This window comes from Burkholderia sp. S171 (genome assembly GCF_009766085.1).
Classification (GTDB): Bacteria; Pseudomonadota; Gammaproteobacteria; order Burkholderiales; family Burkholderiaceae; genus Caballeronia.
The window spans coordinates 199,607-254,576 of sequence record NZ_LMUF01000047.1 but is presented as its reverse complement, the minus strand read 5'-3'; the positions used below and the strand labels follow the sequence as shown (position 1 = coordinate 254,576).

Here is a 54,970-nt window from a genome sequence, read left to right as displayed (position 1 = left end):
AGCCGCTCAAGCCAACCGCTGCCGGCAAGGAGGTGTACGCGCTGGCGCGCACCGTGTTGCGCGCGGTGGACGATCTATTGGTGGTGGCCTCTCCCGAAAGCGAGCCGTCCGGCGAGTTGAGAATTGGCATGCCACCGTTTCTCGCCGAAGTCGCACTCGAAAAGCCGGTCGACCTCCTGCGCAGTGCCTTTCCGCGACTGACGCTGCGCGTAACCGCAGGTTGGTCGCCGGCTCTGTTGCAGAGTGTCGAACGAGGGTGGATCGATGCATCGATCGTGATGATGCCGGCGGGCTTTACGCCACCCGAGACGTTGCAGGCTACGCGCCTTGCGTTCTTGCCGATTGTGATCGTCGCGGCGCGCGCCCTCGGTCTGCCCGACACGCCGGTGACATTGGCCGATCTGGCGCGCTACGAGTGGGTACTCAATCAGGACGGCTGCGGCATGCGCTCGGTGTTAAGACGCGCGATCGAGGCGGCGGGGGTGCCATTCAATGTCGCCGTTGAAGCGTTTGGCTCGGAGTTGCAACTGTCTCTGGTAGCGCGTGGACTGGGTATCGGCCTCGTCACGCCGGACATTCTGGAACGCACGGTGCATCGTCCAGCGCTGCAGGTGATAGAGGCCACTGACTTTCGGACGGGAGTGGATGTGTGGTTCATTCACGGCTCTGTGCCCGGTCGGCTCATGCGGGCTATCGATATGTTGCGCGGTTCGCTCACCGAGGTGCTCGCCAAAGGCAAGATGGCGATGCAAAGGGAAGACACCGATTTATCAATTAATTTGACATCCTGAGTGAAATTTTATTCCAAACTCGCGGACAATCTCTCTCGCCCCTGGGACAGCGGACGTTCGACACTCTAGGTCGCGACTTTCATGACCGTTCGCTTGCGCCAAAGAATTCAGATGGGCGCGGCGTCGCCGAAAGACACCGGAAACGCCGCGCCTTCAATCATGCGGCCTTGATAAGTCCAAGTTGTTGCAGAGCGGTCACGCCGTCATCCAGCCCAATTTCCTCGACGATCTTGCCATCTTTAAGGCGAAGCACGGTCGTGCCGGTGAAGCGCATTTTTCGGCCGGTCGCAGCCGGCAGCGATCCAACCAGGAAATCGCTGAATGCCGGACCGGTGTGCGTGCCGCCACCCTCCCAACGGCCGACTACATACTCCCCCTCGGCAATAAGATCAGCAGCGCCCCAGAAGTTGAGGTCCGGGAACGCTTCGCGGAAATCGGTCATGAACGCCTTGATGTCCTCTCGGCCACGACGCGGCTCGTGCAGCGAGTAGCGCAGAAGCATGTCGGGGGCAGCAAGTTCGTCGACAATGTCGAGGTTGCAAGTCTTGCCCCAGAAATCGGTGAACCAGCGGCCTACGATGGCCTTGTTGTCGTCTTCTCTGGACATGATGAATTCCTCACTGACTGTGGTTGAAGAAGAGCGGCACGATCGCCTCTCTCTGCCCCAACAATATCGATGCACGCAGTCAGATACCCCCCGTTTCTTGCGGCAATATTCGAAGAACTCTCGCGCGTGTTGTGGTTCAGGCCGTTAACCGATCAACAGGGCAAGCGGCTTCAACGGTGAAAGAGCGATGAGTTCAAATTCCATCATGCCCGCCACGCCCAAGGGTAGCTTTTCCAGAATCTCGCGAGCTTCAGCTGTACTCGATGCGTTCATGATAAAGACAACCCCATACCCTTCAGCCTGGAAATACCAGTGCTCGATCTTGCCAGCGAGGTAGTTGCGGACAGTGGCGCGCACTTCAAAAGGCAGGACGGGGGCAATGGCGTCAGGCGTTCCCTTCGCCGTCACCGAACCGATCGCGAGAATTTTGTTCGTGGGAGCGGTGACAGCGGCGAGCGCCGGCAGGATGTCTGCATGGACGCGCGGATTTTTAGCTTGGGACATGTTGAAACTCCAGTTATTGAAAATGTGAGGAATACGGGGATAGAATCAATTCGACTACTGTTGTTTCGGCTGAAAGAGCGTGCTGTTAGCTTTGACGTATTCGCCTACCGTCATGGGTTTTCTACCCGTCAAAGCCTCCACTGAATTGTTGATCCCGGCGAAATCGCCGTTCTGGTAGTCGCGATAAACCGCGACGATATGCTGGATGAAATGCTTCGGCATTCCGATCGCATTCAGCCGTGCGCCGAATTCATCGAAGCTTTCGGGCTCGTAGCGAATCGTTCGGCCCAATGCTTCGCCAACGGCGCTCGCGAGCTCTTTGTGGTTCATCTCCACCGCGCCATAGAGCGGGTAGATCTTGCCGGCATGCGGCACCGGATCAAGCATGATATTGGCGATGGCACGCCCCTGGTCTTCCGCTGAAATGGGCGCGTGACGCCCGTTTCCCGCCGGAACCTTGATGAGATCGTGGTTAGCGATAAGCGGCAGTTGAAACCCGTACGTCAACCATTCCATGAAAAAGGTGGGCCGCAGATGCGTCACGGGAACGCCGGCCCAGTCGAATACGCGTTCTCCATACCAATGCGAACGCGCCGCGTGGCTCACAGCGTCAACCCGTGCAGATATCTGCGACATATTGACGATGGAACGCACCCCCGCGGCTATCGATGCGTGCGCAAAATAGGCGCTCGCGTCAACGAGCTGCGGTTGCATGACGGGATACACGAAGTAGGCGCTCGTCACTCCCTGCACTGCTTTTTGAACAGCTTCGTTGTCGAGGAGATCGCCCAGGACAACCTCGACTCCGCTGGCGCGCAATGCCGCGGCACGGTCGTCGTCGTTATGCACGAAGGCCCGAACCTTCGATCCCTTTGACAGCAAGTGGTCGATAGCACTCCGACCGGTGGCGCCTGTTGCGCCTGTTACCAGATACAGTTCATCACTCATCTCTTTCTCCAGATACAGTTAGTTAACGTTCGTAATCCTACGTATTTAAAATTTAATGCCCTTCGTTCATACCGCCTGATGGCTTAGGATTCCACTCTATTTCTTACCGGTTTGGTGACCCGCCCAAAGCTGCCAGCGGAGACAACGGGCCCAGTGGAATGAGGTCGAATTCCATTAGATCCGCGCGGCCCAGCGGTAACTGTTCCAGTGTTCTGCGGGCCTCATTCACATCGGTGATATTGAGGATAAAAACCACGCTGGCCTGGTCCTTCCGGACGTACCACTGGTCAATCTTTCCCTCGAGGTAAAGTTTGACCGTCTCGCGAACTTCCTGAGGAAGGACCGCGCCGATAGCACCCGGCGTCGACTTCGACGTCAACCGGCCGATCGCAAGTATTCGGGTGGTGGGAACGTCGGGTAATCCGAGTGAGGCGGATGCTTGTGCGGGCTCCGTCGCCGTCTGAGCAAAGCTGAAGGCGGGTGCAGCAAACATCAGCGCGACCCCCAGTGCGACCGTCACCAACCGTTTCGATAGTCCCGACGCGGGACCAATGGCTACACCGCTGATGATCTTCTCGATAGTCACGACATCTCCTTAGGTAGGCAAAACATTTGGTGTATATACAACATAGATCGTAAAAAAAATGCCATCGAAACGACGGCGTCCATCACGGCAGATGACACTTCAGATCGGTGAACTCCAGATGGACGCCGCTGCTTTGTGGACTGCCCCAACTCCATCTAACCCCAGCAACTTGCCGGCCTGTTTCTGTGCGGCCCGCCAGTCCGGGAGCACGGCTTCAATCTTCCCGTTCCCTGCTGCTGTCAGAGCGACTTCTCGAATCCCCTTTGCGTCCGAGGACACCGCCTCAACCAATCCCTTCTGTATCAGCAGATCCAGATTGCGCGAAACGGTAGACCGTTCAAGTTGAAGAACCTCGCCGATCTTACCCGGCGCGCATGAACCAAGTTCACCCAACGCGGTCAGCATATTCACTTGGGCAATGGTCACATCATGGCTTGCCATAGCCTGTTCGTAGATGGCCGAAACCGAACGCGCAACAATGCGAACGCGCATGGCCAGGCAGTTGTTGATGATTTCGCGAACGGCGTTACGTGTTGTCATGAATCGAACCCAGTCTGTTGATGAATTCATTGTTGTAGATACAACGTGCGTTGTCAAGTTTATTTTTTACTGGCTATAGCGAGGGCTGCAGTGCTCGCAAGTTGGCGGAACACCCGATGCCTGACTTCTGTTCCGTGGCGCCCCGCTTGCATTCCTGATTCGATACCGCGCAGAGGGTCGTGCCAGCGGCAGGGATGTGAAACGGGGAGGGAGCAAACGCTGGCGAAAACACGCACGTTTGTCAACTTCGTTGTCGCGGCTTTCGAGCGGCAGCAGTTGAGCGAAAAGTTGGCGAGAAGCGCTGGATTAAATCAAGGTTAGCTAACTAATGCCTTTCTTACAACGTATAGCGAATGAAGACTCAAACTTCAAATTCGCAGGGAGTTCGTCGGGGATAGTCCGTCACGACACACCCGAATCTGTCGGTGCTTCCCATCGTAAGTCGGTCATATTAACTCGCGCCTGCTAGCCACGAAAATGGGGCGCCAGTCGGAATTACCCTGGGGCCCCATGCGTCTCGAGCGCTTATTCGCCGCTCGTTGTCATCTTTACGTGGTTATTGGCCTGCGGCCGGTGACTTCACGCCTGGTGTGGCTAGCGTATTGTTGCTCGTGGGAGCACTCGTGCCAGATGTCGTGCTGTTCGTGCTACTCGGCAGACCTGAATTCGGGGCCTTGCCGGCCATGCCGCTATCGGAGTTATTGACGCCTGGGGTGCCGTAGCCTCCCGTTGCACCGTTCGCCCCATTAGCACCGTTCACCAGGTTCGCCGGGCTAGCGGTGCTGCCTGACGAACTCCCCCCGCTTGTGCCTCCTCCCGCCTGTGCATAGGCGCCGCCCGACAACGTGAGTGCGGCGACGGCCGCGATTAATGCGCTGGTTGCCTTGATCATGATCCGTCCCTCCTTGATTGGACTAAGAAAAATAGACGCAGACGGACGCCGCCTGCTCGACTACATTCGAAGCAGTTCCCGTGCCGCGTGCTTTTATCCACACCGAAATGGTGTGCAGTGCAGCGAGTCCATCAGCAATCTTCTCCATTCATGGACCTGTTTGCGAGAGTTTTTCTGATTCGATCCGGCAATTTTTCTGGTTTGTTGAACCGGTTCAAGATAGATATCCTTCTGACCCATGCTCAAACATATCGCAACCGAATTGCTCGACATCGCCTATGTCGAACAGGGCGATCCCAACGGATGGCCGGTAGTCCTGCTTCACGGTTTCCCTTACGACATCCACGCATACGAGGAAGTGGCGCCACGCCTGACGTCCGAGGGCGCCCGGGTCATTACGCCCTACCTCCGCGGATACGGGCCGACGCGCTTCCTTTCGCCCACCACGCTTCGCTCGGGCCAGCAGGCGGCGCTTGGGGCTGACCTGCTGGCTCTGCTCGATGCGCTTCAGATCGGCCAGGCCATACTCGGCGGATACGACTGGGGCGGCCGGGCGGCATGCATTGTTGCAGCGCTCTATCCATCGAGAGCACGGGGGCTGGTTTCGGTCAACGGGTACAACATCCAGAACATAGCCAACGCCCTACAGCCATCCGATCCCGAAAAGGAATACCGGATGTGGTACCAGTACTACCTTCATGGCGAGCGCGGCCGGGCCGGGCTGATCGAGAACCGGCGCGCGTTCTGTCGTCTTTTGTGGTCTCTATGGTCGCCGACGTGGCGCGTCGACGACGACGTCTACGCGCGCTCGGCGGCGGCGTTCGACAATCCCGATTTCGTCGACGTGGTAGTCCATTCTTATCGGCACCGTTTCGGGCTGGTCGACGGTGATCCCCGGCTTGAGGATATCGAACTAAAACTCTCTGCGATGCCGTCAATCACCGTGCCCACGATCACGCTGGAGGGGGACGCCGATGGTGTCTCGCCACCCGGAGGCAGACAGACAAATTCGAAGCGTTTCACGGGACGTCATGAGAACCGCGTCGTGGCTAACGCAGGTCACAATCTTCCACAGGAGGCGCCGGAAGCGTTTGCCGAGGCAGTTCTCGATATCAACGCATGGACCGTTTGAGGTTATAGGCATGCCACCGGCGAGCCCGTGAACAGCAGGGTTCGTGCGAAGTATTTTAGTGGCGCAAGTTCGCCGAAGCGGCAACGCGCCAAGCCACCCAATAGAAAATCAGGACAATATGATCATGACGATGTCTGAAAATCCAACCGTCGCCGTCGTTGGTCCGGGGGCAATTGGCACGACCTTGGCGGCAGCGCTCCATGAGGCGGGCCGCACACCGACGGTTTGCGGCCGCACGGCGCACGAGCGTCTTGAACTGCGCTTCGACGGCGGTCGTATCGTTGTACCGGGGCCCGTGCAGACTGATCCGGCCGAAATCAAGAACACCGTCGACCTGGTTCTCGTTGCAGTTAAGTCGACACAGGTGGAAGCGGCGGCTCCGTGGTTTTCTGCATTGTGCAGCGACAGGACGGTCGTTTGCATCCTGCAAAACGGGGTCGAGCAGAAAGCGCTCGTCGCACCGTATTTGTTCGGCAATCCGGTGCTGCCCTCGGTGGTATGGTTTCCCGCTCAACGCGAACCGGACGCCTCGGTGTGGCTACGCGCCAAACCGCGCCTCACGTTGCCAGACACGCCGCACACCAGCGTAGTGCTGGCGGCGCTGCGCGGCACACGATGTTCCGTCGATATAGCGGCGGATTTCACGTCCGTGGCATGGCGGAAGCTTCTACAGAACGCTGTCGCGGGTTTAATGGTTCTGACAGGTCGCCGTGCTGGCATGTTCTCCCGAGCCGACGTCACCACGCTGTCTCTGGCCTATCTGCGGGAATGCCTTGAGGTTGCCCGCGCCGAGGGCGCGACATTGGGCGACGAGGTCCCTCAAGAGACCATCGATGGATTTCATGGCGCCCCGCCCGACCTGGGTACGTCCATCCTCGCCGACCGGCTAGGGGGACGTCCTCTCGAATGGGACAGCCGTAATGGGGTCGTGCAACGACGCGGCCGATTCCACGGCATCCCCACGCCGATCAGCGATCTGGTCGTGCCGCTTCTGGCGGCCGCGAGCGACGGACCCGGCTAAAAACTACCGCCGATGATTGCGATCGTTCTATCGTTGCTCGTCCTTGCTCAACGATAGAACGATCACATCGGCCCTAAACAAGCATGCGAATTTTCACGCGGCAGACATTCCGCATCTGGCGTCATTGACCGGAATGAAACGCGCGCGCGTTCAGTTGCCAGTGGCAGCAACCATGGGTGCGCTCGTCATGACCTTGTCTGACTGGCTCGGACGCAATTTGAGGGCCGCCAATACTGCATGATCTTCATGCTGTCGTGGATCTTCGACTTCCCCGGAAACGCACGTTCGCTGCGGATGCCTTTAACGGGTGTAGTCGAAGAGACTACGGACTCAAGCGATCAGGCCAGAAGCTTGGCCATGAATACCCGCTTCAAGCCCACTTCCTCGGCACGATGCGTCTCGGTATAGCCGATGCGGCCGTAAAGGGCGAGGTTTTCCGTCATGGTCTCATGGGTGTAGAGCCTGATGACACGGTAGCCAGCTGCTCTGGCTGACTGCTTAGCGTATTCAAGCAGGCGCCGCCCAACTCCTGTTCCCTTGGAGGAAGACGCTACCGCAACGTTGTCCAGTAACATCGCATTCGGCTCAAGGATGAGAACCAGAAGACCCAATATAGCGTCCTCCTCCTCGACAACGTAGACCCAGCCTTTGCCAATCAGCGTTTCATAGTCATCGGACATAGGTCCCGGTGGTCGTCCGATGCGACTGATGTAAGGCGAGTAAGCCTGTCGAACAATCACTTCGATTGCTGGACGGTCGGCAAGAGTGGCGAGGCGGGGAGCGGAATGCATCGTGATGTGCCGGAAGGTTCGATTGGCGGGCGGCCGCGAATCTAATAGCCGGTTGCCCTAAAGGATTGCTTGTTGACGATCGAATCAGCGGCCGCGTGCCGCCGGTTCAGGCGCAACAACGGTCATTTGCACAGGTGACCTGATCTTTGCGATGTAACGCGTCTGGTCCCAGAAATTAGCACGTCAGTTAGCTCGACACGGCCAGAAAAGTGTCGTTCCATGACAAATCTACGATTCTTTTTCTAAAGTGATCACAGCTCGCGCGCATACGCTCTTGGAGATGGGTGACGCTGTTGTTTCGGTTACAGCACGACAGAGGGGAATTGATGGGTCGGCAAACGCTAGCCGGCATCGCCGCGGCAATATTCGCTGCCTTCGGCTGGTCGTTAAACATCCTCGGTCCGTACGTCATTGGGCCGTATTCGATTTACGATCTGGCCGTATGCCGATTCCTGCTATCTGGAATCGTCGGTGCAAGCATTCTTGGAATGTTGCACCGTAGCGGATACCGCCGGCGTTCGTCGCATTGGTGCCGATGGTTTTGGCGGTCGCCGGTAATCTGGGGCAACTGCTCGTGACCGAGACACTTTTTGCAACTACATTTGGCCTGATTGCAAGTTATCGCTGGCCCACGTCGGCCGGGAAGGTATCCGATGCAAACGTCAAGCGCGCCTAGGAGATGAACAATTGGTCGAAGACGAAAAACTGGCCCGCGCCGTCTCGTGGATCCAGGAAGCTGACGGTTTGCTCGTTGCCGCAGGGGCTGGAATGGGAGTCGACTCCGGGCTACCCGACTTTCGCGGCGCCGCTGGATTCTGGGAGACGTATCCAGCGCTGCGCACGCATCAATTAACGTTTCAGGATATGGCCAATCCACGCATTCTGGCTAAACATCCAACGCTCGGTTGGGGCTTTTACGGGAACCGGCTTAACCTGTATCGGCAGGCCTCGCCTCATACAGGTTTCCACATTCTCCGTCGATGGGCAAGGTTCATGCCTCGGGGTGCTGCCGTATTCACCAGCAATGTCGATGGCCAATTTCAGAAAGCCGGATTTCCTGAAGACCTGGTTGCGGAATGTCATGGCTCAATTCATTTCTTGCAATGCTCCATCCCTTGTTCCCTTGCCATTTGGCCGGCGCAAATGTTTCATCCGATCGTCGACGAAGCCCAGTGCCAACTCTTAAGTGAGCTGCCGTCTTGCCCGCATTGCGGTGCTATGGCTCGCCCCAACATCCTTATGTTCGGTGACGTCGACTGGGTCGCGCAACGAACCGAACGGCAGGAAGCGCGATTACATGCTTGGCTTGCAGGAACGGAGCGACCGGTCGTCATTGAAATTGGCGCAGGCAAAACCATTCCAACAGTTCGTCGATTTAGCGAACGCGTTGGACCGCGCGTGATACGTATAAACCCACGGGATTTTGCGATTGCAGCAGCCCGGGGTGTTGGTTTTGCTGCCGGCGCTCGCGATACGCTTGAACTTATCGACGCTGGTGTTAACGCCGGGTGATTTCCGGACGCCGGACGCTGACGTAGCCAGTCGCGATAGATCGGACCGCCTGGAATGACGAGTTCACGAACGCCGAAGTCATTCGGTGCGACCGGTTCGTCAATCTCTGCGCAGATGTCGAAGCGCAATCCATGCAGAAGGCAATGTAAGCGAGTACGGTGGCGAAGCGCTTCGAGTAAATGCGTGTGGCGTCGGCGTGAGCTTGCATGGTCTGGATGTCTGGATCGTGCGATTGCGATAGGGTCGCTCACGATTGGCACGTTGCGCATAGCCGCTCTTGCTGGATCTCCAGACGGCGTTGCTGAGCACAGCGAAGGTGCCAGACGACGATTACGGCGTTCCGTTCTTGCAGTACGCTGCAAAGCCGATTCGATCAGCAAGGCGATCGAAATAGTCGGAAACGGCGGCAAAGCGGGGATGCTCAAACGGAGTGCTGAACCAGCGATTCACGGATAACCCGATAGGAATGTCGGCGAGGCTGAAATGCGCCCCGGCGACAAACGCGCCCGTCGCGTTAAGTTGACTTTCCAGGATGCTCATGTGCCGAGCCCAGCCCGCGAGCGACTTGGAAACCTCGTCCGGTGCCTGATGCACGGGCGATTTCCTGACGAGGCCGAGAAATGCATAGCTCCAGGACCGATTCAAATCCGTCGCCTGCCAGTCCATCCACTGATCGATCCTTGCCCGCTTTACAGGGTCGGTGGGATAAAGCACTTCGCCCGCATAGCGCGAAGCCAGATAGCGGAGGATCGAGTTCGACTCCCAAAGCACAAAATCACCGTCCTTGATGACGGGTACAAGACCATTGGGATTTAACGATAGAAATTCGGGGGTATCAGTTTGTCTGAATCCCGTACCCCAGTCCTCCCGCTCGAAGGGAATGTGCAGCTCGGCACATGCCCAGAGCACTTTGCGGACGTTGATAGACGATGCTTTTCCGAGAATGTTCAGCATGCGGGGCTCTTATAGTGGCGATGCACCCAGTGTGGAGAAACGATTTCTTGACACAATATTCCACGGGCGGAACGCGTCTCTCGCTCTCTCAGGCATCAGGATTGTCGCCAATTCATAGCCTGCTGTCCAACGTCTCAAACCGGCCGCCCCCGTCCGATGGCGCACGGTGGGAGTCGAGCCTCAAACGAGCCCCAACGACCCTCATCCTCTCCATCCGCCGTTCGTCACGAGACGTGGAACACATACCGCATAGGGGTCATTCTTCAACGAACTCACCGCCGGAAGCGTCTGAAAAAACTACGGATGTCGGCTGCGAGGAGTTCAGGTTCTTCCATTGCCGCGAAATGGCCACCACTCGGCATGTCGGTCCACTGCGCGACATTGAAGGTTCGTTCCAGCCAAGTGCGCGGCGGGTGATTAATCTCTTTCGGAAAGTGTGCAAAGCCCACCGGCGGTATTACCCGTTGTCCGGCCGCAAAACGCATGGGCTGCAAGCGGTTTTCCCAATACATTTGAATTGCTGTACCAATGCTCTGGGTGTACCAGTAGAGCGATAAGTTGGTCAGCAACTCATCCTTCGAAAATCGACGCTCGATATCCCCGTCGCAATCACTCCATGCACGAAACTTCTCCCCAATCCACGCAGCCAGTCCGGCCGGCGAGTCGTTGAGCGACGCGGCCAGGGTCTGCGGCCTCGTGCCGTGCATATGCGCATAGCCGCCCTCAAGCGCGGCCCACTCAGCCTTCTCTCGAAGGAAGTTTTGCTCTGCGATAGTCAGCGGTGAATTCGCGGCATCGATTACGGGTTCGTACGACCCCGGGAGAAAGTTGAGATGAATGCCATCGACTACCTGGGAGTGCCGCAAGGCAAGCGCAACCGATACCCCCGCGCCTAAGTCGCCACCCTGAGCGCCAAATCGCTCATACCCAAGGCCCTGCATCAGCGATGCCCATAGATCGGCCACTTGAAACGCGGACGTGCCGGGGGTAGCAGGCGCCGGTGAAAACGCAAAGCCCGGCAGCGAAGGAATAATGACGTCGAAGGCATCGTTCGGATCCGCGCCGAATGCAGCCGGGTCGCACAACAGGTCGGCCAACGCGTGAAATTCGAAGAACGACCCAGGCCAGCCGTGCGTGATAACCACCGGATAAGGCTTGGGTCCAACGCCACGCCGATGAACGAAGTGCACGCGCTGACCGTTCACGTCGGCCATGAATTGAGGTTGCTGGTTCAGGCCACGTTCCGCAGCCCGCCAATCAAAACTGTCGGCCCAGTACGTCACCCATTCGCGCAGCCATGTGGTGTCTGTGCCTTGTTGCCAGGACCCGGGCGGCGTCATGGGCGCCCACCGGCTGTCGCGCAAACGCCGACGCAGGTTGTCGATCTCAACATCGGACACGGAAATCTGAAATGGCTCGATATGCATGGCACCTCCTGTGCAAGAGTGCAGTTAATTCTCCACGATCTGACGGCGGTATCGAACACCCGTAATCCGCCGCATTCGGTCACGCAGCAAGCTGCAGATCTCCGACGCTTCGCGAGCAGTCGCACCTTACGCGTTTCGTTGTATCGCCACACATTTGATTCCGACCAGCAAGCACTCGGTTGGACGTGATACGTCCTCGAAAGTACAGCCGGCCGCATCTAGCAATAATCGCAGGTTTTTCCAATACGCGAGGAACTGTGCCTCGAGATCGCTGATCACTTCCAATTCGGGCGTGCGGCCGACTTGCCACCGCGCCCAATAGGGTGGGCCTACCTTCACAGCCGGCGCACGAAGGACGACACGCCCTAGAGCCGCCCGCATTCGCATAGCTTGACACATATATACTCCACGGCGTATATATAAGGGATGGAATCAACATTCGCAATCATCGCCGAGCCGAGCCGCCGCGCCATCCTGAGTCTGCTAGCAACTTCCGAGCGGTCCGTGGGGGATATCGAGGAGAATTTAAACCTCTCGCAGCCCTCGGTTTCAAAGCATCTGCGGGTGCTTCGAGAAGCCGGATTCGTGGAATCACGCGTTGACGCGCAGCGGCGTCTATACCGGATCAAACCGGAACCGTTGATGGAGATAGACGCCTGGCTCGCGCCGTTCCGGCAATTTTGGTCGGTCCACGTCGACGCGCTCGAACGCCACCTTGATCGGATGGATCCTGTACCTCGCAAAAAGGGAAAGAAACGATGAGCAACCGCGACGATTACCTGCCGGGCCCGGCCGCCGGCGCCGAAGTCCGCAAGGATGGAGACAAGTGGACGCTGATTCTCGTGCGCGAGTTGCGCCATCCGCCGGAGAAAGTGTGGAAAGCATTGACCGACCCGGCCAGTCTGCGTGAATGGGCACCGTTCGACGCCGACCGGAGCCTCGCGTCTGTCGGCCCCGTCAAACTTTCGACAGTCGGAACGCCAACGCCGAACATTTCGGATTCCAAAGTGACGCGTGCCGAGGCGCCAAACCTCCTTGAGTATCGCTGGGGTGAAAATGATATGCGATGGCAACTCGAGCCACTCGGCAACGGCACGCGTCTCACGCTTTGGCACAACATCGATCGCGGCTTTATATCGATGGGCGCAGCCGGCTGGCATATCTGCCTCGATGTCCTGGACCGGCTCGTTGGCGGCGATCCTATCGGGCGTATCGTTGGTGGCGAAGCAATGAAGTTCGGTTGGCCGCGTTTGAACACCGAGTATGCGAAGCAATTTGGTATTTGAATCGCAGAGCGTAGGGAAAGGCGTGACCCGAAATCTAAAAAGAGTCTGAAAGTTTTAGGAGGAGAAAATGAAAAAAGCGGATTTGCCCGAAGGCCAGCCAGCATCTGAATTGATTGACAGAAAGATCACCGAGCTTGGCGACTGGCGCGGAGAGACTTTGAGCAGGATGCGCGAGCTCATCAAGGACGCAGACCCTGACGTCGTGGAGGAGTGGAAGTGGATGGGCACGCCCGTGTGGTCGCACGACGGGATCGTCTGCACCGGCGAGTCTTACAAGGGGAAAGTGAAATTAACCTTCGCCAAGGGGGCTTCGTTGAAGGACCCGGCCAAGCTTTTCAATTCGAGCCTCGACGGGAACATGAGGCGCGCGATTGACATCCTTGAGGGCGAGGAGGTCGAGTCAGTTGCGTTCAAGGCATTGATCAGTGCTGCTATCGACCTTAATACATCCGTTGCAAAGGCAAAGGCCAAGGCGAAACCAAAGCGCGATAAGTAGGTTACGGCATTCGCTCCCTCTGTGCACCGGGCAGACTATCCGCGTGCCTCTCCCCCTCCGAATCAACCCGTTCCCTTTTCCTTTGCAGCGAGGGAGAGCGTTCAGTGAGCCGGGCGACATCGTCGTCACTGGGAACGCCTGCCTCGGCAAACGCCCGTCGATACGCTGCGGGCGTCGTTTCCTTCACCGTCTTGAACTGCCGGTTGAAGTTGGACACATTCGCAAATCCAGACCGCGCCGCAATGACGGAAACCGGCAACGACGTATCACTCAGCATCCGACAAGCATGGCCGATCCTCACGCGCGTCATATACTGGCCCACACTTTCGCCCATGTGTTGAGCGAAGTACCGCGCAAGCGAACGCTCCGAAAGGCTCGCGGCCGCACAAAGTTCCGATAATCGCAAAGGTTCGGCGAACCGTGCTTCGATCATCGAAAGCACCCGGTTGATCCGTTCAGGCTCATGGCCCGAGGGTCCGCCGTCACGGTTGTTGAAAGCGCTGGGTGACGCAAGCGGTTCGCCCGGTGAGTCAGCAAGCATGCACAGGATGTCCAGCGTGGCGGCAAGGCGTTCACGCGCCGCGCTCGACAGCAGTTCGCCGATACGCTCGCGCATCCTTCCTCCCGCCTCGGGTTCGAACGCCAGTCCACAAGCCGCCCTGCGCAGCAGCTTGCGCAGCGGTTCATATTCCGGACAACAATCGGCCAGCCGCCGCGCCCACTCACCGTCGAACCAGATCACGATGGCCACCTGTGGCGAGGACGGCTCGATAGAACGATTCGATGCCCAAGTATGCGGAAGGTCCGGCGGGACCAGCACGAGGTCATCAGCGCCGTAGGCGGCCACTGAATCGCCTATATAGCGCTTCCCGTGACTGTTCATTGTCAGTGTCAGTTCGTATTCCGGGTGGCGATGCCACTCGAACGGAATGCGAGGAAGCCGCCGGTGGTAGACCCGGACGGAACAGCTACCGCCGAACTCGACATGTTCGTATGCAGGCTTCATGGCTAAAAATTCATGACTTAAAAAGCAAAACAATTGTCTGAATAGTATCACCATGAAGACCGTGCGCAGCATATGCTCCGGTCATATCAACAGACATACGGAGACAGCCGTGACCGCACTGAAAATCGACGATCTACCCGCAGCGATTCGCCAGGCCAAACGAGAGTTGCGCGAGCAGCTGCCGAATTATCGTCAGGTATTTGCCGATGTCGAACAAGCGATCATCGCTGAGGCAAAGCTCATTACCGAGCAACGCAATCGCGGCGAGTCCGTCATCCCCGAGATTCAGTTTTCCGATATTGCCGAACAGCGCGTGAGCGCTGCGCAAGTCGACTTCATCAAGGCGCGAGGCGCATGCGTGATTCGCAATGTGTTCGACCCTGCGCTAGTGGAAAGCTGGGATCGTGACATTGCGAACTATGTCGAGCGCAATGATCTGGACACGCGCCTGCAAAATCGCGCGGAGGATAAATACTTCGGTCAACTAGCGTCCAGCAAGCCGCAGATCTACGGTATCTATTGGTCAAGACCGCAGGTGTTTGCGCGCCAGTCGCCTGCTTTGACAACCGCACGAATCTTCCTGAACCGGCTATGGCGCAGTGAGAGCGAAGGGCGCGTGCACTTCGACCCTGAACGCGTTCCTGCTTATGCCGACCGTCTGCGACGCAGGCCACCGGGATCCGCATCGCTCGGCCTCTCCGCTCATTGCGATGGGGGCTCGGTCGAACGCTGGATTGAAGGTAACTTCCGCAAAGTGTACCGGCATGTTTTCAATGGAAACTGGCGTCAATATGATCCGTTCGACGCTGCGTTCAGACCAGATGTTCAGGAGATTGCATCGCCTGCCGTGTGCTCGATGTTCCGCACGTTCCAGGGCTGGACGGCGCTCACGCCGCAGGGCCCCGGCGACGGCACGCTGCAACTCGTGCCCATCGCAAACTCAATGGCGTATATCCTGTTGCGCGCGCTTCAGGACGATGTCGCCGACGACGACCTCTGCGGCGCCATGCCCGGGCGAGCGTTATCGATCAAGCCGGAATATCACGCGCCCTTATTCGACGCGCTTTCGTCAATCCCGCAAATGCAAGCCGGCGACACCGTTTTCTGGCACAGCGATGTGATTCACGCAGTCGAGGACGCGCATCGGGGCAACGGCTATAGCAATGTGATGTACATCTCGTCGGCGCCGGCATGTGCCAAGAACGACGATTACCTGAAACGCCAGTTGCCAAGTTTTCTGGAGGGCAGAAGCCCGCCCGACTTCCCGGCTGATCATTTCGAAGTCGACTTCGCCGGACGAGCCACTGCCGACGACCTCACCGCGCTAGGCAAGTCCCAACTTGGCTTTGGTTTGTAGACGCCTTTATAACGTTAAACCATTAGCGAAATGATTCCTCCAATGGTGAGTCCCGCGGCGATCCATCTCCCAGCCGTGTAGAACTCGTTGCGATTCTCCTGCGGCTGGTCGGGACGTTCGAGGCCTAGCGTCCCGTAAGCAAGCAACTTGACCGCCGATACGTTCGACGCTGAACCCGCGTCACTGCTTGCATCCTGACTGGCCATCGCAGCGCCTTCGGGCGAAATCGTGACGGCCGAATCCTGTGTCGCGGCATCTGCCGGTTGGGCCGTTTGCGTTGTCGTTGTTTGTGTTGTTTGTGCCGATTGCGTTGTTTGCGTCGGGTCGACGGTGTCGTCCGATACAGACCGTGGGTCAGTCGCGGCACTCGAAGTCGATATGGTGCGCTCCGAGGTTGGCGACGACGCGGCGTTGCCTATCTGCATAGCAATCTCCCTCATCCTCTTAGTCGGCCTCTCCGGCTTATCGACTTGAGCGAGCAGATCTTTAGTGTTGGTAAGAATAGGTAAGATCGGAGCGATGCATAGTAGAAAACGAGAGCGGCTTAAGCCAATGCCTGCAGCAGTTTCTGCCGCACGACTGCCGTAATCTCGAGCTGGCGGTCATTTTCAAGCATGCCAATTACCCGCTTGAGCGGACCGTAGGGAAGTTGCAATGCAATCAGCGAACGGTCGCGTGTCCATGCAACATGCTTGAGCAAAGGCAAGATGGAAATCCCCACGTTTTGCCGAACCAGGTCAATGATGGCGGCCACTGAATTGACCTCGAGAATCTCCCTGGGTTTTATGCGCATGCGCCGCAAGGTCTGCTCGACTTTGGTTCCCGTTAGCGACGTCCGGTCGAAGCGAATGAACGGTTGGCTCTTGAGCAATGAAGCAACGTCTGCCTGTGCCGTCGCAACCCGCGTGCTTGCAATCAGCATAAGCGGCTCTTCATAAAGCGGCGTCCATTGCAGATTGACAGGCATCTCGTAAGGTATTTGCACGGTCAGCGCGGCGTCTATCTCGGACGCCGTGACCTGCTCCGCGAGCTCTCCGGAATGACCGAGAACGAGCCGGACATCGAGCGCCGGATACTGCGCCTTCAGACTGACCAGGTTCTCCGACAAAAAACCCATTGCCGAGACAATTGCGCCCACGGTAATGCTGCCGGCAATCTCGTGCCCCGTGTCCGCGTCAGCCAGCATTGCCTCATACGCAGCGACCAGCTTGCGCGCCTGGGGAATCAGCGCCCGGGCAGCAGGGGTCAGCGTAATGACCCGCCCTGACCGCGAGAATAGCGGCCTTCGGAACTCTTCCTCCAGCGCACGCATCTGCTGCCCGACTGCAGCCTGGGTCAATGAAACGCGACCGGCGGCGGCAGCGAAAGAACCGTATTTTTCGACGGCCAGGAAGGTGCGCAAAAACCGGATAGTGCTCATGGAAATGACATTCCAACGTTTCGAGACTAAAGGTTTAGTTTAGTTTGGGTAAATATAAATCCGTTAGTTTTTTTAAATGACCGACTGCACAATTGTACGGTGAACCATTCCATTACAAGGCTGCAGACATGTCTCAGGCAACCCCCTCCCCTTCCACGGACAAACCCGCCGATATCGGACAAGCGTATTACGAACTGGGTTCGACAACTGTGTTTGCGTCGCGCAGTGATCCGCGTTTCGCTTATACGTTGTACGTGCCTGAAACGATCCGCGAGTCGGGCAATAACGTCGAACTCGTCGTGGTCATGCACGGGACGGGTCGTCAATTCGCTCACTATCGCGATGCGTTCGCGGAGTTCGGCCGCTGGAACAACTGCATCGTTTTGTGCCCGCTATTTCCGGTCGGCGTGCGCGGTGACGGCAACCGGGACGGCTTCAAACATCTGATTGAAGGCGACATTCGCTATGACCGCGTGCTGCTCGACATGGTCGATGAAATCGGCGAGCGTTATAGCAAGTCTTTCGACCAGTTCGCTTTGTTCGGCTTCTCAGGCGGTGGGCAATTTGCGAACCGTTTTGCCTATCTGCATCCGGAAAAATTATGGGCGGTGTCGATCGGTGCGCCGGGCTCGGTGACCCTGCTCGATGTCGACCGCGACTGGTGGGTCGGCTTGCGGGGTTTCGAGCAGCAGTTCGGCAAGGCTTTCGACCTCGACGCGTTGCGCCGCGTGCCCGTGCATATGGTGGTCGGCAAGGCGGATCTGGAAACGTGGGAGATCACGCATCGCGAAGGTAGCCGTCATAACATGCCGGGAGCAAACGACGCCGGCACGACCCGCCCGGAGCGCCTCAAGACGCTGAAGGCGACGTTCGACGCAGCGGGGGTGAAAACCAAATTGGATGAACTGGATAACGTTCCACACAACGGCATGATGGCCGTAAGTGCGGTTCAGGACTTCCTTGCAGGCGTCCTGCGCGAGCGCCGGTCCCGCTAGTTCGACGGCATTAAACAAACATCAAAAAATCAAGCTCGCGAATCTGCGAGGCTCTCTCGCCCGGGCGCTTTCGCGTCCCGGGCCGGCGGTGCATATCGCGCGTTATTTGGCTGCTCTTTGACGGCGACGCGCAGGAGGAGATGACGTATGAATCCAGCAGACCACGAAGGCGCATTAACGCCCGCCGCACCTGATCCACGACAAGTCCGCCGCGCACTGCTCGCGTCGGTGATTGGCAGTGGCTTCGAGTGGTTCGACTTCACCGCGTACGTCTACTTCTCGAAGGTCATCGCAGAGGTGTTCTTCGCGGTGGGAAGCCCCATTGTGTCGATGTCGCTCGCGCTGGCGACATTCGCCCTTGGATTCCTTGTCCGGCCGTTTGGCGGGGTCCTCCTGGGCATCTATGCGGATCGCGTTGGGCGTACTCGTGCGCTTTCGCTGGTCATGCTGATGATGTGCGCCGGTACGCTGATACTGGGGCTGGCTCCGGGTTATGCGACCCTCGGCATCGCGGCGCCGCTTCTCGTCTTGTTGGCGCGGCTGATCCAGGGACTGGCAATCGGCGGCCAATTCAGCCTTTCATCCGTGGTCGTGGTGGAGAGCGCGCCGCCCGGCAAGAAAATGTTCTACGGCAGTTTCAATATGTCGTCGCAGGCGCTGGCAATACTGCTGGCTTCCGGATGCAGCTATCTGCTCATCAATAATCTCTCGGCGAATTCGCTCGTGAGTTGGGGCTGGCGCGTGCCGTTCCTGATCGGGTCGCTCATCGGGCCGCTAGGTTTTTACATCCGCCACAGCATTGCCGAGTCGCCCGAGTTCGAAGCGCTGCGCAAGCAGGTCCGCGCAGGTGCCAAGCGCGCTTTCCGGCTGGGCGACTTTGTGCGCGAACAAGGCGACGCGGCCTTATGTGCGATGGGCGTGATGATCATTGGCACAGCGTCCAATTATTTGTGGAATGCGTATCTGCCCTTGTATGTTGAACACCAGTTGCATCTCCCGCTTAAGTCGGCTTTGCTCGGAACGTTCATTGGCGGCGTCATCAACTTCCTGCTGTTTCCGGTTTCGGGCAAACTCGCCGATAAATTCGGCGCCTACCGGCTTTTCTACCCACTGGTGATCAGTTGGTTGCTGTGCACGTTCCCGTTGTTCTGGTTCATTGTGTCCGCGCCGTCGCTGACGCGTCTGCTCATCGCGCAAATTATTGCGTCCCTCTTCCAGGCTGCCATTGCGGGTCCGCACCCTGGCATGCTGGCGACAATCTTCCCGGCGAAGGCCCGTTCGACTGGCGTGGCGCTGTCGTATAACCTCGCGGTGACTTTGTTCGGCGGCCTGGCTCCGCTGACGGTCTCGACGCTGACTCAAGTCACCGGCAGCCACTATGTTCCCGCCTTTTATGTCGTCTTTGCTGCGCTGGTTTCGCTCGCGCTCGTGGCGTTCACGCGTACCGGGCAGTCAGCTTTGGCTAACGATCGGGCTAACAGGAAGCCATTTTCTGCGCCGCAGCACGAGACCACAGCAAACCTTCAGTCCACCGATAGCTGATCCTCAAGCCCTCCCCCAGGCACGCGCCCTGCGTCAATTCGCTACATTTGAGCGCATCGAGTGCACTGGGAGGGATCTCATTCATGGCAACCCGGAAGACGGCGGCTAAGACGGCGGCTAAGGCAGGCAAAGCTGGGCAGATCAGGATCGGTATCGGCGGCTGGACCTTCGAGCCATGGCGCGGCACGTTCTATCCGGAAGGACTCGTACAAAAGCGCGAGCTCGAATACGCGAGCCGCAAGCTGACCACGATCGAGATCAATGGTACGTTCTACGGCTCGCAGAAGCCCTCCACATTCGCAAAATGGCACGACGAAACCCCGGATGACTTCGTCTTCTCGCTAAAGGCACCGCGGTTCTCCACGAATAGGCGAGTGCTTGCGGAGGCCGGCGAATCCGTCGAGCGTTTCCTCGCGAGCGGCGTGCTCGAATTGAAGAACAAGCTCGGTCCGATCAATTGGCAATTCGCCCCGACCAAACAATTCGATGCGGACGACTTCGAGGCTTTCCTGAACCTGCTGCCCCATAAAGTCGATGGCCGTGACATCCGGCATGCGCTCGAAGTGCGGCACGAGAGTTTCCGCGACGCGGCATTCGTTGCCCTCGCGCGGAAACACGGTGTTGCCATCGTCATGGCGGGGGATTCGAAATATCCGCAGATTGCCGACGTAACAGCGAATTTCGTCTATGCACGCATCATGGGTACAACTGAGCAGTTTGCTCACGGCTATGACGACGACACGCTGGATCTATGGACCAAGCGGGCGCGTGACTGGGCATCCGGCGGCACGCCAAAAGGACTTGAAACGTCCGGCGAATCAGCCGCGGCGAGCACGCCGCGAGACGTCTATTTATATGTGATCAGCGGCTTCAAGACGCACAACCCGGCCGCAGGGATTGCCATGCTCGAAAGACTAAGCGGCACCAGCACTTAGTGGATGTTAAGAATTAGAGCTACTTCAATTCGGCCTTTGTGCCGAGCGTGGTCAACGCATCCAGCAACCAGTTCCCCGCGAGTCCCAGCGAAGCGCCCTTTAAACACAGGGCGTCGACCGCGACCAACCGGGGCCACCCGCGCGCCGATAACTCCTTCAACGTTTTTGCGCCAAAACGATCCGCAACCCACCGAGGCAATTCGGTCCAGCCGAAGCCCAACTCCGCCATTTCCAGCAAGAGCAAATAACTGTCGGCAGACCAGACTCGCACGCTTCTTTGATGCTCGCCCGGTTTTACGCCCGTGGTAATGCGCAATTCACGATGTTTGGCAAGCTTCTCCATGGTCAGATCGGGAACGCCGCTTAGAGGATGTCCGGTTGCGACGAACAGCGCCAGCTCCGACGATTCCGCCAGCCTGATGGCGCGGATATCGGGAGAGTAACTGCCCTGCGCCGCCACTACGCCAAGCGCTGCACGGCGTTCCTGCACCAGTGAAACCACGTCTTCGTCCTCCTTGACCAGGCACTCGAGTTCGACCGTGGGAAACCGCTTTTCGAATGCCACGAGCAACTTCTCATAATGCGGCGGCTGGTACGTGTTCGATATAGCCAGACTCAAGCTTGGCTCTAACCCCGCACTTAGCCGCGCGGCCGCTTGTATCAAGCGATCGTGCGCCTCAAGCGTCTCGCGAGCGTTGGCAAGCAGCGCCTCGCCATGCGCGGTAAGGCGCGGCTTTCGGGTCGTTCGATCAAAGAGCGCGACGGCCAAGTCAATCTCCATGTCCGCGATGATCGTGCTGACCGTCGATTGACTGCGGCCCAGCTTTCTCGCGGCAGCCGAGAAAGAGCCCGCGGCGGCAGCCTCCGAAAAGACAATCAATGCGTCGATAGAAGCGGCCATGATGTATCTGAATTTCCGATAGTAAGCAATTTGGAATAGTAAGGGCGGCCCCTCAAAATGGCAACCGTCCATTCAAACCAATGAGGTCGACATGACCACACAACGCAACCTGTACGAACGCATCTTCCAGGTGCTTCTCTTCGAAGCACTTGCCATTAGTATTTTTTCTCCCGTCCTGTCATGGATCGTCGATAAACCTCTGGGCGACGCCACGGCTTTGACCGTTGCAATTTCGGTCATCGCCATGCTATGGGGTTTCGCGTTCAACTCTTTCTTCGGTATCCTTATTTCATATACGTCGAGCAAGGTTCAGAAGTGGAAACGCGTGATTCATGCCCTCGGTTTTGAAACGGGTCTGGTCCTGATAGCGGTCCCCTTGTCCGCATGGTGGCTGCAAATGACGTTTATTCAGGCGCTGCTAATGGATCTCGGGCTATTGCTTGTGTTCCTTCCGTACACGTTCTGTTTTTATTGGGCGTACGACATGCTAAGACAACGTCTTGTGAAAGCGCCTCTTAGGCCAAGCCCTTTAGGCCCACATAAGCCTTTTGGTCGTTGAGCGCCAGTCGCAATACGCTCCGGCAAGACCGGCGAAAACAATCGGGCAATGACAGTGAGGTCTCTCAGTTAGTCGTTTTTATTTTCGTTGCAACCGCGGTCCAACTTGCTACAGTCGCGGAGTTCAATTGTCACGAACCTGAGCGGAAATTGCCTTGATCGCGCAGCCGCGCTTTATCGATAATGAACTACCGATGACTCACAACAAAAAAATGCACGGCTGCTTCCTCCCTCGGAAATGAACTGAACATGCTTATCAAACACGCTCTTGTTATCGCAGTGCTGGTCTTTCTGGGTGTCACGCAAGCGCAAGCGGACGCCGGGTTTTACGTCGATCCCGACTCCAGTCCCGCACTTTGGGTGCAAGCCCACCGAGCTGACCCTCGTGCGCCGCGCATCGCAGAGTCGATCGCCGACGTACCCATGGCGCGGTGGTTCGGCAACTGGAGCGGCGACGTGCACAAGGCGGTCAAGCGCTTCGTCGACAAGGCGAATGCCACTCGCCGCGAACCCATCCTCGTCGCCTACAACATCCCTCATCGGGACTGCGGAGGGGCATCGGCGGGCGGCGTGGGCGACGCCTCGGCCTACGAGGTCTGGATAGACGCGTTCTCACGCGGCGTGGGCAATCGCCGTGCGGTTGTCATTGTCGAGCCGGATTCGACCGCGCAACTGGACTGCTTCAAGACCGATGCCGAGCGCGACGAGCGGCTCGGACTGCTGCGGTATGCGGTCTCGCGTTTTCACCTCAACGCGCCCGCCGCCGACGTCTATCTCGACGGTGGAAACGCACATTGGGTACCCGCTGCCGCGATGGCGGCCCGGCTCAACGCCGCCGGTTTGAGCGAAGCGAAAGGCTTTGCATTGAACGTATCGAATTTCTACACGACCGAGGAATCGGCGGCTTATGCCTACTCGGTGAACGCCGCCTTGGCGGCGCAATTCGGCTACAGCAAACCCTTTGTTGTCGATACAAGTCGTAACGGCAGGGGTTCGGATGGCCAGTGGTGCAATCCGCCCGGCAGGATGATCGGGGCGCGTTCCAGTGGCGCCTCGGGCGCCATGCTGCCGGTATGGATCAAAGTCCCTGGAAATTCCGACGGGCCATGCGGGGCAGCTCCCACGTCGCCAGCCGGCGCGTTCAGCCCGGACCTGGCAGTGCGTCTCATCGACGGTGACTGAGAACAAGGGCTTGCCGCTCGCTTATTCGCAAGAAAGCGCTGAAAGAATCACTAAGACGTCGTAACACGGCGCTGACGGGCATCGTTTATAGTCGCTTCGATTGCAGCTTACAAAGCTCGTCCAGGGCTCATCCAGGCTCAAGCCATGTCCAACAGCGAAACCCGAATCCTTCTAGTCGACGACGACGCCGCACTACGCGACTTGCTGAAGGCCTTTTTCGATGAACGCGGCCTCTCGGTCACGTTCCGCGAAGACGCGCGCGATTTGAATCAGGTGGTGATGCGCGAACGCCCGTCGATTATCGTGCTCGACCTGATGATGCCCGGCATCGACGGATTGACGGCGCTCACCCGGCTGCGCGGGGATAATGACGATACCCCGGTCATTATGCTGACGGCGCGTGCGGACGACATCGACCGCGTTGTTGGCCTGGAAATGGGTGCCGACGACTACCTCGGCAAGCCCTTCATGCCGCGCGAACTGCTTGCGCGCATCAACGCGGTGCTGCGTCGCCAAGGCGTAAGCCGGTCTCCGAGCCCGACAAGTCAACGCTCGGAACCGGTGAGTTTCGGGCGCTTCGAACTCGACTTCGACCGCCGCACGCTCACGCGCGACGGCGAGCCGCAGCGCCTTACCAACAGCGAGCTGCGCCTGCTCAACGTGCTCGCGCGCCACCCGATGGAAACGCTTTCGCGCTCGCGTCTGCTCACGCTCTGGTACGGCACGCATGCGGACGTGACGGAGCGCGGTATCGATGTGCCGATCTGGCGCCTGCGCCAACTGATTGAAGAGGATCCGTCGCAGCCGCGCATCATCCAGACCATGCGCGGTATCGGCTATATGTTCGTGCCGCCGCGGGCCCCCGGCGATGCGTCTGAATCCGAAGTCGATGCATAAGCTGCTGCGTCCCCTCAACACGATCTTCGGCCGGCTTGCACTGCTGTCCGTGGGTCTGCTCGTGATGATGCAACTGACGTGGCTCGTGATCGTCGATCGCGAGCGCGCGGTTATCGAGGCGGATCATGTCAGCCGGCTGGTGCGACTGGTACTGGATCCGGCGGCGAGTGCTGCCGACGGCTCTAGCGAGCGTCTCGCCGCCGCGCTCGGCCTGCGTCTTGTCGATGCGGGAGCGCGGTCAGCGCCCCTCGGTTGTCCACCGCCCTGCGCCGATACACACGGCCCGTTCGAGACTGCCCTGCGTGCTGATCTGCCGCCGCAGAGCCGCGCAGTGTTCGACCATTCCGCGCTCATGTGGGTGCGTTATGGTCCATCCTCGCGATGGCTTGTGATACCGGCCGTCGTGCCTCCTGTGAGCCGCTTTGTGAGCGCCAGCGCGCTCATGTTGTTCCTTGCCATAGCAATCGCACTGCTCGGCGCATGGCAGATACAGAAGCCTGTATTGAGGCTGGCACGGGCAGCACGTGAGTTCAGGTTGGGCCATCGTCCGCCGATGGTCCTGGCGAACGGCCCATCGGAAGTGAAAGGCCTGATTGGCGACTTCAACGAAATGGCGCGCGAACTGAGCGACGCAGAACAGGAACGGGCGGTCATGCTGGCTGGCGTCGCGCATGACTTGCGCGCACCGATCACGCGCATCCAGATCCGGGCGAACCTTGTGCCGGACATCACTGCGCGCAACGGCTTTTTCCACGACACTGAATCGCTTGCGCAGATCGTCACGCAATTTCTCGACTTCGCCCGCGATACCGAAACCGATACGCACGCCCCGTGGATTTCAGTCAATGCATTCTGCCGGTCCCACTATGCAGAAGCTGAAGCGAATGGCGATATCGACGGCCACGACGTACTCGCACGCGACCCGCTCTTCATACTCGACTTGAAAGCGGGCGACGACTTCCGCCTGCCTGCAGTGGAGCTGGACCGGATACTCTCAAACCTCGTGGAAAACGCCTTCACCTACGGCGCGCCACCGCTTCGCATTGCCACGTCGCGCAATAACGGCCATGACCGCCTGAGCGTGCGCGATCATGGTAAAGGCATGCCCGAAGCCCATTTCGCGCGTGCGCTCAGGCCCTTCGTGCGAATCGATCCCGCTCGTGGCGGCGATGCGCATTGCGGCCTGGGACTCACAATTGTGCGACGTCTCACGCGCCGATACGGCGGCGACCTGTCCATGCACAATGCCGACGGCGGTGGCCTCGCCGTCGTGCTCGACTTCCCCTTGCGCGTACACGCGTAATAGTTACGACTGCCCGCCCGTTTTATCGAGGGTGATCCCCAGTTCGGCCGCCATATGTTCGACCATCGTCCGCAGGCTGACCAACTCCTCGCCGAGCCGCTTGTGGTCGGCCTTAAGAATCTCGAATTCGGTGTACGAAACGGAGTCGTCGACAACACCGCTAGCCGACGCTTCGCTCACACTCACGCTTACTTCGCCGCATAACAAATGCGCCCAGCGGCTTTCGCGCTCGCCCGGCGTGCGCGGCAACTTCACGACGCGCGGCGGCTCGTTGGTGGCGAGTTCATCGAGGAATGCCTCGACCGACGATATGTCAGCGAAACCATGCAGGCGCGCAGCATTCAGGCGTAGTTCCGCCGCGGTCTGAGGCCCGCGCAACATGAGCGTGGTGAGCAATGCGGCGGCCTGGCTCGGGATGCCCAGCACGCGGTTCATGTTGTGCTCGAAGCGCGGTACGCGGCTGCTGCTGCCTTCAAAAACCAGGCTCAGCCGCTTCAGGTCGTCGACGGTCGTGAGGACATCGGCGTCGGTGACGTTCATCACCGGAGCGCGCGCGGTCTTCTGGTTGCAACCAGAGGTCAGTGCATTGACCGACAACGGATAAGCATCAGGAACCGTGTGCTGTTTTTCGACGAGAACGGCCAACACGCGCGCCTCAAGCGGCGTCAGCGTGCGCATGGGCGGTCGTGAGGGAGCATCGGGAGTGGAATTCATGCTTGACGTCGCTGGGTGCTGATACGGGTATTCGGACCGGGCGCTAAGCCGGGCGGAGGATGTCTGCAGGCGCTTAACCAGCCCTTTGAAGAGCACTATGATATCCGCCCTGCCCTGTCCCGAGAATACGCCAGTGCTGGATATACACGACGGCAAGCCCGATGCTCGCGGAATTAAAAACGCCAGGAGGCTCAATGCGACGCGGCGTTGACCTGCGCGATGCCATCGACAAATTCGCGAATAATCCCCGCCACTTCCACCGGCGATTCCAGCGGAGACAAGTGACCGGTAGCGGGCAGCACGCGCATGACCGCATGAGGAATGCGCGTGAGCAATTCCGCTTCGAGAATCGCGGTACCGTCGATACGGTCCAACTCGCCGGCAATCACCATGGTCGGCACATCGATCGCGGCGACATCGAGCGTAATGTCTTCCAGGCTGGTGGATTGCGGCCATGCCAGCTTCGCCTGAGGCGCGCCACGCAGGCTGTCTTCAATCACCTGTTCGCGGTGCGTCGGACTCAACGGCTTGGAGGTCAACATCTGGTCTATCGCCATGCCGACCGACTCCCGCGTGCGGTAGGCGCCTTCCATTGCCGCGCGCGCTTCGGCGGGCATCGCCAGCGGCACAGGCGGAGAGGGCGCAACCAGCACGAGCCCCGCAAGTCCTCGTGGACGACGCGACGCGAGCAACTGCGCAATCTTGCCGCCCATCGAATGACCGACCAGGACGAACCGGTCCAAATTCAATGCGTCAATCAATTGCTGCGCGTCATCGGCGAAGTCAGCGAGCGCGTAGCCAGCGGCTGGCGCATCAGAGTTGCCCCAGCCTCGAAGATCGGGCGCGATGGTCCTGTATTCCGCCGGCAGCGCAGCAATCACGTCATCCCACGTGCGCGACGAGCCTCCCCAATAATGTAGAAAAATAACCGGCAGCGTGCCGTTGCCCTGATCCTTGACGTGAATCTGTATACCGTTCGACGTAACTTTCATCGCACTTCTCCTTGATATCGGCGGCTTGTCCGTCGTTCGGCCAAGCTCACAAGGCGATGTTAGATTAGCGACTAAAGGGCGATAATCCCTCTTTTTGTATCATCACCCGATCATCCGGCTATCGAATAATATGGATCGATTCGCAAGCATTGCCGTGTTTGTTGCCGCCATTGACGAGGGCAGTCTCGTGGCCGCGGGCAAACGCTTCGGCTTGTCCGCTTCCATGGCGGGCAAATACGTGAGCGCGCTGGAAGCCGAGTTGAACGTGCGGCTGCTTCATCGCAGCACCCGCAGCTTGAGCCTGACGGACGCGGGGCGCGCCTACTACGTCCGGTGCCAGCGCATTCTTGAAGAGTTCGACGATGCCAACCGCGAAGCCAGCGACGCACACAGCACGGTGCGCGGCACCTTGCGGGTCGCCGCGCCGGTCACCTTCGGGACCCTGCATATGGGCGAGGTCGTCGCGCGTTATCTTGACGATCATCCGCATGTCAGCATTGAGGTCTTGCTCGATGATCGTTATGTCGACCTGCAAAGCGCGGGTATCGACGTCGCTATCCGCATTGGCAAGCTGCCCGACTCCGATCTCGTCGCCCGGCGTCTCGCACCCTGCCGCATGGCAATCTGCGCGTCACCGGCGTATCTCAGCCGCGAAGGCACGCCGAAAGATCCAGAGGACCTTCGACGTGCACCTCGTCTGGCGTTCAATGAAGCGGTATCGGTTCCCGAGTGGACGCTGACAGATCAACAGAATCGCGAGCATGCGATTGACGGGCCGCTTCGGATGCAGGCCAACAACATGCAGATGCTGCTCTCAGCGGTGCTCGCGGGTGTCGGTATTGCGTATGGCCCGACCTTCGTTTTTGGGCAGGATATCAAGGCAGGAAACCTGGTCAAGTTGCTGCCCGACTATAGAACCGCCGAGCTGACCATCAACGCGGTTTATCCGACTGCGCGCTATGTGCCGTCGAAGGTTCGTCAGTTCATCGATTACCTCGCCGATGCTTATCGCGACGAACCGCCGTGGGACCGTTGATATCGGCTCACGCTCCTATGTTTGCCCTGCACAATCACGCCAGCGCAGTCACCGTAATCTCGACCAGCAAATCCGGCGCGGCCAGCTTCGACTCCACCGTCGCACGTGTCGGCGCGTTACCCGGTGCTACCCATGCGTCCCACACTTCGTTCATGCCCGCGAAGTCGCGGCCAATATCCGCCAGCCAGACTTGCGCCGACACCAGCCGCGTTTTATCGATACCCGCCTGCGCGAGGTAACCGTCGATCTTCGCAAGCACCTGCTGCGTCTGACCTTTCACGTCGAGCGTGCGGTCATTCGACGTTTGTCCGCCGACGAACACCAGTCCTGCAGCCTTCACAACACGGCTCATCCGTTGATTGGTTTCGATCCTGACGATATCGTTCATAAGTATTCCTTTTTTGTTTAAAGTAACCATCAATGAGCATGGCACACACATGTGTCATCTCTATGCTGCCGCAACACCCTTGAACCGGTCGATGGCGAACGCATCCAGCGGCAACGACGCCACACCGTCCAGCACCAGCTCGGAGACCAGCTTGCCGCATGCCGGTCCAAGCTGAAACCCGCTGCCGCAATACCCGAACGAATAGGTCAGGTTGGACGCACGCCGGCTAGGCGAGATCACGGGCAGCGAGTCGTCGGTGAAGGCTTCCACGCCGGCCCATGCGCGATTGATGCCAAGATTGCGCAAGTGCGGAAACAGATCGACAACAGTGTTCGCGCTTTTCACCAGCCGCGCGAAATCGACTTCGCCATGACGACCGGGCAAGTCCGCAATTCCGATCAGTTTGCCGCCGATCACCACCGTGCCGTTATCGAATTGCTTGAACGACAAAGGCCGTCCCGTTGCACCCAGCGTCGCGCGGCAAAACGGTGCGGCCCGATGCGTGACCATCAGCATCAGCCCTTCGGGATGAACCGGCACCGGCTCGCCCACCTGCTGCGAGAGCTCGCCCGCCCACGCCCCGGCCGTCACCACCAGCTTCGCGGCAGAAAACACACTCGATGGCGTATGCGCGAACCAGCGCTCGCCCTTCTGCTCAATGCGCGTCACCGGCGTGCCTTCATGGAACACAGCCCCATGACGCTCCGCTGCCAGCCGAAACGCAGTGGTCGTCCTGAACGGCAACGCATAACCATCGCGTTCGACCCAGATGCCGCCGGTCACATGCGGCGTGATCGCCGGCTCCAACTCAAGCAAGGTCTCACGGTCGATGATTTTCTCATGCGTGAAACCATGCGCCTCGAGCAGCGCCACGCGTTCGCGGCATTCATCGAGTTCAGCTTCGGTCTCCGCGATCTTCAACTGGCCCGACGGCACGAAACCACAGTCGTCACCAATTGTATCGACGATGTTGTGCCAGATCTCCCGCGACATCAGCGCCAGCGGAATCTCGGGCACTGGCCGGCCAAGCGTGCGGACGCCGCCTGCATTGACGCCCGATGCATGGCGACCGACATAGTCGGCTTCCAGCACGGTCACGCTCACCCCGCGACGGGCGATATGGAATGCGCTGCTCGAACCATGCAGCCCACCGCCGATGATCAGCACGTCCGACTCATTGGCTACGGGCTTATTCACCGGCCAGTTCTCCGAGCGTGAGCGGTTTGATCGGCGGACGGATGCGATAGTAGCCCACGGTTTCAGGAGGCACGCTACGTGCATCGGCGATCACTTCAGTCACGGTCAATCCGCACAAGCGTCCTTGACAGGGACCCATACCGCATCGGCCGAAGGACTTTGCCTGGTTCGGGCCGAGACAACCGAGCTTCACGAAACTCCGGAGTTCACCGGCCGTCACCTCCTCGCATCGGCACACGATCACCTCGTCCTTCGGCACACGATTTTCATCGCGTGGTCGATACAGACTGTCGAGGAAAGGGCGAATGCGCATGACATCGGCCAGGCGGCGGAGCAACGGCGCGGCGCTGCGATTGCGCGCGGCGGTATCAATTACGCCAAGCTGTGCGGCAATCGCCAGCGCCGTCACTTCGCCTTGCGTCTCTGCCGCCTGCGCGCCACCAATGCCGCCGCCATCGCCTGCCACGAAGATGCCGGGGACATCGAGCTCGCCCCATTGATCGGTGACCGGCGCGAAGCACAATTGCGCGTCGTCCCACTTATGCGCTGCCCTGAGCGAAAGCGTGAACTGCGTATTCGGCACCACGCCCTGATGCAGCAGAATCACATTCGCCTCGATCCGATGCGACACGCCACGCACCGAAAAATTCAGCGCACGCGCCCGTTCGGAACCGTCTTCATCGATACCGCTTTCCACCCGAAGGTCATCGGCGGCTTCATGCATTGGCACGCCTGCTTCGCGCAACGTGCGCATCAACTGCAGGCCCTTGCTCAGATACGGCCATGCCCGCAAGGCGGACACCATGTGCCGCTTGGCGCGCCAGCGGTCCTCGTGACGCGTGGTATCCACGAGCGCGCGAATGGGTACACCCGCGCGGACGTACTGCCATCCGAGCAGGTAAAGCAGCGGCCCACAACCGACGAGTATCGGCGGTTCGGCCGGCACTTCACCCGCGCTCTTCAGGAGGATCTGCGCGGCACCTGCGGTCATCACGCCGGGCAAGGTCCAGCCGGGAATCGGGAACGGACGTTCAAGCGCACCGGTCGCGAGCACCACACGCCGGGCCTCGAAGCTGCTTACCTTGCCGTCCTTGAGGTAATGCACCGTACGCTCGCGCGTGACTTGCCAGACCGACGCGTTAGGCACATACCGCGCACCTGAACGCGCAAACTCGCTCGCCAGCGCCGCGCCGGCGACATAGTCCGCGCCGAGGATGGTACGGCGTTGCGCATCGCTGCGTTCGATCGCTCGATAGATCTGTCCGCCTACCGCTTCCTGCTCATCGAGCAGGACCACAGACAGCCCAGCTCTCGCAGCCTGAGTCGCGGCGGCGAGCCCGGCAGGTCCGGCGCCAATCACGGCGACATCGACAGTGTTAGCGGCCATGAGCGTTCTCCACCGGATTCACATCCGACATTGGCGGCAGATCGCGCGCGCCCTCTTGCGAATGAATCCGCATGCCGTCCTGCACCGTGACGAGACAACTCTGCCGGCTCGGCATGCCGTCGATCTCGACCAGGCATTCGAAACACGCGCCCATCATGCAATACGGCGCACGAGGGGCACCGGACACCGGCGTCGCACGGAACCGCTGGACGCCGGCGGCAAGCAACGCGGCGGCAACCGAGCGTCCGCCCGGCACGCTGAGAGGCTCGTCGTTGAACCAGATCTGGATAGTGGTTGGCTCGGCCTGGGCATCGGTGCCGGCGGCCGGTGAAAGCACTCTGAATAGCGGTTTTGAAGTCATAGTCGGACAGGTCGAAGCAAAGCGGAATGTCGGCGTTCAAGGCGCATCACGGGAAACAGGCAACGGCTCTGGCAACGGCCAGCCGCTGTTGCCGAAACCGATGCAAGCGAGACATTGAAGCGGCTAATGAGCATGGCTGGTCGTGTGATCCGCGGCGAGAAAACGGCCGCCCCGAAATGCGGCAAGTTCATCGGGGATCGGTCCGCCTGTGATCCATGGGGCAATGCGCATCGCGTGCGCTGCCGCCAGCGTCACGCCGCTGTGACACGTCACGACGAACGCGCCCGGGTACTGCAGCGACTGCTCGTAGATCGGGAAGCCGTCGGGGCTATAGACACGCAGCGCCGCCCACGTGCGTACCAGCCGCACGTTCTTCAACAGGGGGAACGCACGCACCCCGCGCCGCGCGATAGTCGAGAGCACATCGGCAGTGGTGAAGTCGTTGTAGCCGACCTCTTCCATTGAATCGCCGAACTGCACCGAGCCTTCGTCGGTCTGGCGCACGTTGATGGTCGGGTAATGCAGGAATGGCGCGACCCGTTCACTGACCAGCACCTGCCCGCGATTCGGCGCAACCGGCGCATGCAGACCCACCTGGGCGCTGAGCGCGCGGTTGCCCAAACCTGCTGACAGCACGACCTTCGGCGCACGCCACACAGCGTTCTTGCCGTGCACGGCGAAGCCGTTCGTCTCGGGAACAATGCGGCCGATGTCTTCGTCGTTGACAAACTTCACGCCGCGCCGCTGCATGGCGTCGTGCAGTGCGCGCAGCAGTTTCAGCGGATTCACGTGGCCGTCCATGGGCGTATAACTTGCGCCGATCACTTCGGGTCCGACGGCGGGAAGACGCTCGCGCAACTCCTGCGCGTTGAGCAATTGATAGGGGTACTCGCCGTCAAGTTCTGACTGCAACGTGGACAGCCGTTTCTCGCGCTCGGCCATTTCTTCGTCGGAGAAACACAGGTGGAAACCACCCGGCTGTTTCAACGAGACATCAATACCCGTTTCTTCCAGCAACGCCGCCGCGAGTCCCGGCCACAGCTTCGACGAACTGCGCGACCAGCGTGCGTAGGGTGTCAAACCGTAGCCCTTGCCCTGCACCCACACCAGCCCGAAATTGCCTCGCGACGCGCGAAAACCGCCGTCACCCTGATCCAGCACCGTGACCTTTGCGCCCTCTCGCGCCAGCCCATAAGCCACCGCGGTTCCTACCAGCCCACCCCCAACCACCAGCACGTCGGGACTGTCGACTGAATGACCTCTCATCGTGTTTCTCCAATCAGGACGCGGTCCAGACCCACCATCCGGTCGAGCACCAGCATCAGAATAATCGTGCCGACGATCAACACGGTCGACACGGAGGCCACCAGTGGATCGATCGTCTGCGCGATCTGGTTGTACATCGCGACGGGCAGTGTGGTCGTGCCCGGCGTCGCGACAAAAATGGTCATGGTGAGCTCGTCGAAACTCTGGATGAACGCCAGCACCCAGCCGCCGGCCACGCCGGTACGGATCATCGGCAGCACGACGCGGCGAAAGGCCGTAAAGCGACTCGCGCCACATGACAGTGCTGCGCGTTCGGCATCGCGATCAAGTCCAATAGCCGATGACAACGCCAGCCGCAACGCGTACGGCAACACGATGATCACGTGCGTCGCGCAGAGCGCCCAGAACGAACCGCCGAGCCCGAGCAAACTCAGGAATCGCAGAAACGCGATGCCCAGCACGACGGCGGGAATCATCATGGGTGACAGGAAAAAGCCGGTCAACGCAGCACGGCCAGGGAAGCGATATCGGGCGATGGCCAGCGCTGCCGGCAACGCGAGCGCTACCCCAACCGTGGCCGCCACCAGCGCGAGGCGCACCGAGAGCCAGAAGGCGTCCACCATCTGGTCGTTGGCCAGGATCGCCCTGAACCAGCGCAACGACGCGCCGTCGAACGGCAGCGAGATGAAGCCCTTGTCGGTGAATGAAACCGCGATCACGACCACAAGCGGCGCCGCGATGAACGCGAGAAACAGCGCGTTGAACAGCAGGCCCAGGAATCCGTTTTGTTTCATGGCGTCTCCCGGTTCAGTCGAAGATGTGCTTGAAGCGACGCTCGGCCAGGCGGCTGCAACCCAGCACGATGGCGACGTTGGCGATCAGCAACAGGACAGCGATTGTTGCCCCCAGAGGCCAGTTCAGCGTACCGAGGAACTCGTCGTACGCGGCGGTCGCAACGACTTTGAGACGGCGTCCTCCGATCAACGCGGGTGTAGCGAATGCCGATGCAGACAGCGCGAACACAATGATCGATCCAGACAGCACGCCCGGCAGGATCTGCGGCAGGACCACTCGCCGGAACACGCGGAACGGTGATGCGCCCATGGACCGGCCGGCCCATTCCACCTGCGGGTCCAGCTTCTGAAGCGTCGCCCATACCGACATCACCATGAAGGGCACCAGCACGTGCGTTAGGGCTATCACAACCCCGGTCATGGTGAAGACAAGCCGGATAGGCTCCGACGTGATGTGAAGCGCCTGCAACGCGTTGTTCAATACACCGTTATTGCCAAGCAGGATTTGCCAGCCAAGCGTGCGCACGACGACCGATATCAACAGCGGACCGAGTACGACGAGCAGGCAAATGGATTGCCACGGTCGTTTCATCCGCGCGAGCACGATCGTCTCGGGCACCCCCAGCACTATGCAGAGGAAGGTCACCGCGAACGCCATGCCTGCGGTGCGGGCGAAGATTGCGCCGTAGTAGGGATCGGTGATTACCTCAAAGTAGTTGCGCAGCGTGTAGGTGGCAAGCGTGCCCTGCGTGTCGCTAAAGACGTGGAAGGACAACACGAGAGTCAACAGCAGCGGCACCAGCAGCAGGCTGCCGAACAACAGCAACGCGGGGGCGGACAGGAGCCACGGGGCAGCGCCCGCGCGATCGTTGTCAAGCGTGGCCATGGTGTCCCTCCTTCTGCAGCACACGCAAGTCGTCATCCGACCACGCCACGCCAACCTCCGCGCCTTCATCGGGTGGCGGCGCGCCATTGTTCGGCTGGGCCACGCTCAGTTGACCAAGGCCGGTATCGATCAGCAGAAGCCACTGGTTGCCGGTGAACACACGCGTGGTAATGCGGCCAATGGTGCGAACACCCGCTGTATTAACCGCCGCGAGATGAACCTTCTCGGGCCGGATATACACGTTCACCTCGCCCTGCACATGGCGGCCTTCGTGCGGCACCTTGAGCGTCGTGCCCGCAACGTCGACTTCAGCACAGCGCGCGTTACGCTGCAGTACCGCGCCGGGCAGCAGATTGGTCTTGCCCAGAAATGCTGATGCGAATGGCGTCTCCGGCCGCTCATACGCTTCGAACGGCGTACTCAACTGAGCGATCGTGCCGCGATGCATGACTGCAATGCGGTCGCTCATGGTCATGGCTTCGACCTGATCGTGCGTGACGAGAATAGTGGTAATGCCCAGCCGCTTTTGTATCGACCGCAATTCGATGTGCATTTCCTCGCGCAGCTTGGCGTCGAGATTGGACATCGGTTCGTCGAGCAGCAACAGTTCAGGGCGCATGGCAAGCGCACGAGCTATCGCGACGCGTTGCCGCTGACCACCCGACAACTCTTTCGGATAACGCCCGCCCAGTCCGTTAAGACGCACCAGGTCGAGCGCTTCGGCCACGCGTTCGGCGCGTGCTGCGCGTTTCATGTTGCGCATCTCGAGACCGAAGCCGACGTTGCCGTTCACGGTCATATGCGGAAACAACGCATAGCTCTGGAACACGACGCCCATGCCGCGTTTCTCAGGCCGCTCTTGCGTGATGTCGCGGCCGTCGAGCAGGATGGTGCCAGTGCTTGGCGTGACAAAACCCGCGATCATTTGCAAGGTCGTGGTCTTGCCGCAACCCGAGGGACCGAGCAGCGACAGGAACTCACCCCGTTCGACGTCTAGGTCGATCTGTTCAATCGCGGTGAAGTCACCGTAGCGCTTCGAGATGCCTTTGAGAGTCAGAAAGCTCATGTGCGTCCGTGAGTAAAAGTCGGCGGTCGGTATGTGCAAGTCAGCGCGCAGTTCACCGCTCCACGCTGCGATTCCAGCGCTCGGTCCACTCGGTTCTATGCTGGTTGATCGTCGCCCAGTCCACCGCAACCAGCTTCGATATCTGCTCAGGACCGTACGGCACGCGCGCCGCCACTTCAGGCGTCAGTTGCACGGTCTTGTTGACCGGACCCAGGCCGATCGCCTGCGCCTGGATCATCTGCACTTGCGGGCTCAACAGGTACTGGATGAACTGCTGCGACAGCGCGGGCTGCGCATTCTCGGCCACCGCGCAAGCGCCGACCTGCAGCGCGACGCCGCCCTCTTTCGGGTAGAAGAACTTCAGCGGAAAACCTGTGTTTTGCAGCGCGACAGCGCGGCCGCTGCCATACGGTGCGAGGATCACGTCGCCGCTTTGCATGAGGCCGTCCATCTCACCGGGCGTTGGCGCCCACGACAGCACATCTGGCGCGACCTGCTGGGTCATCGCGGTGAAACCCGGGTCGATGTTCTTCTCGCCGCCGCCATTCATGCGCGCCAGCATGACCAGCGCATGCAGGCCGTAAGTGTTGGTGATCGGCGGCATGCCGAGCTTGCCCTTCAGGCGCTTGTCGTACAGCACGCTCCACGAATCCGGCGTGGGCAGGCCCATCTTCTTGAAGGCATCGGCGTTATAGCCAATGCCCGTTGCGACCATGCCGACACCTACCGAAGTCGGGCCAAGATGCGCAAGCGGATACAGGTCCTTCATGACCGGCGCGTCCTCGACCTTCGCGCACAAACCCATCTGCATTGCCTGGTACATCGGGCCGTCATCCATCACCGCGACGTTGATCTGCTGATGCCCTTTTTGCGCCTGCAATTTCGCGAGCGTGTCGCTGGAATTACCTGCAACGTAGACGATCTTGACGTCGTGCGCTTTCTCGAACGGCGGGATGATCTTGTCGCGATACATGGTCTCGTTCGAGCCGCCGACGTTCGCCACATACAACGTGGTTTCAGCATGCGCCAGCAGCGATCCCGACAACGCCCCGGCGCAGCCGAGCGCGGCCAGCAGCGGCCGTAGATACGAACGAGAAGACGACGAGCAACGGGTTTGCTGCAGTTGTTTCATGTGCGATTCTCCAGACTATGCAGGGTCGGACGCTTGAGGAATGTGGCCAGGAGAAATTATTTTGTTCGTCGCAGGGCATATCGTCCAATAAGAATAAAATAACTACCTATACAAGGATGATATGGGTTTAGCTCAATGAATCTTAAGCATATAGAGGCGTTCCGGGCGGTCATGCTGGCGGGTTCCATGACCGCGGCGGCCAAGGAATTGTTCACGTCGCAGCCCAATATCAGCCGCCTGATCACGCAACTCGAACGCGAAACCGGGCTGTTGCTGTTCCAGCGCAGCGGCGTCCGGCTGATTCCCACTAGCGAGGGCAATGCGTTTTTTCGCGAAGTAGAGCGTGCTTATGTGGGCCTGCAAGGACTGACCAATGCCGCGGCCCAGATCAAGAACCTGGGGACCGGGAGATTGCGCATTGCAGCAATGCCGTCGGCAGGAATGACACTCGTGCCGCATGCAATCCAGCGCTTCCAGGCCTTGTATCCGGAAGTCACTATCTCGTTGCACGTGAACACCTCGGGCACCGTCAATCACTGGACGAGTTCGCAGTTCTGCGATCTTGGGGTCGCGATCTATCCCAGCGAGGCATCCAATTGCGAGGTCGAGTTGTTATCGAAGGTGGCTGCGGTAGGCGTGCTGCCTGCGGGTCATCGGCTGGCGAAGAAGGCGTCGCTCAAGCCAAAGGATTTTCAGGGAGAACCCTATATATCGCTGTGTCATGGCGATGGCACACGCGCTCAGATGGACGAGGTCTTCGCGCATGCAGGCGTTGAACGGGTGATGGCAATCGAGGCCCAATACTCTGCCATCTGCTGCGAGATGGTTCGCTGCGGCATGGGCGTGACGTTGTCGCATCCTATCGTTGCGCAGGATTTTGCCGGTCCCGGCATTGAGATCCGTCCGTTCACGCCAGCGGTCTTGTTTCCCATCTATTTGCTGTTTCCCCCGCATCAGCCGCGAACTCGCCTGACCATGGAATTCGTCGACATACTGCGCAAGACGCACGACGATCGGATGGCGGCAATGAATAAGCCGGAGCGGTTGAAGCGGGCTTGAGGGGCCTTAAGGGGGCACCTAACTTGTACGTGCACCTGTCGATAGACCCGCCAACCGATGGGTCGGAACTGACTTGATTGCGCTCTCGCACGCGGGCGCTCCCGTCTCCAGATGCACCACCAGGTCGTAGGTGGTCGAGCGACGGGTAAGCATCAGGCACGTCGACTCGCCATGCGATACCCGGGTCGCATGCCAGCAATGTGGACGCATGCAGATACCTTCGCCTTGAGGCACCCAAAACGCGCGCAAGGATTCCATATCGGGTTGGCCGCCCGCCGTGCTCGTTGCAACGACCTGGATCACCGGCGCGGTCAGCGGCACGATGGCTTGCTGCGTCAGCCAATGGGCTTCAAGACTTGCGACCGTTTCGTCAGCGTTCCTGTACTTGACCCACAGGACTTCGGTCTCGCCGGTCGCGCCGGTATCGAAGAGATGTTCGCGCCAGAAATCCGAGCCCGGGCTGGTGTAGGCGGGAACGTCGCCGTCAGTTTTAAGCGGCTTCCCCAGCATCCAGCCAAAGGAGTCGAAGGCCTCGGCGCTGAGCGGTTGAATCGTGAGAGATGGGAAAGAAGAGAGAGAAGGATAACGATCAGTCGGCATTTTTCGGCAGGGCGTCTGGAGTTAACGGGGGATGGGAGCTTGATAGGGAACCCGGTGTATCGCCTGTATTTGGGAGCAGCGCGAAATCGGGACCATTGACGAGGCTGAAATCGCGCACAACCTGCAATGCGAGGCGCGTGATGGATTCGCACAGGAGGCTGTCCGGGCTGCGCCTGAATGTTGCAACCAGCGGAAGCGCCGGCACAGGGTGCGTTACCTGCAGCAATTGCAGCCGGCCCGACTGCAACTCGTGCATGACAAATGCGGCGGGCAGCACGGCTATGCCGAAGCCATCCACGACAAGACGGATGATCGCGGCCACCGACGAGACACAGTTGATCTGGACGGTGGTCTCGCCGCTAGCCGCAAATAACTCGGTGAGGAAGCCATGCGGCGCCGAGTGCCGCGCAAAACTGACGATGGGAAACGCGGCCAGTTCAGCCTCCGAAAGCGCTTCAGCCGATAAATTCAGTGAAGGGCTCGCCACCCATTGCATGGGGAGTGTCCCAAGCGGAATATTGACGGCGTCGCTGCCGGTGACGTTCGTGGTCAGCAACGCGACATCGACGTTGCCGTTGACCAGATGCCCGGAAAGGTTGGCGGTGGTGTCCGACGTGAGTTCGATCGTCAGGTTCGGGTATTCCTCCCGCACGCGCTTCAGCAAATTCGGCAGCCAGGTATGCACCACGGACTCGATCACGCCCAGTCGCAGCAACCCCGCGACTTTGGAACGGTCGCTGACGCTTGCGAGCATGTCCCGGTTCAGCTTCAGGATTTGCTCCGCGAACGCGAGCGCCTTGGTGCCTTCCTGCGTGAGTGTCACATCGCGTGGTCCGCGGTCGAACAGGCGTACACCAAACTCCTGCTCCAGGGCAGAAATTCGGCTGGAGATGGCCGCTTGGGTCGCGTGCAAGTGCTCGGCCGTCATCCGGAAGTTGCGCAGCTTGGCAAGCCATACAAACGTTTCGAGAAAGCGGACATTCATGGCGCACCCCGGCTGATGCGTTGAGTGGCGAAGCGGCGGGCATCGACCGAATCATTGCCGTCAGTTTATCGCCGGAAGAATTACCGCGTGACAAGAAAAAGTGACCACGTGAGCCCACATTTACTTGTTGGACATCGCCGCGCCCTTCTTCAAGACTGTCATTCATTGAATCCACCGGGTGAAAGGTTTTGATGAAGACACTTGAATGCAGGATCGATGGCGGCGCGCGTATCGAGGTAACCGTGAGCCGCCTGGTCATCGCCGGCTGGGCAGGACGCGATGCGCACGACGTCGAGCACCATATCCGCGAACTGGAAGCACTGGGCGTCAAACGGCCGGCGTCGGTGCCGACGTTCTACAAGGTCGCGTCGGCGTTGCTGACAACCGAGGGTGCAATCGATGTGGTGGGCGCGCACTCATCCGGCGAGGTCGAAGTCGTGCTGATCCAGACCGCCAGCGACGGCTTGCTCGTCGGTATAGGGTCCGACCATACGGATCGCCGGGTGGAAAGTTATGACGTCGCCGTCTCGAAGCAGATGTGCGCGAAGCCGGTAAGCGCCGCGCTCTGGCGTTACGCCGATGTCGCCGCGCACTGGGATTCGCTGATCGCGCGCAGTTGGCGGATCGACGGCGATGCCGACCCCGCGCTGTATCAGGAGGGCACGCTCGCCCGCTTGCTGCGTCCGGACGAGCTGATCGAACGGGGGTTCAGCGCGGCCGCCATGCCACGCGGCTCGGCGATGTTCTGCGGCACGCAAGCCGTGCTCGGCGAACTAAGCGCAGGCGCGGGTTATGAGCTCGAACTTCATGATCCGATACTCGGACGCAGCCTTTGGCATCGTTATAGGGTCGATGCGTTGACCCATGTCGAATGATGGCGGCGGTCAAGCGTGGCGCTCACCAGACCCACGCGCTTCAGCGAGGCATTAAATTTGTTTATCACCGGCCAACACAATTAGTCGTTGGACGGGGCAAATTGGCGTTTGAATACTGAGCCTCATTCGCCGTCCATGTTGCTTACCGCGTTCAATGGATGCGCACCGCCCCCCGCTCACTCTCCATGCCCCAAGGATCCGCTCGTGACCGCCTTTTCCGCCCCGCTTCGTTTCTCGCGTCCCGCTTGCTCCGCCCTCGCCGCCGCGGTTCTTCTGACTATTAGCGGGCCAAGTTTTGCCGCCGACCCGGCCGTCGTCCTGATCGGCCACGCTGCACCTCTTACCGGGCAGCTTTCCCACATGGGCAAGGACAGCGAAAATGCTGCCCGGCTGGCGATTGACGAGATCAACAGCCAGCACCCGGTAATAGGTGGTGAGCCAGTCAAGTTTCAACTCGATTCCCAGGACGATGCCGCCGATCCGCGCACCGGCACGCAGGTCGCGCAGAAGCTGGTGGACGACGGCGTGGTGGCCGTCGTGGGAGACATCAATTCGGGCGTCTCGATCCCCGCATCGAAGATCTACAGCGAAGCCGGTATCGCGCAGATTTCGCAAGGATCGACTAACCCCACGTACACGCTGCAGGGATACAAGACCACGTTTCGCGTAGTCGCGACCGACGCGCTTCAGGGACCGGCACTCGCCCACTACGCGCTCGACTCGCTGCATGCGAAGCGGATTGCGATCATCGATGACTCCACTGCCTACGGTCAGGGCCTCGCCGATGAATTCGAAAAGGCTGCGAAAGCGAACGGCAGCACGATCGTGACGCGCGAAGCAACCAACGACAAGGCAACGGATTTCCGCGCGATCCTGACGAAGATAAAAGGCTTACGTCCCGACGTCATCATGTATGGCGGTTCGGATGCGACCGCCGGGCCATTGGCCAAGCAAGCGGGCAATCTCGGGATCACAGCGAAGGTGCTGGGCGGCGACGGCGCATGCACGGAGAAGATGATTGATCTGGCCGGCGACGCTATTGGCAACGTGACATGTTCAGAGGCGGGCCTTGCGCTCTCGAAGATGCCCAAGGGACAGGACTTCGAAAAGCGCTATACGGCACGTTTCAATACGCCGATCGATGCGTACGCGCCGTTCACCTATGACGCTGTGTACGTCATCTATAACGCGATGAAACGCGCGGATTCGACGGAACGCACGAAGGTGCTTGCCGCGATGCCATCGACTCAGTATGACGGTGTGATCGGCCGCATTGCGTTCGATCCGCATGGTGATCTCAAGGACGCAGCCATCACGATCTATCAGTTCAAGGACAAGAAGAAAACCGTGATGGATGTCATCAAGATGTGAGCGTTGCTGTGTGCGGCGAGGCCCGTTCAGGACCCCGCCGCAATCAGAACTTGTGACGTATCGCGAGCCGCACGACAACCTGCTTCGACGTGGACGAAGCATCCGCCGCACCCGGTACGTACGCCTGATCCAGCGCGGTCCCGGTATTGTCGCCACCGACTGACTGGAAGGCAGCTTGAGCGTAGACATCGGTGCGCTTGGACAGCAGGTAGTCGGCCATCAACCCCGCCGACTGGTAGTTCGGGTGAGCCGCGCCGGTGCTTGCGTTATCGGTAGCGCGTGTATAGACATACTGCGCGCCGACAAAAAACGCCGGGGTGAATTGATACTTGCCGTTGATCTCGAAGTTGTTGAACTTGAGCGACGATATCGACCCGCCCGCCGGGACGATCGACCCCGTGATATAGGTCGTGGAAGTCGGGTCGGAGAGGTTGGTGTTGGTGTACGCAAAACCCACCGTAGCATTGCCCATGGTGTAGTTGATACCCGCACCGAATACACGCAGGCGCTGCGCGAGGAAGTTCTGGTCGGTCGTCGGAATGGCGCCGCTCGTCGTGCCGGAAGGGTTGTCTGAGTTCAAGTAAGCGGCCGCGATCAGCAAACCGCCGTACGTGTATTGCGCGCCCACGCTCATCAGCCGGTTGTTGGCAAATCCCCCTGCTACATTGCTGAATCCGTACATGCCACCGAATTGAAAACCGGCCCATGTCGGACTCGTGTATTTCACCGTGTTATTCACGCGGAATGAATTATCGGTATTGTCGTTATCGTACGGGTGCGCAAACAGATAACCCGCCCAGTTTCCGTTCGCCGTTGTCTGCGCAAGAAAGTCGACTACCGAGTCATATTGGCGGCCCAACGTGACCGTTCCGTATGTGGCATCGCTAATGCCCACGAAGGCCTGCCGGCCGAATTCCAGGCCACCCTGACCCAGCCGTCCGTTGTTCAGGTTGAATCCATTTTCCAGGGTAAAGATCGCCTTAACGCCCCCGCCCAGATCTTCGCCGCCCTTCAATCCCCAGCGGCTGCCCTGCGCATAACCGCTCTGCATTTCATAGGCTTTATTGCCGTTGACGTTATTCGTATAGTCAAACCCTTCGTCAATGACGCCATACAGCGTCACGCTGCTTTGGGCATGGGCGCCCGCGACGAACAGGCACGACAAAGTCATGCAGATTGCTTGCTTTTTCATTGATGGCTCCAAAACCATAGGCCCGGCGTGTCGCCGGTGTGGACCTGCTTTTTTTTATGACGCTTCTTTTATGACGCTTCTTTTATTGATCGCCCGGTATGGGCGTGTGTATCCAGGACCCTTGATACGGGCCCTGCCTTGCGCTCAGTCAATCGTGCTAACTGATGATGGAGTTACGCGACGCGTTCAGCGCGCCGCTCGACGAACCGGCGGACATAGTCATTCGCGGGGAAACGCACAATGTCTTCAGGCGTGCCTTGCTGCACGAGTTCGCCATCGCGGAGAATTGCGATCTGCGTGCCGAGCCGCAATGCTTCATCCAGGTCATGCGTGATGAAGACAATGGTCTTGTTCAACGTCCGCTGTAACTCAAGCAACTGATCCTGCATCTCGGTCCGGATCAGTGGATCAAGTGCAGAAAATGCTTCGTCCATCAGCAGTACTTCCGTGTCCGCCGCCAACGCACGGGCGAGCCCCACGCGCTGGCGCATCCCGCCCGAGAGTTCGTCGGGGAATTTATCGCCGTAACCGTCCAGGCCTACCTTGCCGAGCCAGGTCCGGGCCTTCTGGTTCGCTACGTCATGGCGTTCACCTCTTACACGCAATGCATACGCCGCGTTCTCCAGCACCGTTGCATGAGGCAACAGACCGAAATTCTGGAACACCATGCTCACGCGATGCCGCCGGAACTCGCGCAGCCCCGCCGCGTTGAGCGAGAGGATGTTCTCCCCGTCGATCACGATCTCGCCTGCGCTTGGATCGATCAGCCGGTTGAAGTGGCGCACGAGCGTGGACTTGCCGGAGCCGGACAAGCCCATGATCACGAAGATCTGACCCGCCTCGATATTCAAGTTGATGTTGTTGAGGCCGACGTTACAACCGTTGTCGGCGAGTACATCGGCCTTCGACGCGCCGTGCCTGAGCATGTCGATAACGCGTGCATGGGTCATCGACGGCCCGAAGATCTTGTAGACGTTGCTGACTCGGATAGCTGTCATGTTCGCGCTCCGCGCAAGAAGAGGGAGTGAGGTTTCAAACGCGGCGCGACGCGGCGTCGCCCGCTGCTTCCGGATCGCCAAGACCGGCGCTGCGCGCGCTCTGGCGAGCCTGCACGCGCGCCCTTCTGTTCGCGCTCAGCGCCATGCGTGCACGCCGCTCCTGACCGTAACCTTGCGAGATTCGGTCAATGACGATCGCCAGGATCACAATGGCGATGCCCGCCTGCATGCCCTTGCCGACATCGAGTGTCTGGATGCCGGCAAGCACGTCTTCGCCGAGGCCGCGCGAACCGATCATCGATGCAATCACGACCATGGACAGCGACATCATGGTGGTCTGGTTGATACCCGCCATGATGCTCGGCCGCGCGAGCGGCATTTGAACACCAATCAGCATCTGCCAACGTGTTGTGCCGAAGGAGCGCGCAGCTTCCACTACGTCACCGTCGACCTGCCGAATACCCAGGTCCGTAAGCCTGATCAGCGGCGGCAGCGAATAGATCACGGTGGCGAAGATGGCGGGTACCTTACCCAGCCCGAAGAGCATCAGCACCGGGATCAGGTACACAAAGCTGGGCAGCGTCTGCATCACGTCAAGCACGGGCAACAACCCCCGGCGTACCCAGCGGTTTTGTGAGCACAGGATGCCAAGCGGAATCCCCAGCACGATCGACAACACGGTTGCGACCAGCATCAGCGCGAGCGTCTGCATCAGCTTGTCCCACAGCCCGAACGCGCCGATTGCATAGAGCAGCAGCACGAACAACGCGGCCAGCGAGAGCTTGCGCGTGGCGTGCCATGCGAGCACGCCCGCAAGTATCAGCAGCAGCCACGGCGGCATGATCCGCAAGCCGCTTTCCAGCGGCACCAGCAGGTATTTCAGCACGACCAGACTGAACGAGTGGAAGGCATCGCCATAGTTCTGGACCAGCAATGCGACCTTGTCGTTGATCGGGTCGGCAAGCGAGAGATGCGGAAAGATGGACGTCATGGTTCACTCGTCTTGAGAAGGGTCGCGCGGAGTGGAAAGGGGCCTGTTTTTAAGTACCCAGCTTGGCCTGCACCTTGGCCGCTACGTCGGCTGGCACCCAGGTCTTCCACATCTCGGGGTGTGTGCGCAGGAACGTGGTGGCCATGGCCGAGCCGTCGATCTTCTTCGATGTCATTTCAAGAATCGTGCTGTTCAGGAAATCCATCGGAAAGCTGACCTTCGAGAACATCTCTATAGCTTGCGGTTCGGCTTCGCTGAAGGGCGTCGAGACACCCACCGTCACGTGCGACACCATGTACGACGATGCACATTGCTTCGTACTGCTTTCATCGCGCAGGGTCTTCCAGCAGGCGTCGTTATACGGCGGCATCTTGAGCTGGACGAACTTGTATTTCGCCATCAACGCAGCCGGACCCCAGTAATAAAACACCAGCGGCTTGCCACGCTGATACGCCGATTCGATCGATGCATCAAGGGCCGCGCCGGTGCCCGGATGAAAGTTGGTATACGACGCATCGAGGCCCAGCACCTTGAGCAAACGCGTATTCACCCGTTCGCAGTCCCAGCCTGTCGGGCAGTTCAGGAAACGACCCTTTTCCGGTTCCTCATCGTCGGCAAATAGCTCCTTGTATTTCGGCAGATCGGTGACCGAAACCAGGCCCGGCGCGCTGGCCTTGATGTTGCGCGATGCGTCGCCCTTGATCACGTATTCGGGCACGAACCAGCCCTCATTCGTGCCGCCGGGGAGCGTGTCGCCTATCAACTTGACCTTGCCGGCGGTGACCGCTTTCGACGTGATTTCACTGCGTCCGGTCCATTGCTCGGCCCAGACCTGCACGTCGTTGCTTGCCAGCGCAGTCTCGGTGGCGGCCGTGCTGCCGGGCACGACATCCGTAGCGCAGCCGTAGCCCTTTTCAAGGATTTGCCGCAGCACTTCGGTTGCGAACGCGCCGCTTTCCCACGTAATCCCCGCAAAGTGCACGGTCTTGCCCGAGCTGCAGAAAGTCCCTGCGGCGTGCGCAGTGCCGGTGGTAGCGGCAACCACGACCAGCGCTGAAATGCTTGCGTTGAAGAATCGTTTGAGCATCGTCTTGCACCTATGGGGTTGGTTTGTTGTCGGATTTTTTATGACGCGTCGACTAACGAAGATCAGGCGAGCAACCGCGCTTCGAACGGATAGTCCGAGAGCAGTTCGACGCGGCCGTCGTCGCGAATGTAGACCTGCTCTTCCAGCTTCACGCCCTCGCCGCCAGCCTCGTGTCCGATATAGCTTTCTATGCAAAGGGTCATGCCCGGCTCTATCACGCCGTCATAGCCCTTGGCCTCGTTATCTTCTCTATGCACGATGTACGGATACTCGCCCGTCATGCCAACGCCATGCGCAAGCGCGAAATAGCGGCGTGCGCGGTATGGCTCGGGAATCTTCCATGCCCGGGCAATGAACTCCTGGAAGGTCGTGCCTGCGCGCACGTTCTCCATGTTCGAATGAATCTGCTCGTACGCGAGCTGGTAGAGATTTTTTTGCGCGGCCGTCGCCTGCACATCGCCGCACAGGAACGTGCGCGAGAAATCGGCGTAGTAGCCGAAGCGTCCGACCACATCGGTGTCGAGTCCGACCAGCTCGCCCGACTGGATCTTGCGCGGGCTGCTTTCCTGGAACCAAGGATTGGTGCGCGGCCCCGAACTGATCAGGCGCGTTTCAATGTAGTCGCCATCGGTTGCAATGATGTGCTGATGCAGATGCGACCAGAGCTCGTTCTCGCTGATGCCCGGCACAAGTGCCGCTTCCAGCTTGCGCACGCCATCTTCAGCGGCACGCAGTGAAGCGCGGATCATCTTGATCTCGTTGGGCACCTTGATGGCGCGCGCCCGTTCGAGCGGCTCCTGTGCGTCGAAGACTTGATAGCCGCGCGCCTGCAACGCGAATGCCGCAGCGGACGTCGCACTTTCGATGGCGATGCGCTTGCCGCCGCCGCTTTGTTTCATCAGCTCATCGATCTCGGCGGCCCAGCGCTCGGTGACCTGGCCGAGCATATCGTCGCAGAAGTAATAGGAAATCGCGGTGGCGGGGCGGACTTCATCGACGGTGTCCAGCCCGTCGGCCAGGAAATCGCAGCCTGCGTACTCGAACAACACGACCTTGCCTTCCGCCGGCACGAACACATAGCGAGCGGGGTTACGCATTGAATAGACCTGCATGTTGCGCGAGCCGGTGGCGTAGCGCATGTGCGTCGGATCGAACAAGACAGCGGCGGTGAGATCGCGCTTCTTCAACTCACGGCGCACGGCGGCCAGCCGGTCACGTTGGATCTGCGCAATTTCTGCTGCGGTAGGTTCGCAGTCTTCAGGAAGATGGGTGGGGCGAATAATCGACATGTGGGGGTTTGATAAGAGTTAATCGACAAGGCTATCGGCGCGAACGAGCCGTTGCTCGGCCTCCAGATGAGCTTCGGAAACACGGCCGTATAACTGGCGTGTCCGTTCAAGCCGTCCGATCACGCCAGGCTTTTGCGAGTACGCGAAGATGGCCGTGTGGCGCTCGACCTCGCCCGCTACCTGCGTGACGCGGTGCAGCGAAAAGCGGCCCTTGAACAATTGCAGGTCGCCCGGACGCAAGGTGATGATGTTGATTGCTTCGCGGGTTTCCCCTCGTACCACGCGGCCGACGCCTTCGTAGTTCTCGCCTTGCGGCGTGCGAATGTTCGGGCAGTATTCGAAGTCGCCGCCGGCGGTGGGCTGCTGGGTCATCATCGAAACAATGAATTCGTTCGTGTCGTAATGCCACGGCTGCTCGGTCCCGGGCGGCATTACGTTTTGCACCAGACCCGCATACGGATCGGCGTATTCCCACACCCGCGTTTCACCCAGGCAATCCGCCACCAAACGTTTCATCGCCTGGGCGACATAGATGCGATGCACGATGGCGTCCGCCGGAATCAGGTCGCGCGTCACGAAACCGCTGGTGCGGTCCATGAAGATGCGGCGCGGATCGGCGTCGGACAGCGCGGGGTCGTCGGCGGTAAAGTACGCGTTCACCTTACGGGTTGAAAAGTAGGTTTTCGTGGCCAGCGCGCGACCCTCGTTGCGCGCCCGCTCCAGCGCCTCCGGGCGCAGGAAGTCGTGCAGCACGGCGCTGCCGCTGGCGGCCAGTTCCGCGCGGCAGGCAGCCACCAGGTCGTTCAGGCGCGGGCTGTCCGGGTCATGCAGGGGATAGCGGTCGGTGTTGACGATATCGCTGAGATCAAGGCATTCAGCATCGGCAAGTGAAACAGAGAGAACCACGGCAGGCTCCAAATCGATATTTTGGCGAGTGGATTTACGGGGCGACTTCAACAACAATCTGCGAACACATTGTGCGAACGACGGCCCGATCTTTTGGCGGCCAATTTCTTTTGGAAAGCGAGTATTTCCGATGGATTCCATTAGCGAACCCGATTGGTCCAAGATCGCTTCACTCGATGCGGAGCTCGTCCGTGCGTTTGTCGTAGTGGCTGAAAGCGGGGGTTTTACGGCGGCGGCGCGCCAGCTTCATCGCACGCAATCGACCATCAGCCTGCGTATCCGGACGCTCGAAGAACGGCTTGGCGCGCACCTGTTCATGCGCAACAGCCGTCATTTCGCGCTCTCAAGCGACGGCGAAAATTTCCTGATCCACGCGCGGCGGATCTTGCAGGTGCAAAACGAGGCGATTGCGTCGCTGACGCGCGGTAGCCGCGGCAATGTGATTCGTTTCGGGCTGCCGGAAGATTATGCGGAGCTGTGGTTGCCGGAATTGCTGCGGGCGTTCTATGAATTGCGCCCCGGCGCAAGGCCGCATATTCATTGCCGGACGTCGCTGGAATTGCTGGAGCGGCTGGGTGCGGGTGAACTTGATCTGGCGCTGGTCGTGCGGCATGGCGAGCGCGCCGGGGGAAAACCCCTAGCGCGTCAGGAGCTGGTGTGGGCGGCGCATCGCGATTTCGTGTTGTGCGCGGATGCGCCGGTGCCGCTCGCGCTCTTCGACGAAAGTTGTACTTATCGGCAACGGGGATTACAGGCGCTGACCGCGATCAGCCGGGATTATCAACTCGTGTACACGAGCCAGAGTCCGACCGGCATCCGCATTGCGGTGAACCATGGCGCGGCAGTGACGATCATCGATCGTCGGACGCTGCCCGCATGCTGGCGCACGTTCGGCGAAACGGACGGACTGCCAGCGCTGCCGCCGGCGGAACTGGAGCTTCATGTTGCGCCAACCATGCGTAATGAGGCAACGCGCGACCTGAGCGCGTTGATCGAGACGCTCGTGTCGGAGCATAGTGGCGCGATGGCTTGAAGGTCGCACGCCTTCAAAATTGCTACGCGCTTTCAAACTTTCCGGTCCTGACCCGAGCGGTTATATTCCTTGTTCCCATCAGGCTACGCCGCTAACGGTGCCCTGGCCTATCACGCTCACCTGCTTCGACCATGTCCCACTCCGCCACCGTCCTGAAAACCGATCGCCTCATCCTGCGTCCGCCGCAACAAGCCGATTTCAACGACATTCACGCCATGTGGTCGGACCTCGCGGTCGTACGTCACGTCACCGGCACTGCCTTCACGAAGGAAGAAGCGTGGGCGCGCCTGCTTCGAAGCGCGGGGCATTGGGCATTGATGGGATTCGGCTACTGGGTCGTCAGCGAGAAGCACAGCGGCACGTTCATCGGTGAGGTCGGTTTCGGGCAATACAAGCGCGGTATCGACCCGGCATTCGATGAAGCACCGGAGATTGGATGGATGTTGACGGCAGAGTCGCAAGGACAGGGTTACGGGACCGAAGCCGTCCGCGCCGCGTTGCAGTGGGCGGATACACGCTGGCCCGAAGGAGAGATTGTCTGCATCATCTCGCCCGAGAATGCGCCCTCGCTTGCGTTAGCAAGGAAATGTTTGTTTGCGCAAAGTCGCACAACAACGTACAAGGGCAAGCCTACCGTCGTCTTCCAGCGCGAGGCGCCGGCGCGCGAACGTTAAAGCCCTTCCAGGAAGTCTTTTTTGATCGATTTGGAGTAGGCGGAACACGCAATGTGCGCCGCATTGGCTGCGGCGTTCACCATCACGCTGGCATCGACTGGTTTGCACAACGACACAATAATTGGCGGTGGAACCGGCTTCAGCGGCAACTCGACAAACTCGCCGCTTTGCAATTCCTTGGCGACAAAAAGACTGGGAATACCGGCGACGCCATATCCATCGCGCACCAGTTGAACGATCGCGGCCACCGAGGGAGAGCACGTAATACGCGTTTGTTCGGGCCGCATGTTCTCTTGCCGGGCCAGCGTATGCACGATGCTTTCCAACGCCACTTGCGGCGCCGTTCCACGACCGAACGTGACTATCGGCCGTTGCAACACGCGCAATGCAAGCCCTGTCGCGCGCCGCGACAACAGCCCACGTCTTGCGATCCAGCGCACCGGGTAACTCGCAACCGCACTCGATGCAATCTTCGTACTGTCGATCCCTTCAACGCGTATGACGAGATCAAGTTCACCGCTCAGCAGGCGTCGCTGCAACACCGAACTCGAGTCAACCGTGAGATCCACATCGAGCTTCGGATAGTTCGCATTGAGATACGTGATGTAGTGCGACAGCCAGCTATGCACCACCGTTTCGATCACCCCCAACCGCAGCTTGCCGCCGACCACCACCTCCTGCCCCGCCGCCTCGCGCAATGCACGCGCGGCATCGACTACGTTTCGTGCGAGCCCGAGCAGGCTCTGACCCGCGGTCGTCAAACGGAACGCCGTTGAGGTACGGTCGACCAGCTCGGTCTTCAACTCATCCTCGAGCGACTTGATGCGTAGCGAAATGGTCGCGGGCGTGGCGTGCATAGCACGCGCCGTCGCCCGGAAACTTTCCAGTTCAGCCAGCGTCACCAAAGTTTCGAGGAAGCGTGTATTCATGCAGGCGACAGCCGGAACGACTGCATGGCGTCACCCAGGCGCAGCGCCTGGTCGTTCATCGAACTCGCTGCGGCAGCGGCCTGCTCGACCAGCGCCGCGTTCTGTTGCGTGGTGCCGTCCATCTGCGCGATCGCCCGGTTGACCTCTTCAATCCCCACGCTTTGCTGGCTCGACGCAGTCGCAATGTCTTCAACAATGGTTGTCACGCGTTTCACCGCCGTCACGATATCGGCCATTGCCCTGCCCGCGTTTTCGGCGAGTCCGGCACCGCTTTCGATCTGCGTCAGCGAGGTGTCGACTAGCACCCGAATCTCTTTTGCCGCCGCCGCGCTGCGTTGCGCGAGGCTGCGCACTTCGCCTGCCACCACGGCAAAACCGCGGCCGTTTTCACCGGCGCGCGCCGCTTCAACCGCCGCATTCAGCGCGAGAATATTTGTCTGAAATGCAATGCCGTCGATTACCGCCGTGATCTCGGCAACCTGCTTCGAACTGGTTGCAATCGCGCGCACGTTCTCGACCACATCATTGACCACGTTTCCACCCCGCAGCGCCTGCGCCGACGCGCTTGCCGCCACCTGACTCGCTTGCGACGCGTTCTCGGCGTTCGCCCGAACCGTGGACGTGATTTCGTCCATGGCCGCCGCGGTCTCTTGCAGTGACGCCGCCTGTTGCTCGGTGCGGCTCGACAGGTCCGCGTTGCCGCTGGCAATTTCGGCTGCAGCAAGCTTGATGGCGTCGGCAGCGTCCTTCACACGCGATACCGTGCCCGCCAGGCTGTCGCGGGTATGAGCAATCGCCGAGATAACGCTTTGCGTGTCACCCGCCGTCACGTCGATGCGCCCCGTCAGGTCGCCCGATGCAATCTGCCGCGCGAGCTGTGCAGCGGCTGCAGGCTCACCGCCAAGCGAACGGCGCACGCTCTTGATGGCCAGCGACGCAAACAGCGAAATAGCCGCACCGAGTGCGAACAGCATCAGGAACGAATGCAAGAGCGTGCGATAGAACGCGGCCTGGATATCGTCCTGATACGCACCGGCAATCATGTCCCAGTCCCACGGCTTATAACGCTTCGTATAACCGAGCTTCGAACTCGGTTCGGTCTCGCCCGGCTTCGGCCACCAGTATTCAAGGAACCCTCCGCCTTCCGCAGAACTACCCGCCGCGGCAATGGCCTTGTAGAGCGGATTGCCCTTCGCATCCTTCCAGTCCGACATGTCCTTGCCGTCCAGCTTCGGGCTGATGGGATGCATGATCATGACCGAATTCGCCCCGACGATCGTCACGTAACCGCCGCCGTCGTACCGCAAGTCGCCAATCCGTGCGATGGCTTCCTGCTTCGCGGCGTCGACGGACATCTTGCCGCTCTGCGCCAGTTTGTCGAGGCCGGCGGCGATGGAATACGACATCGCGACAATATCGCCGAGATCGCGGTGACGCTCCGACAACTGCAGGTCACGCGTCTGGTAAGCGTGCCAGACAGTCAGCGTCAGAAGGCCGAACCACGAAAGAATCAGCGGCATCCATAACTTCTGGCGCAAGGACAGACGGTTCATTTTTTGTTTTCCAGTTGAAAGGAACTGCGGTCAGGAGAGGCGCGGGAGAACGAGCCCGCTGGTTCGCTTAACGGCAGTCCGGAGGAATTATTAACTCCGCCAAAAAAATGCGCCTGTTTGATTGATGTTTTTTGTGGGGTGTTTCTGAGCATTTGATGCGCTTCGGAGCGTCAGCGTCTGTGCAATGAAACGCCATGTACAAAGGCATGCAGACTCGCTCTGCGCTTATTTATCCAGCGACGCGTGCCCACCCTGCTACGTGGAAACCCGCATGAAACTGTTAAGAAAACCTTTACGCATGTGGGTGGAATAACTCGCTGGCGCCGCTTTTTTTTCGACCCTAACCTGCATGTCATCAATTGCCTCATCGCCAATTCGTTGCATTCGTTAGGGACCTGAACCATGCCGCATCTTTTCCGCCAGCAAGTCCGCAGCAAGCGTTTTACCGGTCCGACGGCCGGTCACTGCGGTGAGTTCGCGCAAGCCAATCTCGCCATCATCCCAAGCGCCTATGCAGAGGATTTCCTGCGGTTTTGCGTGCGTAACCCCAAGGCGTGCCCGCTGCTTGGCGTGGGTGAACCGGGCCAATGGAACGTCCCGGCGCTGGGCCGCGACCTCGATATTCGCACCGACGTTCCCGGCTACAACGTGTATCGCGACGGCGTGCTGTGCGAGCAGCCCGACGATATCGTCGAACTCTGGCGCGACGATCTGGTGGTGTTCGCCATCGGTTGCTCCTTCTCATTCGAGCAGATGCTGGCACGCGAACGCATCCCGTTGCGACATGTCGACGAGGGCGTCAATGTGCCCATGTATCGGACGAATATCTTGAATCAGGCGGCTGGGCCGTTCGGCGGCAAGCTGGTTGTCTCCATGCGTCCCATGAGCGGCGCGCATGCAGTCCGAGCCATCCAGATCACGAGCCGCTTCCCTTCGGTGCACGGTGCGCCGGTGCATCTGGGCAGCCCGGCGGTGCTCGGCATTGAAGACCTGATGCAGCCCGACTACGGTCAACCGGTGTCCATTCACGAGCACGAGATACCTGTGTTCTGGGCGTGCGGCGTGACGCCGCAAAGCGCTATAGAAAGCGCGCGCCTGCCGTTCGCTATTGCGCATCGGCCGGGCCATATGCTTATGACCGATATCCCTAACTCATCGCTCGCTGTGCTCTGAGCGCACGCTCACGAACCTTGGAGAAACCCATGAATACCGAAGCAGGCTATGCGAGCACGCAAGTTGAAGTGCTACCCGACGAACCCGCCAGCAGCGGCATGTTCGGCTGGTACAAACACACGACCCCAAGCGAGAAGCGCGCGTTCTGGAGCTGCAAGATAGGCTATGGACTCGACGCCATGGACACGCAGTTCCTGAGCTTCGTGATCCCTACGCTGATAGCAACCTGGGGGTTGAGCAAGGGCGAAGCTGGATTAATCGGAACGGTGACGCTGCTGACGTCAGCACTCGGCGGTTGGGTCGCGGGCATTTTGTCGGATCGCATCGGCCGCGTGAAGACGTTGCAGATCACCATCCTCTGGTTCGCGTTCTTCACCCTCGTCTGCGCGTTTGCTCAGAACTACACGCAGTTGCTGGTTGCACGCGGCTTGATGGGGTTCGGCTTCGGTGGCGAGTGGACGGCAGGCGCGGTGTTGATCGGCGAGGTCATCCGGCCGCGCGATCGCGGCAAGGCGGTGGGCATGGTGCAGGCGGGCTGGGCCATTGGCTGGGCGGTCGCCGCCGGTCTCTATACGCTGGTGTTTTCGTTCCTGCCCGGTGATATCGCGTGGCGCGCGCTGTTTGCGCTCGGGATCTTGCCCGCACCGTTCGTGATCATGATCCGTCGTCTTGTTGACGAACCCGAAGTCCATAAACAACAGAAGCAACGTGAATTGGAAGCGAACGATCGCAGCTCGTTTCTTGAGATCTTCGGCCCCGGTATCTGGCTGACCACGCTGCGCACGGCCATTCTCGCGACCGGCACGCAAGGCGGTTATTACGCCATCACTACGTGGCTACCGACTTACTTGAAGACCGAGCAACACCTGAGCGTCGTTGGCACGGGCGGTTATCTGGCGGTGGTGATTGCTGGATCGTATGCAGGGTATCTGTGCGGTGCATTTCTCAGCGATCGCTTCGGCAGGAGGCTCAACTTCATCGTGTTTGCGCTGGCTTCTATGGGCATTGCGCTGGTCTATACCCGGGTGCCGATGAGCAACACCTTGCTCTTGATCCTCGGCTTTCCGCTCGGCTTTTTTGCATCAGGGATCTTTGCCGGGATGGGTGCGTTTATGACTGAGTTGTTCCCTACTCGGATACGGGGTTCTGGTCAGGGGTTTTGCTACAACTTCGGCCGTGCGGTTGGCGCGACGTTTCCATTCCTGATCGGTTTTGTTGCTCAGAAAATGTCCCTGGGTATCGCCATTGGGACGTTCGCAGCGGCGGCGTATGGTGTGGTGATTTTGGCTGCGCTGACATTGCCGGAGACGCGTGGCGCTAAGCTTCTTTCGTAGGTGTTTGGGATTTTCGCTCGCGCCGGTGGACGGGGGGGTTTGGTGTTGGTGGGTGGGGTTAGTGCCAGGTTTTGGGGTTAGCGGTTGGAGTCAATGCCGGGTTGCTACTCTCAATGTCG

The 54,970-nt window shown here is 59.7% G+C and carries 57 protein-coding genes and 1 pseudogene (1 of these 58 only partly in view); 23 read left to right on the top strand and 35 right to left on the bottom strand.

All coding sequences use genetic code 11. The features are described from left to right. A protein-coding gene (locus GSQ93_RS26435; protein ID WP_158938582.1) for a LysR family transcriptional regulator crosses the window boundary here: on the top strand, positions 1-791 show its 3' portion. 157 nt of this gene lie to the left of the window's left edge; only the last 791 of its 948 coding nucleotides appear in the window; the start codon falls outside the window, past its left edge; its stop codon occupies positions 789-791. 157 nt (positions 792-948) lie between these two features. Here the strand turns inward: GSQ93_RS26435 and GSQ93_RS26430 are convergent, their stop codons facing one another. The 6 genes from GSQ93_RS26430 to GSQ93_RS26405 form a co-directional block, all read right to left on the bottom strand. Next, the gene (locus GSQ93_RS26430) at positions 949-1,398 is read right to left on the bottom strand and encodes an ester cyclase (protein WP_158938581.1); all 450 of its coding nucleotides are present in this window, start codon (positions 1,396-1,398) and stop codon (positions 949-951) included. 144 nt (positions 1,399-1,542) lie between these two features. Continuing rightward, positions 1,543-1,902: a hypothetical protein gene (locus GSQ93_RS26425; protein WP_158938580.1), complete on the bottom strand. Its 360-nt coding sequence runs from the start codon at positions 1,900-1,902 to the stop codon at positions 1,543-1,545. Positions 1,903-1,956: 54 nt separating this feature from the next. Further along, entirely contained in the window at positions 1,957-2,850 is an 894-nt protein-coding gene (locus tag GSQ93_RS26420; protein ID WP_158938579.1) for an NmrA family NAD(P)-binding protein, read from the bottom strand. A gap of 103 nt (positions 2,851-2,953) precedes the next feature. Continuing rightward, on the bottom strand, positions 2,954-3,436 hold the full coding sequence (locus GSQ93_RS26415; protein ID WP_254074065.1) for a hypothetical protein: 483 nt from the start codon (positions 3,434-3,436) through the stop codon (positions 2,954-2,956). Positions 3,437-3,535: 99 nt separating this feature from the next. After that, on the bottom strand, positions 3,536-3,976 hold the full coding sequence (locus tag GSQ93_RS26410; RefSeq protein ID WP_158938578.1) for a MarR family winged helix-turn-helix transcriptional regulator: 441 nt from the start codon (positions 3,974-3,976) through the stop codon (positions 3,536-3,538). Positions 3,977-4,532: 556 nt separating this feature from the next. After that, a complete protein-coding gene (locus tag GSQ93_RS26405; protein WP_158938577.1) occupies positions 4,533-4,868 on the bottom strand; it encodes a hypothetical protein in 336 nt (111 codons plus the stop codon). A 238-nt stretch (positions 4,869-5,106) separates the two neighbouring features. On the opposite strand from GSQ93_RS26405, the gene GSQ93_RS26400 reads away from it, so the two are divergent. Beyond that, positions 5,107-6,000 (top strand): alpha/beta fold hydrolase, encoded by an 894-nt coding sequence (locus GSQ93_RS26400; RefSeq protein ID WP_158938576.1) that lies wholly within the window; start codon positions 5,107-5,109, stop codon positions 5,998-6,000. Between the two features lie 124 nt (positions 6,001-6,124). Next, on the top strand, positions 6,125-7,021 hold the full coding sequence (locus GSQ93_RS26395; RefSeq protein ID WP_158938575.1) for an oxidoreductase: 897 nt from the start codon (positions 6,125-6,127) through the stop codon (positions 7,019-7,021). 338 nt (positions 7,022-7,359) lie between these two features. Here GSQ93_RS26395 and GSQ93_RS26390 read toward each other — a convergent pair whose 3' ends face one another. After that, positions 7,360-7,701, bottom strand: a complete 342-nt coding sequence (locus GSQ93_RS26390) for a GNAT family N-acetyltransferase (RefSeq protein WP_254074064.1) — start codon at positions 7,699-7,701, stop codon at positions 7,360-7,362. A 798-nt stretch (positions 7,702-8,499) separates the two neighbouring features. Between GSQ93_RS26390 and GSQ93_RS26385 the strand changes: the two genes are divergently transcribed. After that, complete coding sequence (locus GSQ93_RS26385) at positions 8,500-9,324, top strand: Sir2 family NAD-dependent protein deacetylase (RefSeq protein WP_158938573.1); 825 nt, start codon at positions 8,500-8,502, stop codon at positions 9,322-9,324. A gap of 2 nt (positions 9,325-9,326) precedes the next feature. Here GSQ93_RS26385 and GSQ93_RS38775 read toward each other — a convergent pair. The 3 genes and pseudogenes from GSQ93_RS38775 to GSQ93_RS26370 form a co-directional block, all read right to left on the bottom strand. After that, positions 9,327-9,449, bottom strand: a pseudogene (locus tag GSQ93_RS38775) (AraC family transcriptional regulator); the annotation flags it as partial. A 205-nt stretch (positions 9,450-9,654) separates the two neighbouring features. Further along, the gene (locus tag GSQ93_RS26375; protein ID WP_158938572.1) at positions 9,655-10,278 is read right to left on the bottom strand and encodes a glutathione S-transferase family protein; all 624 of its coding nucleotides are present in this window, start codon (positions 10,276-10,278) and stop codon (positions 9,655-9,657) included. 272 nt (positions 10,279-10,550) lie between these two features. Continuing rightward, positions 10,551-11,705: an epoxide hydrolase family protein gene (locus GSQ93_RS26370; protein ID WP_158938571.1), complete on the bottom strand. Its 1,155-nt coding sequence runs from the start codon at positions 11,703-11,705 to the stop codon at positions 10,551-10,553. 426 nt (positions 11,706-12,131) lie between these two features. On the opposite strand from GSQ93_RS26370, the gene GSQ93_RS26365 reads away from it, so the two are divergent. The 3 genes from GSQ93_RS26365 (at position 12,132) to GSQ93_RS26355 (ending at position 13,487) form a co-directional block, all read left to right on the top strand. Further along, complete coding sequence (locus tag GSQ93_RS26365) at positions 12,132-12,467, top strand: helix-turn-helix transcriptional regulator (protein WP_158938570.1); 336 nt, start codon at positions 12,132-12,134, stop codon at positions 12,465-12,467. Continuing rightward, entirely contained in the window at positions 12,464-12,991 is a 528-nt protein-coding gene (locus GSQ93_RS26360) for an SRPBCC family protein (RefSeq protein ID WP_158938569.1), read from the top strand. Before GSQ93_RS26365 ends, GSQ93_RS26360 begins: the two co-directional genes overlap by 4 nt. 67 nt (positions 12,992-13,058) lie before the next feature. Continuing rightward, entirely contained in the window at positions 13,059-13,487 is a 429-nt protein-coding gene (locus tag GSQ93_RS26355) for a DUF1801 domain-containing protein (RefSeq protein ID WP_158938568.1), read from the top strand. Position 13,488: 1 nt separating this feature from the next. On the opposite strand, the gene GSQ93_RS26350 is transcribed toward GSQ93_RS26355, so the two are convergent. Beyond that, positions 13,489-14,493 (bottom strand): AraC family transcriptional regulator, encoded by a 1,005-nt coding sequence (locus GSQ93_RS26350; protein ID WP_158938567.1) that lies wholly within the window; start codon positions 14,491-14,493, stop codon positions 13,489-13,491. A gap of 109 nt (positions 14,494-14,602) precedes the next feature. Here GSQ93_RS26350 and GSQ93_RS26345 point away from each other — a divergent pair, with 109 nt between their 5' ends. Continuing rightward, complete coding sequence (locus tag GSQ93_RS26345; RefSeq protein WP_254074063.1) at positions 14,603-15,850, top strand: DUF1479 domain-containing protein; 1,248 nt, start codon at positions 14,603-14,605, stop codon at positions 15,848-15,850. Positions 15,851-15,864: 14 nt separating this feature from the next. On the opposite strand, the gene GSQ93_RS26340 is transcribed toward GSQ93_RS26345, so the two are convergent. Then, positions 15,865-16,275, bottom strand: coding sequence for a hypothetical protein (locus GSQ93_RS26340; protein ID WP_158938565.1), 411 nt, complete (start codon positions 16,273-16,275; stop codon positions 15,865-15,867). A 119-nt stretch (positions 16,276-16,394) separates the two neighbouring features. Continuing rightward, positions 16,395-17,270: a LysR substrate-binding domain-containing protein gene (locus GSQ93_RS26335; protein ID WP_158938564.1), complete on the bottom strand. Its 876-nt coding sequence runs from the start codon at positions 17,268-17,270 to the stop codon at positions 16,395-16,397. 128 nt (positions 17,271-17,398) lie between these two features. Between GSQ93_RS26335 and GSQ93_RS26330 the strand changes: the two genes are divergently transcribed. The 3 genes from GSQ93_RS26330 (at position 17,399) to GSQ93_RS26320 (ending at position 20,742) form a co-directional block, all read left to right on the top strand. Beyond that, entirely contained in the window at positions 17,399-18,265 is an 867-nt protein-coding gene (locus tag GSQ93_RS26330; protein WP_158938563.1) for an alpha/beta fold hydrolase, read from the top strand. A 147-nt stretch (positions 18,266-18,412) separates the two neighbouring features. Next, positions 18,413-19,807: an MFS transporter gene (locus GSQ93_RS26325; RefSeq protein ID WP_158938562.1), complete on the top strand. Its 1,395-nt coding sequence runs from the start codon at positions 18,413-18,415 to the stop codon at positions 19,805-19,807. Positions 19,808-19,890: 83 nt separating this feature from the next. Next, positions 19,891-20,742, top strand: coding sequence for a DUF72 domain-containing protein (locus GSQ93_RS26320; protein ID WP_158938561.1), 852 nt, complete (start codon positions 19,891-19,893; stop codon positions 20,740-20,742). Positions 20,743-20,761: 19 nt separating this feature from the next. On the opposite strand, the gene GSQ93_RS26315 is transcribed toward GSQ93_RS26320, so the two are convergent. Continuing rightward, complete coding sequence (locus tag GSQ93_RS26315; protein ID WP_158938560.1) at positions 20,762-21,643, bottom strand: LysR family transcriptional regulator; 882 nt, start codon at positions 21,641-21,643, stop codon at positions 20,762-20,764. Between the two features lie 91 nt (positions 21,644-21,734). Here GSQ93_RS26315 and GSQ93_RS26310 point away from each other — a divergent pair, with 91 nt between their 5' ends. The 4 genes from GSQ93_RS26310 (at position 21,735) to GSQ93_RS26295 (ending at position 25,583) form a co-directional block, all read left to right on the top strand. Next, positions 21,735-22,202, top strand: a complete 468-nt coding sequence (locus GSQ93_RS26310) for a PACE efflux transporter (protein ID WP_158938559.1) — start codon at positions 21,735-21,737, stop codon at positions 22,200-22,202. A gap of 248 nt (positions 22,203-22,450) precedes the next feature. Beyond that, on the top strand, positions 22,451-23,383 hold the full coding sequence (locus tag GSQ93_RS26305) for a glycoside hydrolase family 6 protein (RefSeq protein WP_158938558.1): 933 nt from the start codon (positions 22,451-22,453) through the stop codon (positions 23,381-23,383). Between the two features lie 144 nt (positions 23,384-23,527). Continuing rightward, a complete protein-coding gene (locus GSQ93_RS26300; protein WP_158938557.1) occupies positions 23,528-24,280 on the top strand; it encodes a response regulator in 753 nt (250 codons plus the stop codon). Further along, positions 24,273-25,583 carry an ATP-binding protein gene (locus GSQ93_RS26295; protein ID WP_367889784.1) on the top strand — a complete coding sequence of 437 codons (1,311 nt, stop codon included), beginning with the start codon at positions 24,273-24,275 and terminating at the stop codon, positions 25,581-25,583. The genes GSQ93_RS26300 and GSQ93_RS26295 overlap by 8 nt, the downstream gene beginning before the upstream one ends. Positions 25,584-25,586: 3 nt before the next feature. Here the strand turns inward: GSQ93_RS26295 and GSQ93_RS26290 are convergent, their stop codons facing one another. Then, positions 25,587-26,297, bottom strand: a complete 711-nt coding sequence (locus tag GSQ93_RS26290) for a YceH family protein (RefSeq protein ID WP_158938556.1) — start codon at positions 26,295-26,297, stop codon at positions 25,587-25,589. 191 nt (positions 26,298-26,488) lie between these two features. Next, positions 26,489-27,289, bottom strand: a complete 801-nt coding sequence (locus tag GSQ93_RS26285) for an alpha/beta fold hydrolase (RefSeq protein WP_158938555.1) — start codon at positions 27,287-27,289, stop codon at positions 26,489-26,491. Positions 27,290-27,419: 130 nt separating this feature from the next. On the opposite strand from GSQ93_RS26285, the gene GSQ93_RS26280 reads away from it, so the two are divergent. Continuing rightward, a complete protein-coding gene (locus GSQ93_RS26280; RefSeq protein WP_158938554.1) occupies positions 27,420-28,325 on the top strand; it encodes a LysR family transcriptional regulator in 906 nt (301 codons plus the stop codon). 34 nt (positions 28,326-28,359) lie between these two features. On the opposite strand, the gene GSQ93_RS26275 is transcribed toward GSQ93_RS26280, so the two are convergent. From GSQ93_RS26275 to GSQ93_RS26235, 9 genes are all read right to left on the bottom strand, one after another. Further along, complete coding sequence (locus tag GSQ93_RS26275) at positions 28,360-28,713, bottom strand: RidA family protein (RefSeq protein ID WP_158938553.1); 354 nt, start codon at positions 28,711-28,713, stop codon at positions 28,360-28,362. A 60-nt stretch (positions 28,714-28,773) separates the two neighbouring features. Further along, positions 28,774-29,910, bottom strand: coding sequence for an FAD-binding oxidoreductase (locus tag GSQ93_RS26270; RefSeq protein WP_254074062.1), 1,137 nt, complete (start codon positions 29,908-29,910; stop codon positions 28,774-28,776). Beyond that, on the bottom strand, positions 29,903-31,297 hold the full coding sequence (locus tag GSQ93_RS26265; RefSeq protein ID WP_158938551.1) for an NAD(P)/FAD-dependent oxidoreductase: 1,395 nt from the start codon (positions 31,295-31,297) through the stop codon (positions 29,903-29,905). The genes GSQ93_RS26270 and GSQ93_RS26265 overlap by 8 nt, the downstream gene beginning before the upstream one ends. Continuing rightward, complete coding sequence (locus GSQ93_RS26260) at positions 31,287-31,658, bottom strand: (2Fe-2S)-binding protein (protein ID WP_158938550.1); 372 nt, start codon at positions 31,656-31,658, stop codon at positions 31,287-31,289. Before GSQ93_RS26260 ends, GSQ93_RS26265 begins: the two co-directional genes overlap by 11 nt. 123 nt (positions 31,659-31,781) lie before the next feature. Continuing rightward, on the bottom strand, positions 31,782-32,924 hold the full coding sequence (locus GSQ93_RS26255) for an FAD-binding oxidoreductase (protein ID WP_158938549.1): 1,143 nt from the start codon (positions 32,922-32,924) through the stop codon (positions 31,782-31,784). Further along, entirely contained in the window at positions 32,921-33,718 is a 798-nt protein-coding gene (locus GSQ93_RS26250; protein ID WP_158938548.1) for an ABC transporter permease, read from the bottom strand. Before GSQ93_RS26250 ends, GSQ93_RS26255 begins: the two co-directional genes overlap by 4 nt. 13 nt (positions 33,719-33,731) lie before the next feature. After that, on the bottom strand, positions 33,732-34,604 hold the full coding sequence (locus tag GSQ93_RS26245) for an ABC transporter permease (protein ID WP_158938547.1): 873 nt from the start codon (positions 34,602-34,604) through the stop codon (positions 33,732-33,734). Continuing rightward, positions 34,591-35,670 carry an ABC transporter ATP-binding protein gene (locus GSQ93_RS26240; RefSeq protein ID WP_158938546.1) on the bottom strand — a complete coding sequence of 360 codons (1,080 nt, stop codon included), beginning with the start codon at positions 35,668-35,670 and terminating at the stop codon, positions 34,591-34,593. The genes GSQ93_RS26245 and GSQ93_RS26240 overlap by 14 nt, the downstream gene beginning before the upstream one ends. 52 nt (positions 35,671-35,722) lie before the next feature. Further along, a complete protein-coding gene (locus tag GSQ93_RS26235; RefSeq protein ID WP_158938545.1) occupies positions 35,723-36,802 on the bottom strand; it encodes an ABC transporter substrate-binding protein in 1,080 nt (359 codons plus the stop codon). 135 nt (positions 36,803-36,937) lie between these two features. Here GSQ93_RS26235 and GSQ93_RS26230 point away from each other — a divergent pair, with 135 nt between their 5' ends. After that, complete coding sequence (locus GSQ93_RS26230; RefSeq protein WP_158938544.1) at positions 36,938-37,861, top strand: LysR substrate-binding domain-containing protein; 924 nt, start codon at positions 36,938-36,940, stop codon at positions 37,859-37,861. A gap of 18 nt (positions 37,862-37,879) precedes the next feature. Here the strand turns inward: GSQ93_RS26230 and GSQ93_RS26225 are convergent, their stop codons facing one another. Next, the gene (locus GSQ93_RS26225) at positions 37,880-38,461 is read right to left on the bottom strand and encodes an ureidoglycolate lyase (RefSeq protein ID WP_158938543.1); all 582 of its coding nucleotides are present in this window, start codon (positions 38,459-38,461) and stop codon (positions 37,880-37,882) included. After that, positions 38,451-39,446: a LysR family transcriptional regulator gene (locus GSQ93_RS26220; protein WP_158938542.1), complete on the bottom strand. Its 996-nt coding sequence runs from the start codon at positions 39,444-39,446 to the stop codon at positions 38,451-38,453. Before GSQ93_RS26220 ends, GSQ93_RS26225 begins: the two co-directional genes overlap by 11 nt. Before the next feature lie 191 nt (positions 39,447-39,637). Here GSQ93_RS26220 and GSQ93_RS26215 point away from each other — a divergent pair, with 191 nt between their 5' ends. Continuing rightward, positions 39,638-40,321, top strand: coding sequence for a DUF2848 domain-containing protein (locus tag GSQ93_RS26215; protein WP_158938541.1), 684 nt, complete (start codon positions 39,638-39,640; stop codon positions 40,319-40,321). 273 nt (positions 40,322-40,594) lie between these two features. After that, the gene (locus tag GSQ93_RS26210) at positions 40,595-41,692 is read left to right on the top strand and encodes a branched-chain amino acid ABC transporter substrate-binding protein (protein WP_254074082.1); all 1,098 of its coding nucleotides are present in this window, start codon (positions 40,595-40,597) and stop codon (positions 41,690-41,692) included. A gap of 43 nt (positions 41,693-41,735) precedes the next feature. Here GSQ93_RS26210 and GSQ93_RS26205 read toward each other — a convergent pair whose 3' ends face one another. The 6 genes from GSQ93_RS26205 to GSQ93_RS26180 all read right to left on the bottom strand — a co-directional run bounded on the left by GSQ93_RS26205 (position 41,736) and on the right by GSQ93_RS26180 (position 48,155). Next, entirely contained in the window at positions 41,736-42,884 is a 1,149-nt protein-coding gene (locus GSQ93_RS26205; protein WP_158938540.1) for a porin, read from the bottom strand. A 173-nt stretch (positions 42,885-43,057) separates the two neighbouring features. Further along, positions 43,058-43,882, bottom strand: coding sequence for a glycine betaine/L-proline ABC transporter ATP-binding protein (locus GSQ93_RS26200; protein ID WP_158938539.1), 825 nt, complete (start codon positions 43,880-43,882; stop codon positions 43,058-43,060). A gap of 34 nt (positions 43,883-43,916) precedes the next feature. After that, a complete protein-coding gene (locus GSQ93_RS26195) occupies positions 43,917-44,873 on the bottom strand; it encodes a proline/glycine betaine ABC transporter permease (protein WP_158938538.1) in 957 nt (318 codons plus the stop codon). 49 nt (positions 44,874-44,922) lie between these two features. Next, complete coding sequence (locus tag GSQ93_RS26190) at positions 44,923-45,960, bottom strand: ABC transporter substrate-binding protein (protein WP_158938537.1); 1,038 nt, start codon at positions 45,958-45,960, stop codon at positions 44,923-44,925. Positions 45,961-46,022: 62 nt separating this feature from the next. Further along, complete coding sequence (locus tag GSQ93_RS26185; RefSeq protein ID WP_158938536.1) at positions 46,023-47,249, bottom strand: Xaa-Pro peptidase family protein; 1,227 nt, start codon at positions 47,247-47,249, stop codon at positions 46,023-46,025. Positions 47,250-47,267: 18 nt separating this feature from the next. Next, the gene (locus tag GSQ93_RS26180) at positions 47,268-48,155 is read right to left on the bottom strand and encodes a hypothetical protein (RefSeq protein ID WP_158938535.1); all 888 of its coding nucleotides are present in this window, start codon (positions 48,153-48,155) and stop codon (positions 47,268-47,270) included. 130 nt (positions 48,156-48,285) lie between these two features. On the opposite strand from GSQ93_RS26180, the gene GSQ93_RS26175 reads away from it, so the two are divergent. Together GSQ93_RS26175 and GSQ93_RS26170 are read left to right on the top strand one after the other, a co-directional pair. After that, complete coding sequence (locus tag GSQ93_RS26175; protein ID WP_158938534.1) at positions 48,286-49,188, top strand: LysR substrate-binding domain-containing protein; 903 nt, start codon at positions 48,286-48,288, stop codon at positions 49,186-49,188. A 131-nt stretch (positions 49,189-49,319) separates the two neighbouring features. After that, a complete protein-coding gene (locus tag GSQ93_RS26170) occupies positions 49,320-49,862 on the top strand; it encodes a GNAT family N-acetyltransferase (protein WP_158938533.1) in 543 nt (180 codons plus the stop codon). Here GSQ93_RS26170 and GSQ93_RS26165 read toward each other — a convergent pair. Together GSQ93_RS26165 and GSQ93_RS26160 are read right to left on the bottom strand one after the other, a co-directional pair. Then, a complete protein-coding gene (locus GSQ93_RS26165) occupies positions 49,859-50,791 on the bottom strand; it encodes a LysR family transcriptional regulator (RefSeq protein ID WP_158938532.1) in 933 nt (310 codons plus the stop codon). The genes GSQ93_RS26170 and GSQ93_RS26165 overlap by 4 nt on opposite strands. Continuing rightward, entirely contained in the window at positions 50,788-52,344 is a 1,557-nt protein-coding gene (locus tag GSQ93_RS26160) for a methyl-accepting chemotaxis protein (protein ID WP_158938531.1), read from the bottom strand. Before GSQ93_RS26160 ends, GSQ93_RS26165 begins: the two co-directional genes overlap by 4 nt. A 402-nt stretch (positions 52,345-52,746) precedes the next feature. Between GSQ93_RS26160 and GSQ93_RS26155 the strand changes: the two genes are divergently transcribed. Both GSQ93_RS26155 and GSQ93_RS26150 read left to right on the top strand, forming a co-directional pair. Then, positions 52,747-53,517: a putative hydro-lyase gene (locus GSQ93_RS26155; protein ID WP_158938530.1), complete on the top strand. Its 771-nt coding sequence runs from the start codon at positions 52,747-52,749 to the stop codon at positions 53,515-53,517. A gap of 98 nt (positions 53,518-53,615) precedes the next feature. Then, positions 53,616-54,851 carry an MFS transporter gene (locus GSQ93_RS26150; RefSeq protein ID WP_254074081.1) on the top strand — a complete coding sequence of 412 codons (1,236 nt, stop codon included), beginning with the start codon at positions 53,616-53,618 and terminating at the stop codon, positions 54,849-54,851. Positions 54,852-54,970: the final 119 nt, after the last annotated feature.

What these genes read in the sequence shown, in the direction of transcription:
- GSQ93_RS26430 (WP_158938581.1), bottom strand. Translation starts at nt 1,398, where the DNA reads ATGTCCAGAGAAGACGACAACAAGGCCATCGTAGGCCGCTGGTTCACC.
- GSQ93_RS26425 (WP_158938580.1), bottom strand. Translation starts at nt 1,902, where the DNA reads ATGTCCCAAGCTAAAAATCCGCGCGTCCATGCAGACATCCTGCCGGCG.
- GSQ93_RS26420 (WP_158938579.1), bottom strand. Translation starts at nt 2,850, where the DNA reads ATGAGTGATGAACTGTATCTGGTAACAGGCGCAACAGGCGCCACCGGT.
- GSQ93_RS26410 (WP_158938578.1), bottom strand. Translation starts at nt 3,976, where the DNA reads ATGACAACACGTAACGCCGTTCGCGAAATCATCAACAACTGCCTGGCC.
- GSQ93_RS26405 (WP_158938577.1), bottom strand. Translation starts at nt 4,868, where the DNA reads ATGATCAAGGCAACCAGCGCATTAATCGCGGCCGTCGCCGCACTCACG.
- GSQ93_RS26400 (WP_158938576.1), top strand. Translation starts at nt 5,107, where the DNA reads ATGCTCAAACATATCGCAACCGAATTGCTCGACATCGCCTATGTCGAA.
- GSQ93_RS26395 (WP_158938575.1), top strand. Translation starts at nt 6,125, where the DNA reads ATGACGATGTCTGAAAATCCAACCGTCGCCGTCGTTGGTCCGGGGGCA.
- GSQ93_RS26390 (WP_254074064.1), bottom strand. Translation starts at nt 7,701, where the DNA reads ATGTCCGATGACTATGAAACGCTGATTGGCAAAGGCTGGGTCTACGTT.
- GSQ93_RS26375 (WP_158938572.1), bottom strand. Translation starts at nt 10,278, where the DNA reads ATGCTGAACATTCTCGGAAAAGCATCGTCTATCAACGTCCGCAAAGTG.
- GSQ93_RS26370 (WP_158938571.1), bottom strand. Translation starts at nt 11,705, where the DNA reads ATGCATATCGAGCCATTTCAGATTTCCGTGTCCGATGTTGAGATCGAC.
- GSQ93_RS26365 (WP_158938570.1), top strand. Translation starts at nt 12,132, where the DNA reads ATGGAATCAACATTCGCAATCATCGCCGAGCCGAGCCGCCGCGCCATC.
- GSQ93_RS26360 (WP_158938569.1), top strand. Translation starts at nt 12,464, where the DNA reads ATGAGCAACCGCGACGATTACCTGCCGGGCCCGGCCGCCGGCGCCGAA.
- GSQ93_RS26355 (WP_158938568.1), top strand. Translation starts at nt 13,059, where the DNA reads ATGAAAAAAGCGGATTTGCCCGAAGGCCAGCCAGCATCTGAATTGATT.
- GSQ93_RS26350 (WP_158938567.1), bottom strand. Translation starts at nt 14,493, where the DNA reads ATGAAGCCTGCATACGAACATGTCGAGTTCGGCGGTAGCTGTTCCGTC.
- GSQ93_RS26340 (WP_158938565.1), bottom strand. Translation starts at nt 16,275, where the DNA reads ATGCAGATAGGCAACGCCGCGTCGTCGCCAACCTCGGAGCGCACCATA.
- GSQ93_RS26335 (WP_158938564.1), bottom strand. Translation starts at nt 17,270, where the DNA reads ATGAGCACTATCCGGTTTTTGCGCACCTTCCTGGCCGTCGAAAAATAC.
- GSQ93_RS26330 (WP_158938563.1), top strand. Translation starts at nt 17,399, where the DNA reads ATGTCTCAGGCAACCCCCTCCCCTTCCACGGACAAACCCGCCGATATC.
- GSQ93_RS26325 (WP_158938562.1), top strand. Translation starts at nt 18,413, where the DNA reads ATGAATCCAGCAGACCACGAAGGCGCATTAACGCCCGCCGCACCTGAT.
- GSQ93_RS26320 (WP_158938561.1), top strand. Translation starts at nt 19,891, where the DNA reads ATGGCAACCCGGAAGACGGCGGCTAAGACGGCGGCTAAGGCAGGCAAA.
- GSQ93_RS26315 (WP_158938560.1), bottom strand. Translation starts at nt 21,643, where the DNA reads ATGGCCGCTTCTATCGACGCATTGATTGTCTTTTCGGAGGCTGCCGCC.
- GSQ93_RS26310 (WP_158938559.1), top strand. Translation starts at nt 21,735, where the DNA reads ATGACCACACAACGCAACCTGTACGAACGCATCTTCCAGGTGCTTCTC.
- GSQ93_RS26305 (WP_158938558.1), top strand. Translation starts at nt 22,451, where the DNA reads ATGCTTATCAAACACGCTCTTGTTATCGCAGTGCTGGTCTTTCTGGGT.
- GSQ93_RS26300 (WP_158938557.1), top strand. Translation starts at nt 23,528, where the DNA reads ATGTCCAACAGCGAAACCCGAATCCTTCTAGTCGACGACGACGCCGCA.
- GSQ93_RS26295 (WP_367889784.1), top strand. Translation starts at nt 24,273, where the DNA reads ATGCATAAGCTGCTGCGTCCCCTCAACACGATCTTCGGCCGGCTTGCA.
- GSQ93_RS26290 (WP_158938556.1), bottom strand. Translation starts at nt 26,297, where the DNA reads ATGAATTCCACTCCCGATGCTCCCTCACGACCGCCCATGCGCACGCTG.
- GSQ93_RS26285 (WP_158938555.1), bottom strand. Translation starts at nt 27,289, where the DNA reads ATGAAAGTTACGTCGAACGGTATACAGATTCACGTCAAGGATCAGGGC.
- GSQ93_RS26280 (WP_158938554.1), top strand. Translation starts at nt 27,420, where the DNA reads ATGGATCGATTCGCAAGCATTGCCGTGTTTGTTGCCGCCATTGACGAG.
- GSQ93_RS26275 (WP_158938553.1), bottom strand. Translation starts at nt 28,713, where the DNA reads ATGAACGATATCGTCAGGATCGAAACCAATCAACGGATGAGCCGTGTT.
- GSQ93_RS26265 (WP_158938551.1), bottom strand. Translation starts at nt 31,297, where the DNA reads ATGGCCGCTAACACTGTCGATGTCGCCGTGATTGGCGCCGGACCTGCC.
- GSQ93_RS26260 (WP_158938550.1), bottom strand. Translation starts at nt 31,658, where the DNA reads ATGACTTCAAAACCGCTATTCAGAGTGCTTTCACCGGCCGCCGGCACC.
- GSQ93_RS26255 (WP_158938549.1), bottom strand. Translation starts at nt 32,924, where the DNA reads ATGAGAGGTCATTCAGTCGACAGTCCCGACGTGCTGGTGGTTGGGGGT.
- GSQ93_RS26250 (WP_158938548.1), bottom strand. Translation starts at nt 33,718, where the DNA reads ATGAAACAAAACGGATTCCTGGGCCTGCTGTTCAACGCGCTGTTTCTC.
- GSQ93_RS26245 (WP_158938547.1), bottom strand. Translation starts at nt 34,604, where the DNA reads ATGGCCACGCTTGACAACGATCGCGCGGGCGCTGCCCCGTGGCTCCTG.
- GSQ93_RS26240 (WP_158938546.1), bottom strand. Translation starts at nt 35,670, where the DNA reads ATGAGCTTTCTGACTCTCAAAGGCATCTCGAAGCGCTACGGTGACTTC.
- GSQ93_RS26235 (WP_158938545.1), bottom strand. Translation starts at nt 36,802, where the DNA reads ATGAAACAACTGCAGCAAACCCGTTGCTCGTCGTCTTCTCGTTCGTAT.
- GSQ93_RS26230 (WP_158938544.1), top strand. Translation starts at nt 36,938, where the DNA reads ATGAATCTTAAGCATATAGAGGCGTTCCGGGCGGTCATGCTGGCGGGT.
- GSQ93_RS26225 (WP_158938543.1), bottom strand. Translation starts at nt 38,461, where the DNA reads ATGCCGACTGATCGTTATCCTTCTCTCTCTTCTTTCCCATCTCTCACG.
- GSQ93_RS26220 (WP_158938542.1), bottom strand. Translation starts at nt 39,446, where the DNA reads ATGAATGTCCGCTTTCTCGAAACGTTTGTATGGCTTGCCAAGCTGCGC.
- GSQ93_RS26215 (WP_158938541.1), top strand. Translation starts at nt 39,638, where the DNA reads ATGAAGACACTTGAATGCAGGATCGATGGCGGCGCGCGTATCGAGGTA.
- GSQ93_RS26205 (WP_158938540.1), bottom strand. Translation starts at nt 42,884, where the DNA reads ATGAAAAAGCAAGCAATCTGCATGACTTTGTCGTGCCTGTTCGTCGCG.
- GSQ93_RS26200 (WP_158938539.1), bottom strand. Translation starts at nt 43,882, where the DNA reads ATGACAGCTATCCGAGTCAGCAACGTCTACAAGATCTTCGGGCCGTCG.
- GSQ93_RS26195 (WP_158938538.1), bottom strand. Translation starts at nt 44,873, where the DNA reads ATGACGTCCATCTTTCCGCATCTCTCGCTTGCCGACCCGATCAACGAC.
- GSQ93_RS26190 (WP_158938537.1), bottom strand. Translation starts at nt 45,960, where the DNA reads ATGCTCAAACGATTCTTCAACGCAAGCATTTCAGCGCTGGTCGTGGTT.
- GSQ93_RS26185 (WP_158938536.1), bottom strand. Translation starts at nt 47,249, where the DNA reads ATGTCGATTATTCGCCCCACCCATCTTCCTGAAGACTGCGAACCTACC.
- GSQ93_RS26175 (WP_158938534.1), top strand. Translation starts at nt 48,286, where the DNA reads ATGGATTCCATTAGCGAACCCGATTGGTCCAAGATCGCTTCACTCGAT.
- GSQ93_RS26170 (WP_158938533.1), top strand. Translation starts at nt 49,320, where the DNA reads ATGTCCCACTCCGCCACCGTCCTGAAAACCGATCGCCTCATCCTGCGT.
- GSQ93_RS26165 (WP_158938532.1), bottom strand. Translation starts at nt 50,791, where the DNA reads ATGAATACACGCTTCCTCGAAACTTTGGTGACGCTGGCTGAACTGGAA.
- GSQ93_RS26160 (WP_158938531.1), bottom strand. Translation starts at nt 52,344, where the DNA reads ATGAACCGTCTGTCCTTGCGCCAGAAGTTATGGATGCCGCTGATTCTT.
- GSQ93_RS26155 (WP_158938530.1), top strand. Translation starts at nt 52,747, where the DNA reads ATGCCGCATCTTTTCCGCCAGCAAGTCCGCAGCAAGCGTTTTACCGGT.
- GSQ93_RS26150 (WP_254074081.1), top strand. Translation starts at nt 53,616, where the DNA reads ATGTTCGGCTGGTACAAACACACGACCCCAAGCGAGAAGCGCGCGTTC.